60 protein-coding genes and 1 pseudogene (2 of these 61 running past the window's edge) are annotated in these 56231 nt (G+C 67.2%); 27 read left to right on the top strand and 34 right to left on the bottom strand.

Annotated elements, in window-relative coordinates:
• A protein-coding gene (locus tag A5681_RS11250; RefSeq protein ID WP_067273760.1) for an NADH-ubiquinone oxidoreductase-F iron-sulfur binding region domain-containing protein crosses the window boundary here: on the top strand, positions 1-327 show its final stretch. 981 nt of this gene lie to the left of the window's left edge; 327 of the gene's 1308 nt are visible here — the last part of the coding sequence; its start codon lies beyond the left edge, outside the window; its stop codon occupies positions 325-327.
• Positions 324-620: a ferredoxin gene (locus tag A5681_RS11255; protein WP_067273763.1), complete on the top strand. Its 297-nt coding sequence runs from the start codon at positions 324-326 to the stop codon at positions 618-620. Before A5681_RS11250 ends, A5681_RS11255 begins: the two co-directional genes overlap by 4 nt.
• Here the strand turns inward: A5681_RS11255 and A5681_RS11260 are convergent.
• Genes A5681_RS11260 through A5681_RS11270 form a run of 3 tightly spaced genes read right to left on the bottom strand, consistent with a single transcriptional unit; the run spans position 610 to position 3260 of the window.
• Positions 610-1572, bottom strand: a complete 963-nt coding sequence (locus tag A5681_RS11260) for an LLM class F420-dependent oxidoreductase (RefSeq protein ID WP_067273766.1) — start codon at positions 1570-1572, stop codon at positions 610-612. The genes A5681_RS11255 and A5681_RS11260 overlap by 11 nt on opposite strands.
• A 12-nt stretch (positions 1573-1584) precedes the next feature.
• Positions 1585-2328, bottom strand: coding sequence for a hypothetical protein (locus tag A5681_RS11265; protein ID WP_067273767.1), 744 nt, complete (start codon positions 2326-2328; stop codon positions 1585-1587).
• Positions 2329-2339: 11 nt separating this feature from the next.
• Positions 2340-3260 (bottom strand): NAD-dependent epimerase/dehydratase family protein, encoded by a 921-nt coding sequence (locus A5681_RS11270; protein ID WP_067273771.1) that lies wholly within the window; start codon positions 3258-3260, stop codon positions 2340-2342.
• Positions 3261-3450: 190 nt separating this feature from the next.
• Here A5681_RS11270 and A5681_RS26480 point away from each other — a divergent pair, with 190 nt between their 5' ends.
• The 7 genes from A5681_RS26480 (at position 3451) to A5681_RS11300 (ending at position 9582) form a co-directional block, all read left to right on the top strand.
• Positions 3451-3774, top strand: coding sequence for a hypothetical protein (locus A5681_RS26480; protein ID WP_082968312.1), 324 nt, complete (start codon positions 3451-3453; stop codon positions 3772-3774).
• 107 nt (positions 3775-3881) lie between these two features.
• Positions 3882-5573, top strand: a complete 1692-nt coding sequence (locus tag A5681_RS11275; protein ID WP_197498573.1) for a thiolase C-terminal domain-containing protein — start codon at positions 3882-3884, stop codon at positions 5571-5573.
• Entirely contained in the window at positions 5570-6445 is an 876-nt protein-coding gene (locus A5681_RS11280) for an alpha/beta hydrolase (RefSeq protein ID WP_067273778.1), read from the top strand. The genes A5681_RS11275 and A5681_RS11280 overlap by 4 nt, the downstream gene beginning before the upstream one ends.
• Positions 6442-7257 (top strand): NAD(P)-dependent oxidoreductase, encoded by an 816-nt coding sequence (locus tag A5681_RS11285; protein WP_067273781.1) that lies wholly within the window; start codon positions 6442-6444, stop codon positions 7255-7257. Before A5681_RS11280 ends, A5681_RS11285 begins: the two co-directional genes overlap by 4 nt.
• A complete protein-coding gene (locus A5681_RS11290) occupies positions 7254-8054 on the top strand; it encodes an NAD(P)-dependent oxidoreductase (RefSeq protein WP_082968313.1) in 801 nt (266 codons plus the stop codon). Before A5681_RS11285 ends, A5681_RS11290 begins: the two co-directional genes overlap by 4 nt.
• A gap of 112 nt (positions 8055-8166) precedes the next feature.
• Positions 8167-9372 (top strand): cytochrome P450, encoded by a 1206-nt coding sequence (locus A5681_RS11295; RefSeq protein ID WP_067273788.1) that lies wholly within the window; start codon positions 8167-8169, stop codon positions 9370-9372.
• Between the two features lie 9 nt (positions 9373-9381).
• Positions 9382-9582: a ferredoxin gene (locus A5681_RS11300; RefSeq protein ID WP_066957765.1), complete on the top strand. Its 201-nt coding sequence runs from the start codon at positions 9382-9384 to the stop codon at positions 9580-9582.
• Positions 9583-9585: 3 nt separating this feature from the next.
• Here the strand turns inward: A5681_RS11300 and A5681_RS11305 are convergent, their stop codons facing one another.
• The 9 genes from A5681_RS11305 to A5681_RS11345 form a co-directional block, all read right to left on the bottom strand.
• A complete protein-coding gene (locus A5681_RS11305; protein ID WP_231996291.1) occupies positions 9586-9819 on the bottom strand; it encodes a DUF1330 domain-containing protein in 234 nt (77 codons plus the stop codon).
• A 69-nt stretch (positions 9820-9888) separates the two neighbouring features.
• Positions 9889-10077 (bottom strand): ferredoxin, encoded by a 189-nt coding sequence (locus A5681_RS11310; protein WP_067273795.1) that lies wholly within the window; start codon positions 10075-10077, stop codon positions 9889-9891.
• On the bottom strand, positions 10074-11345 hold the full coding sequence (locus A5681_RS11315) for a cytochrome P450 (protein WP_067273798.1): 1272 nt from the start codon (positions 11343-11345) through the stop codon (positions 10074-10076). Before A5681_RS11315 ends, A5681_RS11310 begins: the two co-directional genes overlap by 4 nt.
• A gap of 120 nt (positions 11346-11465) precedes the next feature.
• Positions 11466-11981, bottom strand: a complete 516-nt coding sequence (locus tag A5681_RS11320) for a hypothetical protein (protein ID WP_067273802.1) — start codon at positions 11979-11981, stop codon at positions 11466-11468.
• A gap of 17 nt (positions 11982-11998) precedes the next feature.
• Complete coding sequence (locus A5681_RS11325) at positions 11999-12592, bottom strand: TetR/AcrR family transcriptional regulator (RefSeq protein ID WP_067273805.1); 594 nt, start codon at positions 12590-12592, stop codon at positions 11999-12001.
• A 110-nt stretch (positions 12593-12702) separates the two neighbouring features.
• Complete coding sequence (locus tag A5681_RS11330; protein ID WP_067273808.1) at positions 12703-13851, bottom strand: thiolase family protein; 1149 nt, start codon at positions 13849-13851, stop codon at positions 12703-12705.
• Between the two features lie 4 nt (positions 13852-13855).
• Complete coding sequence (locus A5681_RS11335; protein ID WP_067273812.1) at positions 13856-14665, bottom strand: enoyl-CoA hydratase/isomerase family protein; 810 nt, start codon at positions 14663-14665, stop codon at positions 13856-13858.
• Positions 14662-15828, bottom strand: a complete 1167-nt coding sequence (locus A5681_RS11340) for an acyl-CoA dehydrogenase family protein (protein ID WP_067274107.1) — start codon at positions 15826-15828, stop codon at positions 14662-14664. The genes A5681_RS11335 and A5681_RS11340 overlap by 4 nt, the downstream gene beginning before the upstream one ends.
• A 133-nt stretch (positions 15829-15961) precedes the next feature.
• A complete protein-coding gene (locus tag A5681_RS11345; protein WP_067274110.1) occupies positions 15962-17260 on the bottom strand; it encodes an amidohydrolase family protein in 1299 nt (432 codons plus the stop codon).
• A 433-nt stretch (positions 17261-17693) separates the two neighbouring features.
• Between A5681_RS11345 and A5681_RS11350 the strand changes: the two genes are divergently transcribed.
• The 8 genes from A5681_RS11350 (at position 17694) to A5681_RS11385 (ending at position 23756) form a co-directional block, all read left to right on the top strand.
• Positions 17694-18212 (top strand): carboxymuconolactone decarboxylase family protein, encoded by a 519-nt coding sequence (locus tag A5681_RS11350; RefSeq protein ID WP_067273816.1) that lies wholly within the window; start codon positions 17694-17696, stop codon positions 18210-18212.
• A gap of 13 nt (positions 18213-18225) precedes the next feature.
• Positions 18226-19512 (top strand): aromatic ring-hydroxylating oxygenase subunit alpha, encoded by a 1287-nt coding sequence (locus A5681_RS11355; RefSeq protein WP_067273819.1) that lies wholly within the window; start codon positions 18226-18228, stop codon positions 19510-19512.
• Positions 19487-19819 (top strand): hypothetical protein, encoded by a 333-nt coding sequence (locus A5681_RS11360; RefSeq protein ID WP_067273821.1) that lies wholly within the window; start codon positions 19487-19489, stop codon positions 19817-19819. The genes A5681_RS11355 and A5681_RS11360 overlap by 26 nt, the downstream gene beginning before the upstream one ends.
• Positions 19820-19822: 3 nt before the next feature.
• Positions 19823-21055 (top strand): metal-dependent hydrolase family protein, encoded by a 1233-nt coding sequence (locus A5681_RS11365; protein WP_067273825.1) that lies wholly within the window; start codon positions 19823-19825, stop codon positions 21053-21055.
• Complete coding sequence (locus tag A5681_RS11370; RefSeq protein WP_067273828.1) at positions 21027-21461, top strand: nuclear transport factor 2 family protein; 435 nt, start codon at positions 21027-21029, stop codon at positions 21459-21461. Before A5681_RS11365 ends, A5681_RS11370 begins: the two co-directional genes overlap by 29 nt.
• Entirely contained in the window at positions 21458-22555 is a 1098-nt protein-coding gene (locus tag A5681_RS11375) for an acyl-CoA dehydrogenase family protein (RefSeq protein ID WP_067273831.1), read from the top strand. Before A5681_RS11370 ends, A5681_RS11375 begins: the two co-directional genes overlap by 4 nt.
• Before the next feature lie 12 nt (positions 22556-22567).
• On the top strand, positions 22568-23377 hold the full coding sequence (locus A5681_RS11380) for an acyl-CoA dehydrogenase family protein (protein ID WP_067274124.1): 810 nt from the start codon (positions 22568-22570) through the stop codon (positions 23375-23377).
• Positions 23378-23492: 115 nt separating this feature from the next.
• Positions 23493-23756, top strand: a complete 264-nt coding sequence (locus A5681_RS11385) for a DUF4190 domain-containing protein (RefSeq protein WP_067273834.1) — start codon at positions 23493-23495, stop codon at positions 23754-23756.
• On the opposite strand, the gene A5681_RS28165 is transcribed toward A5681_RS11385, so the two are convergent.
• The gene (locus A5681_RS28165; protein WP_419866315.1) at positions 23753-24277 is read right to left on the bottom strand and encodes an acyl-CoA dehydrogenase family protein; all 525 of its coding nucleotides are present in this window, start codon (positions 24275-24277) and stop codon (positions 23753-23755) included. The genes A5681_RS11385 and A5681_RS28165 overlap by 4 nt on opposite strands.
• Positions 24275-24994, bottom strand: a pseudogene (locus A5681_RS28170) (acyl-CoA dehydrogenase family protein); the annotation flags it as partial. The pseudogene A5681_RS28170 and the gene A5681_RS28165, both read right to left, overlap by 3 nt.
• Positions 24995-25170: 176 nt before the next feature.
• On the opposite strand from A5681_RS28170, the gene A5681_RS11395 reads away from it, so the two are divergent.
• The 3 genes from A5681_RS11395 to A5681_RS11405 all read left to right on the top strand — a co-directional run bounded on the left by A5681_RS11395 (position 25171) and on the right by A5681_RS11405 (position 27739).
• Entirely contained in the window at positions 25171-25821 is a 651-nt protein-coding gene (locus A5681_RS11395) for a TetR/AcrR family transcriptional regulator (protein ID WP_067273841.1), read from the top strand.
• A 227-nt stretch (positions 25822-26048) separates the two neighbouring features.
• Positions 26049-26897 carry a mycofactocin-coupled SDR family oxidoreductase gene (locus A5681_RS11400; protein ID WP_067273844.1) on the top strand — a complete coding sequence of 283 codons (849 nt, stop codon included), beginning with the start codon at positions 26049-26051 and terminating at the stop codon, positions 26895-26897.
• Positions 26898-26908: 11 nt separating this feature from the next.
• A complete protein-coding gene (locus A5681_RS11405; protein WP_067273847.1) occupies positions 26909-27739 on the top strand; it encodes an SDR family NAD(P)-dependent oxidoreductase in 831 nt (276 codons plus the stop codon).
• On the opposite strand, the gene A5681_RS11410 is transcribed toward A5681_RS11405, so the two are convergent.
• The 9 genes from A5681_RS11410 to A5681_RS11450 all read right to left on the bottom strand — a co-directional run bounded on the left by A5681_RS11410 (position 27736) and on the right by A5681_RS11450 (position 37669).
• Positions 27736-28545 carry an SDR family NAD(P)-dependent oxidoreductase gene (locus A5681_RS11410; protein WP_067273851.1) on the bottom strand — a complete coding sequence of 270 codons (810 nt, stop codon included), beginning with the start codon at positions 28543-28545 and terminating at the stop codon, positions 27736-27738. The two genes, A5681_RS11405 and A5681_RS11410, sit on opposite strands and share 4 nt — an antisense overlap.
• 6 nt (positions 28546-28551) lie before the next feature.
• Complete coding sequence (locus A5681_RS11415) at positions 28552-30969, bottom strand: CaiB/BaiF CoA transferase family protein (RefSeq protein ID WP_231996284.1); 2418 nt, start codon at positions 30967-30969, stop codon at positions 28552-28554.
• Positions 30969-31958: an enoyl-CoA hydratase/isomerase family protein gene (locus A5681_RS11420; RefSeq protein WP_067273856.1), complete on the bottom strand. Its 990-nt coding sequence runs from the start codon at positions 31956-31958 to the stop codon at positions 30969-30971. Before A5681_RS11420 ends, A5681_RS11415 begins: the two co-directional genes overlap by 1 nt.
• Before the next feature lie 2 nt (positions 31959-31960).
• Complete coding sequence (locus A5681_RS11425; protein WP_067273859.1) at positions 31961-33079, bottom strand: M24 family metallopeptidase; 1119 nt, start codon at positions 33077-33079, stop codon at positions 31961-31963.
• Positions 33069-34319 (bottom strand): M24 family metallopeptidase, encoded by a 1251-nt coding sequence (locus A5681_RS11430; RefSeq protein ID WP_067273861.1) that lies wholly within the window; start codon positions 34317-34319, stop codon positions 33069-33071. The genes A5681_RS11425 and A5681_RS11430 overlap by 11 nt, the downstream gene beginning before the upstream one ends.
• Before the next feature lie 8 nt (positions 34320-34327).
• Positions 34328-35389: an amidohydrolase family protein gene (locus A5681_RS11435; protein WP_197498575.1), complete on the bottom strand. Its 1062-nt coding sequence runs from the start codon at positions 35387-35389 to the stop codon at positions 34328-34330.
• 159 nt (positions 35390-35548) lie between these two features.
• Complete coding sequence (locus tag A5681_RS11440; protein WP_067273863.1) at positions 35549-36796, bottom strand: cytochrome P450; 1248 nt, start codon at positions 36794-36796, stop codon at positions 35549-35551.
• A 1-nt stretch (position 36797) separates the two neighbouring features.
• Positions 36798-36992 (bottom strand): ferredoxin, encoded by a 195-nt coding sequence (locus A5681_RS11445; protein WP_067274134.1) that lies wholly within the window; start codon positions 36990-36992, stop codon positions 36798-36800.
• 11 nt (positions 36993-37003) lie between these two features.
• Positions 37004-37669, bottom strand: coding sequence for a TetR family transcriptional regulator (locus A5681_RS11450; RefSeq protein WP_067273868.1), 666 nt, complete (start codon positions 37667-37669; stop codon positions 37004-37006).
• Positions 37670-37866: 197 nt separating this feature from the next.
• On the opposite strand from A5681_RS11450, the gene A5681_RS11455 reads away from it, so the two are divergent.
• Complete coding sequence (locus tag A5681_RS11455) at positions 37867-38511, top strand: PAS domain-containing protein (protein ID WP_067273871.1); 645 nt, start codon at positions 37867-37869, stop codon at positions 38509-38511.
• Positions 38512-38518: 7 nt separating this feature from the next.
• Here A5681_RS11455 and A5681_RS11460 read toward each other — a convergent pair whose 3' ends face one another.
• Complete coding sequence (locus A5681_RS11460; protein ID WP_067273875.1) at positions 38519-39325, bottom strand: SDR family NAD(P)-dependent oxidoreductase; 807 nt, start codon at positions 39323-39325, stop codon at positions 38519-38521.
• Positions 39326-39473: 148 nt separating this feature from the next.
• Here A5681_RS11460 and A5681_RS11465 point away from each other — a divergent pair, with 148 nt between their 5' ends.
• From A5681_RS11465 to A5681_RS11480, 4 genes are all read left to right on the top strand, one after another.
• Positions 39474-40241: an SDR family oxidoreductase gene (locus tag A5681_RS11465; protein ID WP_067273878.1), complete on the top strand. Its 768-nt coding sequence runs from the start codon at positions 39474-39476 to the stop codon at positions 40239-40241.
• 30 nt (positions 40242-40271) lie between these two features.
• A complete protein-coding gene (locus A5681_RS11470; RefSeq protein WP_067273882.1) occupies positions 40272-41015 on the top strand; it encodes an SDR family NAD(P)-dependent oxidoreductase in 744 nt (247 codons plus the stop codon).
• A gap of 5 nt (positions 41016-41020) precedes the next feature.
• Positions 41021-41887 carry an ABC transporter substrate-binding protein gene (locus A5681_RS11475; protein ID WP_067273886.1) on the top strand — a complete coding sequence of 289 codons (867 nt, stop codon included), beginning with the start codon at positions 41021-41023 and terminating at the stop codon, positions 41885-41887.
• 149 nt (positions 41888-42036) lie between these two features.
• On the top strand, positions 42037-43677 hold the full coding sequence (locus A5681_RS11480; RefSeq protein ID WP_067273890.1) for a multicopper oxidase family protein: 1641 nt from the start codon (positions 42037-42039) through the stop codon (positions 43675-43677).
• On the opposite strand, the gene A5681_RS11485 is transcribed toward A5681_RS11480, so the two are convergent.
• From A5681_RS11485 to A5681_RS11520, 8 genes are read right to left on the bottom strand one after another with little or no spacing between them, the layout of a single operon-like run.
• Positions 43674-44498, bottom strand: a complete 825-nt coding sequence (locus A5681_RS11485; protein ID WP_067273893.1) for an alpha/beta fold hydrolase — start codon at positions 44496-44498, stop codon at positions 43674-43676. The genes A5681_RS11480 and A5681_RS11485 overlap by 4 nt on opposite strands.
• Positions 44498-45490, bottom strand: a complete 993-nt coding sequence (locus A5681_RS11490) for a cyclase family protein (RefSeq protein WP_156737937.1) — start codon at positions 45488-45490, stop codon at positions 44498-44500. Before A5681_RS11490 ends, A5681_RS11485 begins: the two co-directional genes overlap by 1 nt.
• Entirely contained in the window at positions 45487-46311 is an 825-nt protein-coding gene (locus A5681_RS11495) for a coniferyl-alcohol dehydrogenase (protein ID WP_067273900.1), read from the bottom strand. The genes A5681_RS11490 and A5681_RS11495 overlap by 4 nt, the downstream gene beginning before the upstream one ends.
• Positions 46312-46342: 31 nt before the next feature.
• A complete protein-coding gene (locus tag A5681_RS11500) occupies positions 46343-47650 on the bottom strand; it encodes an LLM class flavin-dependent oxidoreductase (RefSeq protein WP_067273903.1) in 1308 nt (435 codons plus the stop codon).
• A 3-nt stretch (positions 47651-47653) separates the two neighbouring features.
• Positions 47654-49393 carry an FAD-binding protein gene (locus A5681_RS11505; RefSeq protein WP_067273905.1) on the bottom strand — a complete coding sequence of 580 codons (1740 nt, stop codon included), beginning with the start codon at positions 49391-49393 and terminating at the stop codon, positions 47654-47656.
• Positions 49390-50307, bottom strand: a complete 918-nt coding sequence (locus A5681_RS11510) for a 3-carboxyethylcatechol 2,3-dioxygenase (RefSeq protein WP_067273908.1) — start codon at positions 50305-50307, stop codon at positions 49390-49392. The genes A5681_RS11505 and A5681_RS11510 overlap by 4 nt, the downstream gene beginning before the upstream one ends.
• Positions 50255-51973, bottom strand: coding sequence for a bifunctional 3-(3-hydroxy-phenyl)propionate/3-hydroxycinnamic acid hydroxylase (locus A5681_RS11515; protein WP_067273911.1), 1719 nt, complete (start codon positions 51971-51973; stop codon positions 50255-50257). Before A5681_RS11515 ends, A5681_RS11510 begins: the two co-directional genes overlap by 53 nt.
• Complete coding sequence (locus A5681_RS11520; protein WP_067273914.1) at positions 51973-52836, bottom strand: alpha/beta fold hydrolase; 864 nt, start codon at positions 52834-52836, stop codon at positions 51973-51975. Before A5681_RS11520 ends, A5681_RS11515 begins: the two co-directional genes overlap by 1 nt.
• Positions 52837-52962: 126 nt before the next feature.
• Between A5681_RS11520 and A5681_RS11525 the strand changes: the two genes are divergently transcribed.
• Both A5681_RS11525 and A5681_RS11530 read left to right on the top strand, forming a co-directional pair.
• Positions 52963-53640 carry an IclR family transcriptional regulator gene (locus A5681_RS11525; RefSeq protein WP_067273918.1) on the top strand — a complete coding sequence of 226 codons (678 nt, stop codon included), beginning with the start codon at positions 52963-52965 and terminating at the stop codon, positions 53638-53640.
• A gap of 14 nt (positions 53641-53654) precedes the next feature.
• Positions 53655-55268: an FAD-binding protein gene (locus A5681_RS11530; protein ID WP_067273922.1), complete on the top strand. Its 1614-nt coding sequence runs from the start codon at positions 53655-53657 to the stop codon at positions 55266-55268.
• A gap of 2 nt (positions 55269-55270) precedes the next feature.
• Here A5681_RS11530 and A5681_RS11535 read toward each other — a convergent pair whose 3' ends face one another.
• Both A5681_RS11535 and A5681_RS11540 read right to left on the bottom strand, forming a co-directional pair.
• Positions 55271-55645 (bottom strand): nuclear transport factor 2 family protein, encoded by a 375-nt coding sequence (locus A5681_RS11535; protein WP_067274137.1) that lies wholly within the window; start codon positions 55643-55645, stop codon positions 55271-55273.
• 63 nt (positions 55646-55708) lie between these two features.
• Positions 55709-56231, bottom strand: the 3' end of a protein-coding gene (locus A5681_RS11540) for a sensor histidine kinase (RefSeq protein WP_067274140.1). It continues 698 nt past the right edge of the window; the window shows 523 of its 1221 coding nt (coding positions 699-1221); its start codon lies beyond the right edge, outside the window; the stop codon is at positions 55709-55711.

Consider the following 56231-nt stretch of genomic DNA (forward strand, 5'->3'; position numbering starts at 1 on the left):
TCGGTGTTGGCCTACTTCGACCGGGAAAACGCCGGGCAATGCGGCTCGTGCTTCAACGGAACGGCGGCGATGGCGGCCGCGGCCGGTGCGCTGCGCGATGGCGCCGCGACGAAGGAAGACGTCGAACGGTTGCGCCGCTGGTCCGTGCTACTGCGCGGACGGGGCGCGTGCGCGACGCTGGACGCCGCCACCAACGTCGCGGCCGGCCTACTCGGCGAGTTTCCGGGCGAAGTCACCGCACATCTCGACGGCACGTGCCAGGGCTGCGCTCGCGGCGCGTTCCGCGCCGACCGTCCCTACGAGGCGGAAGCTTTGAGGCTCGCATGAAAATCCGCTTGGACCGCACTGTCTGCGATGGTTTCGGCATCTGCGCCAAATACGCGCCCGGATACTTCTCCCTTGACGACTGGGGTTACGCGTCCCTTATCGGCGACGGCACCGTGGCGGAGTCGGATCGCGATGCGGTGATGCGCGCGCTGATGGACTGCCCGGTGCACGCCATCGCCGAGATCGGCGAGCGTACATACCCCACACCCCGCCCCCCGCTCGCCGACGCGGACGACCCGGCCGAGCGGCTCAAAACCGAAGAGAACGAGGCGGAGTGGGGATTCACCCGCTGATCACCGGGCAGAGCGACGACAGGAATTCCTGGGTCCGCAGCCGCGATGCGGCGCGTTCGGTGGTGTCCTTGCCTAGGGGGACGATTCGCGCCGCGAGATCGGTGACACCCGCGTCCCGGTATCGGCGCAGCCGCGCGAGGATGGTCGCCTCGTCACCTGCCGCCATGGTGTCGCCGACGTCCTCGGCATCCCCGTGCTCGAGCAGGCGCACGTAGTTCGGGGAGAAATCCGCATGCCCGAGGACCTCACTGGCGTAGGCGCGGGCGTCGTCGGTCTCGGTGGGCGAACAGAGTGCAATCGGGACGCCGGCGACGATTCGTGGCGCGGGCCGCCCGGCCCGGTCGGCCGCCGCGGTGATGCGCGGCACGACGTAGTCGGCGATCGCCCGCTCGTCCGCCATCCAGAGGATCGTGCCCCCTGTTCGCTCGCCCGCCAGCCGCAGCATCGTCGGCCCGAGCGCCGCCAACAGGACCGGAACCTGGCATGTGTCAGTCACATCCACCGGTCCGTGGACGTGGTAGGTGTCGTTGTCGACATCGACGGAACCCGGACCGGCGAACGACGCGTCGAGCACATCGAGATAGTCGGCCACCACGCGCGCCGGGCGGTCGTAGGCCAATCCGAGCTGGCCGTTGATGATCCAGTGGTGCGAGGGCCCGATGCCGAGCGTGAACCGCCCTCCGCAGGCGATCTGGGTGGTCAGGGCCTGCTGCGCCATGATCATCGGATGGCGGGTCTGAATCGGCACGACCGCCGTCCCAAGCTCGATGCCGCCGGTGGCCTGCCCGATCAGCGCGACGACGGTGAGCGCGTCGAGGTAGCCGGGGACTTGGGGCATCCAAAACGTGGTGAAGCCCGCGTTTTCGGCCGCGACGGCGTCGCCGGTCACGCCGGCCAGCCGGTCGGCCCGCGGGCGCTCCTTGTCGGAGCCGACCATCATGCCGATGCGCATGCGCCCCCACGCCTATGGCACATGGCGGTCCCATTCGAACGGCACCACCGCGAAAAACGGTGCGGCGAAAAGCGGTTCGACACCTGACTCTTCCCAGCGGTCGGATAGCACCGGCCGCAGCCGCTCCGCCGTGCCGACCGGATCGTCATCGAGGAAGCAATACGTGATCGATTGCCCCCCAGGGGCGCTTGCCAGGTTCGCGTCGACCTCTCGCGACGCCGCCGACCAGACGCCGGCGACGCCGGCCACATCCAGCAGTCGGTCCGCTGCCGCCGCCCCTCGCTCGAGCAACAGGAACGCGCCCCGCACGGGCATCCAGGGCAGGACGTCCGATCCCACCTTCACCCGCGGCGCCGCCGCCTTGTCCCGCACCTCGTACACGCCGCGCTCCACCGGCGGCAGCAGCGTGATCTTGCGGCCGGCGTTCCCGAGCGCCGTGGACAGCTCGTTGAATCCGCGCAACCCGGCATCCTCGGTGAAGAAGTACGTCATCACGTGGTCGACCGCGTCCAACGGTCCCGCGCTGATCGCCCGGGCGGAGCGGCAGGCGGGCGTTGACACCAACCGCAGCGAGGCGCGCACCGCGGCCAACCGGTGCTGCTCGGGCCGATGATCAAGGGTGTGCCAGCGCAGGTACTCGGCGTCCAGTCCGTCGGGATGGCGAGTCGCCATGGAGACGAACAGCGTGGTGATGTCGCCCCGCCCGGCGGCGAGGATCTTGCCAACCTGATCCGATGGCGTGCCGGGAAGCTGCATGGCTAGTCCCCTCACGATGGAGTCGAATCGTATTCGGATAACACGATTTCGGGGTGTCGGGCCGCGATCATGCGCCGGAAGCCCTCGCGCCAGGGCACTTTCGTGCGGCCGAGCACCTCGTGCATGTGGGTGACGTCCGGCCATAGCGGCGTGTGCGCTTCGGGGGTGTATTCGAAACGCGGTTCGACACCCACCAACCGGCCCATGAAGGCGCAGTAGTCTTCGACGCTGACCGTTTCGCTGCCGGCCCAGTTCACCACGACCGGCGGCACCGCGGCGACTTCCATGGCGCGGATGCCCAGTTCCACGTAGTCGTCTTCGTAGATCGGGTTGTAGTTGTTCGGCTTGTCGGGATGCAGCCGGATGGGCCTGCCCGCCAACATCGCATCGAGGCGGTCGGCGGCCGCACCGCCCTGGGGGCCGTAAGTCGAACAAATGCGGATGATGGTGAGCGGAATCTGGTAGTGCTTGGCGATCCAGGTGCACACCGCTTCGGCGGCGACCTTGGAGATGCTGTAGTTCGCGCGCAGGGGCACCCCCGGCGGATCTGCCTCGGTCAGCGGTCGCCGCCCCTGGTAGGCGTAGATCGAGCCGGTCGAGCAGAAGACAAAACCCTTGGCAGCGCGGCAGTGGTAGAGCAGCTCGCCGGACATCTGGGCGTTGGTTTCGACGCAGCGGTTCCAGTCGCCCGTGCCGGGGTCCACCGCGGCATGAAAAACGTAAGTGAAATCGTTTGGGAGACCGGCGAAATCGCCTGTGCCGATATCCAGCGCGAGGGGCTTGATGCCGGCGGCGACCAGCCTCTCTCGACCGGCGGGGTCGGTGAACCGCGCGGCCCCCCAGACCTCGTTCGATGCCGCCAGAGCCCGCGCGATGGGAAACGCGATCTTGCCCGTCGCCCCGGTGATCAAAATCTTCTCCGCGTTCAGCAACCAGACCTCCGATCATGACCGAGGTAAATGTGAAGTACTTGATATCTCGTGGGGCAGCATAACGCCCGCCGGAAAGGAAATCTTGCGTGCGGTCGGCAGGTGTCGGCGAACCATTTTGACCATGGTCGTGGCGGTCTGAACGGAATAAGCTGAATCCGCCAGGGTCACGATGACCCCATCGGGAGGCACCATGAGGTGGTTTATTCGTCGCCTGACCGCCGCCCTAGCGGTCGCCTTCGCCGCGGCGGCGGTCATGGCGATCGCGCCGCCGGGAATCAGCTCGGCGGATTGCGATCACAACATGTCGTTCAATCCGGTGACCCTCGCCTGCAAACCGCCACCTCCGCCGCCACCGCCCTGGTACACGCCGCCACCGCCATACGCGCCGTCATTCGCCGGGCAAAATGTGCCGCCGCCTCCGCCGCAGCCGTGGTGGACATCGGAGCCCCCGATGTGGAGCGTCGGTTTTCACCAGTGGGGCATTTACCTGAACGGCGTCTGGGTGCCCCTCTGAGCGGCCATGCCGCGTTCCCCCATTTCAGGTGGGCAGGAACCATGGGCCTCGATCGCACCCGCGTGCGAGTGATAACGTAATTCTCCGATTCGTATAACGGCCCTACCATGCCGCATCGGGGCCGTTCGGCTCGCGGAGGTGACGTGTCAGCAGCACCGGGCCGACCGCTGCCCCTGGTCACGCAGGACAACGAGTTCTTCTGGACCTCCGGAGCCGACGGCAAGCTCCGGCTGCAGGAATGCCAGTCCTGCCAATCGCTGATCCATCCGCCCGCGCCCGTGTGCCGGTACTGCCGCTCACTGGATGTCGGGGTGCGTGCCGTCTCCGGAAGGGCAACGCTCGCCGGGTTCACCATCAACGAAAGGTTCAGCCTGCCCGGGCTGGCCGCGCCGTACGTGATCGCGCAGGTGGCGATCGCCGAAGATCCGCGAATTCGGTTGACCACCAACATCGTTGAGTGCGAGTTCGATCGGCTGGAACTGGGCCAGCAGGTCGAGGTCGTCTTCGAGCAGGTCGAGGACGTGTGGTTTCCGCTGTTCCGTCCGGTCCCGAATGCCGAAACCGGCCCCTTGCCGTCCGACGAGATAGCGCCGGAGCGCTTCGGCGACCACGTGCGCCCGATGCTGACAACGGAGAAGTTCGAGGACAAGGTCGCGCTGACCGGGACCGGCATGTCGCCGATCGGTCGCCGGCTGATGCAGCCGCCGTTGGCGCTGACGGTGCAGGCGTGCGAAGCGGCCATCGCCGACGCCGGCCTGACCTTCGCCGACATCGACGGCCTGTCCACCTATCCCGGCGCTCTCACCGTGGCGGGAATGGGCGAAGGCGGCGTGACCGCGCTGGAAGCCGCACTCGGCATCCGGCCGACGTGGCACAACGGCGCGATGGAAACGTTCGGACCGGGTGGCTCGTTGATCGCCGCGATGCTTGCGGTCGCCGGCGGGCTCGCGCGGCACGTGCTGTGCTTCCGGACGGTGTGGGAAGCCACCCACGGCGAGCTCATGAAGCAGGGCAAGATCAGCCCGTCGATGGGCCGGATGTCGGGCTGGCAGATGCCATTCGGCGCGACGTCCGCGGCGCACACCTTGGCGATGAACGCCCAGCGGCACTTTCACCGCTACGGCACCACCAAGGAGACCCTGGGCTGGATCGCGTTGAATCAGCGGGCCAACGCCGAGCTCAACCCGACCGCGATCTACCGGTCGCCGATGACGATGGACGACTACCTCAACGCGCGGCCCATCACCACGCCGTTCGGTCTCTACGACTGCGACGTGCCCTGCGACGGCGCGATCGCCGTCATCGTCTCCGCCGTCGACGCCGCGCGTGACCTCGCCAAGCCGCCCGTCCTGGTCGAGGCGGTGGGCACGCAGATCGTCGAGCGTATCGACTGGGACCAAAGCACTCTCACCCACGAACCGCAGGTGCTGGGCCAGGCGGCGCACGTGTGGACGCGAACCTCCCTGCGCCCCGCCGATGTCGACGTCGCCGAGCTCTACGACGGCTTCACCATGAACTGTCTGTCCTGGATCGAGGCGCTGGGATTCTGCGAAATCGGCGAGGCCAAAGAGTTTCTGGACGGCGGCAAGAACATCGCCCGTGACGGCCTGTTGCCGCTGAACACCCACGGCGGCCAGCTGTCGCACGGGCGCACCCACGGCATGGGCCTCGTCCACGAGGCCATCACCCAGCTGCGCGGGGAGGCCGGCGATCGCCAGGTCGCCGACGCCCGCGTCGGCGTCGTCAGCAGCGGCGGACTCACGCCCAGCGGTGTGCTGCTGCTTCGGGCCGATACATGAGTGCGCCGCGACCCAGGCTGGTGATCGTCGACGGGGTGCCGATGTCGGCGCTGGTCGCCGAGGCCGACCAACCCAAGGCCGTGATCGTGGCGATCCACGGGGGCGGCACCACCGCAATGTACTTCGACTGCCCGGGCCATCCCTCGTATTCGCTGTTGCGGACCGGCGCGGCAGCCGGATTCACCGTGGTGGCGATCGACCGGCCGGGCTACGGCAGCTCCGCGCCCTATCCGGAGGCGATGGCCGCGGGCGATCAGCGCGTCAACCTGGCGTACGGTGCGGTCGAGCGCATTCTCGGTGACCGGCCGCGCGGCGCGGGCCTGTTCGTGATGGGGCATTCGGGCGGCTGCGAGCTGACGATGCGGATGGCCGCCGACGAGCGCGGTGCCGATCTGCTCGGCATCGAATTGGCCGGCACCGGTCGGCACTACCACCCCGCGGCCAAGGAGATACTCAAAACGGCGACCCGCGAACGACGCCCATCGGGGATGCGCGAGCTGCTGTGGAGCCCGGAACACCTGTATCCGCCCGAGGTTCTCGGCGGCGCGACGGTGTCCCCCTCTGCGCCGTCGTACGAGGATCAAATGGTGTCGGACTGGGCGCGCCAGACTTTTCCGACGCTGGCCCCGGCCGTGCGGGTGCCTGTGCACTTCAGCATCGCCGAACACGAGAAAGTCTGGCAGGCCGACGATTCGGCGGTGCAGCAGATCACCGCGATGTTCTCCGCCGCGCCGCGCTTCACCGTGCACCGGCAGCCCGGGGCGGGGCACAACATCAGCCTCGGCCACACCGCCGCGGATTATCACGCGGAGGTCCTTGCGTTCGTCGACGAATGCGTGACGGCATCGGGTTCGGAAGAGGCCACCGGATGAGAGTCGGATTCATCGGTCTGGGCAGTCAGGGCGCCCCCATGGCGCGGCGGATCGTCGAGGGCGGCTACGAGACGACGTTGTGGGCACGCAGACCCGCAACCCTCGAGGCGTTCGCCGACACCGCGGCGAAGATCGCCGAGTCACCGGCCGAGCTCGCCGCGGCCAGCGACCTGGTCTGCCTCTGCGTCGTGGGCGACGCCGACGTCGACGAGATCACGTCCGGCGACCATGGCGTGCTGGCCGCGATGAAACCGGGCGGTGTCATCGCCATCCACAGCACCGTGCATCCCAACACCTGCCGGGATCTTTCGAAACAAGCCGCAACCAAAGGGATTTCGGTCATTGACGCGCCGGTCAGCGGCGGCGGCCCGGCCGCGGCCGAAGGGCGTCTGCTGGTGATGGTCGGTGGCGACGCCGACGCCGTCGAGCGGTGCCGCCCGGTCTTCGCCACCTATGCCGATCCGGTCGTGCACCTCGGCGAGCTCGGTTCCGGTCAGACCACGAAGCTGCTCAACAACCTGCTGTTCACCGCCCACCTGGCCACCGCGGCCAGCGCGCTGTCGCTGGCTCGCTCCCTCGGTGTCGAACCGGACCGCCTCACCGAGGTGGTCTCGCGCAGCAGCGGTAACAGTTTCGCGCTCACCGCCCTTGGCGGCATCGGCGGGCTGGACCGGCTTGCCGGGGTGGCCGGGACGCTGCTGCAGAAAGACGTCCGCCTGGTGGTGGACCTGGCCGACGGAGCCGGCGCGCACGGCGGCGCCGTGCTGGACGCGGCCGACGCCGCGCTGGGCCTCATGGGCCATCCAAGGTGAGGATCGGGTTCGTCGGTGCGGGACGGATGGGCCGCCCCATGGTGGCCCGTCTGGTGGCGGCAGGACACGATGTCCGGGTCGTGGGCCGGACCGCCGAAAAGCGAAGCGATCTCGAGCAGCTCGGCGCCCATGCGGTCGCCGACCCCGTCGAGGTTTGTAGGTGCGCCGACGTCGTGGTGCTGTGCGTGTTCACCGACCTACAGCTGCGGGAGGTATACCTGGACGGTGGACTGCTGGCCGCCATGCCGCCCGGGTCCGTGCTGGTCGTGCACACCACCGCCGGCCCGAACACGGTCGACGCGCTCGCCGCACACGCCGAAGGCGTCGACGTCGTCGACGCTCCGGTCAGCGGCGGCCCGCATGACATCGCGGCCGGCCGGCTAACGCTGTTCGTCGGCGGCGCCGAAGACGCCGTGGCGCGGGTGCGGACGGTGCTCGCCTGTTACGGAGATCCGGTTCTGCACGTGGGCCCCCGCGGATCCGGCGAGAAGGTGAAGCTAGTCAACAACGCGTTGTTCGCGGGCCATATCGGGCTGCTCGCGGAGGCGGTGCGGCTCGGTGAGCGACTTGGCGTGGCGGAGTCGACGTTGTTGCCCGCGTTGGCGCACGGCAGTGCGACCAGCCGGGTCCTGAGCCTGGCGGCGGCGGGCGGCTCCGTCGCATCGTTCATCGAGGTGGCCGGTGAATTCGTCCGAAAAGATGTCAGCGTGGCGCGTGGCATCGCCCAGGAACTCGGCAGTGAACTCGGCGCTCTGGATGACGCGATCGACGCCATCGGCGTCTCGAACGGGGTTTGAGATGCCAGCGTTTCGGTCTTTCCGGTTCGTCACGAAGGTATTACCGTTACCTTTACAGTCAACGACTCGGCTGTAACGGCTGCAGCCTGCCCTCGCCGCTGAGGAGGAATCAGTGACAAAACCGAAGGTCGTCTTCGATCCGTACTCCGAGGACTACTACAACAATCCGTTCGACATCTATCGACGGATGCGCGAGGACGCGCCGTTGTACTACGACGAAAAAGAGGACTTCTACGCGTTGACCCGCCACGTGGACGTCGCGGCGGCATTCAAAGACTTCGAGACCTATTCCTCGGCGCGCGGCTGCGACCTGGCGATGGTACGCAGGGGCATCTCCCCCGAGCAGAAGTCGATCATCTTCATGGATCCGCCGGAGCACCGCCACATGCGCAGCCTGCTCAACAAGGCGTTCACGCCGCGGGCGATCCAATCCCAGCGCGAAACCGTCATCGAGGTGATCGACAAGTACCTGGACGCCGCCGACCCGGAGAATTTTGACGTGGTCCAGGACTTCTCCGGCCCGTTCCCGGTGGAAGTCATCACCCGGATGGCCGGGGTGCCGGAGGAATACCGCCAGCAGGTGCGCCACTGGATCGACACCAGCCTGTCCCACGAACCGGGCCAGATCGAGATCAGTGAAGCCGGAATGCAGGCCAACATCGACACGGCGATGTACTACTTCGGCCTCGTGCAGGAGCGCCGCCAGGAACCGCAGGACGACATGATCAGCCGCCTGATCGCGGCCGAGATCCCAGGTGAAGACGGCCAGCTGCGCAAGCTCGACGACATCGAGATCTGCGGGTTCGCGACCCTTTTGGGCGGAGCGGGCGCCGAGACCGTCACCAAGCTCCTCGGCAACGCGGCGGTGATCTTCGCCCGGCACCCCGACCAGTGGCAGAAGCTCCAGGAAGACCGCGACAAGATCCCCGGGGCGGTGGAAGAGCTGCTGCGCTATGAGGGACCGGTGCAGTACAACGTCCGCTACACGCTCAAAGAGGCACACGTCAGCGGCGGGGTGATCCCTGCGGGCAAGCCGGTGTTCCTCTGTGGCGCAGCGGCCAACCGGGACCCAGAGGCCTTCACCGATGCCGACACGTTCGACATCGAGCGTGACCAGACCGAGGCCCAGCACCTCGGGCTGGGGTACGGGATCCACAGCTGCCTTGGCGCCGCCCTGGCCCGCCTGGAGAGCAGGATTGCGCTGGAACGGCTCCTCGACTTCATGCCGCGCTACGAGGTGGACTGGGCGGGCTGCAAACGGGTAACGATGCAAAACGTTGCGGGCTGGAAGAACGTGCCCGTCAAGATACTTCGGTAAGGGGGTTGCGTGACGAAGAAAATCGAAGTCGACTGGGGGCTCTGCGAGAGCAACGGTGTCTGCATGGGCATCAATCCGGAGATCTTTCTCCTCGGCGACGACGACATGCTGACCGTCTTGCAGGAAGAGGTCACCCCGGAGAACGAGGCGGATGTGCGTGAGGCCGTTCGTCAGTGCCCGCGGCAGGCGATCTCGATCGTGGGCGAGTAGCGATCAGAATCCGGAGAGGATGACGGCGTTGCAGTCCGCCGCGGCCTGCCGCAGTTTCGCCGCCTTTTGGTAACCCTCGGACTCGTACCACGCGCGGGCAGCGTCCACCGATTCGAATTCCAGCACGACGGTCTGGTCGCCGTGCCAGCTGCCCTCGATCACCTTGGGAGCGGTGTCCACCGCCAGAATGGTGGTTCCGGCCATCGCCGAACCGGCCGCCTGCGCATAGGCTTTCATGCCCTCCGGGTCCTTGATGGCCTCGGTAAGAATGACGTAACCTTTCGCCACTGCATCTCCTTAGCTGGGTTAGATCTTGCTGATCGCCTGCTCGGGACAGCACTCGATGGCCTCTTGAGTGGCCGATTCGAATTCCGTTGGGACGTCGGATGCTATCGCCTCGGCGTAGCCGTCGTCGGTGAGGCTGAACACTTCTGGGCACAGCGTCGTGCAGACGCCGTGGCCGCGGCAGCGCTGGTCGTCGACTGTGACTTTCATGCCGGCGTGAACTCCAGGTGCAGTTCCGTCAGGCCGCGCAGGATGTACGTCGGGACGTATTGGTAGCGACGGTCATTCGCCGGGCCGTGCACGTTTTCGTCGATCCTGATGTCCGACGTCCGGTCGAGCAGCCGCTCGATCGCCACCCGCGTTTCGGCGCGCGCGAGCGGGGCGCCCGGGCAGCTGTGGATACCGCGCCCGAACGAGATGTGTTGCCGGGCGTTCTTGCGGGCCGGGTCGAAGGTGGCGGGGTCTTCGAACCGACGGGGATCACGGTTGGCGGCCGCTTGCACCACCATCACGGTGGTTCCCGCCGGCAGGTCGACGCCGCCGACATTGACCGGCACCCGGTTCAATCGGAAGTCGCCCTTGACGGGGCTCTCGTGCCGCAGCGACTCCTCGATGAAGTTGGGGATCAGGCTGCGGTCCTTGCGCAATTGCGCCTGGAGGTCCGGCCGCTCCCCGAGCGTCTGCAGGGCCGCACCCAGCAGCCGCACGGTGGTCTCCTGGCCCGCCGAAAAGACATTGCTGGCCACCCGTGCCACGTCTTCGACGTCGGGGGTCGAGCCGTCCGGGTAGGTCGCGGTGGCCAGGCCGGTCAGCACGTCGTCGCGCGGCTCGCGCCGGCGGTCCCGGACGTAGTCGGAGAAGAGATCGTAGAGAAACTCCAGTGGGCTGTGCGCCAGCGAGCCCTTGGTGCCGCCGACGCCGCCACCCGAGTGGTCGCGGATGCCCTTGACGAACTTGTCGCGATCCTCCTCGGGCACACCGAGCAGGTCGGCGATGACCAGCAGCGTGAACGGGCCGGCGAAGCCCTTGATGAAGTCGCCGCGGCCGGGCGCGAGGAACGTGTCGAGCACCTGGTCGGCGAGCACCCACATCGCGTCCTCGTTCTCCTTGAGGCGCTTGGGGGTGATCAGCCGCATCAGCAGCGAGCGATGGTTGGTGTGGGTCGGCGGGTCGAGGGTGGGCAGCTGGTCGCTGAACGGCAGCTCGTCGCGGTGCTTTTCGATCAGCTCGGTGATGTCGTCGCCTTCCAGCGGTACCGGGAAGCCGGGGAACGGACCGGTCACCGAGATGCAGGAGGACCAGGTTTCGGCGTCGTTGAGGACCGCGCACGCCTCGTCCCAGCCGGTGATCATCGTGACGTCGTGGTGGCTCTCCCGCGTGACGGGGCACCGCTGGCGCAGCGCCTCGTAGTAGGGGTACGGGTCCTCGATCAGCTCGCTGCCGCGGAAGAAGTCCAACTCGGAGAATTCGTTCGCCATCTCCTGCTCCCCTAATCTCGGCTAGTGAGAACGTGCCTCTCGTAGATGAGCATTACATTTCCACACGGCCTGGTGGTCGTCAACGAGGGGGGCGTCCAAGCGTGTGACGACGGTATGGCGTCAGCCGGCGGGGATCAGATCCGCGGCGACCGACGGCCACGCCAGCAGTCCGCTGCGGAAGGTCTCGACCGCACCGATCGAGCCATCCGGAAGAGCGGCGGCCGCCAGCGCCTGGGCCTTGAACGTGCGGGCGGCCATGCTCAGCCGGTGCTGCACCAGGCCCACGCTGTCGTCGAGTTCTGCCGGCCACGTCCCCCCCCACAGCGTGACCTCGGTGACGCCGTGGTCGAGGGCCTGCAGCACGCCTTGCCGCACCCGGGAGTCGGATCCGAGCAAGTCCGCCGCGGCCGCCAGGGCCTGGGGACGGGGACGAGACCCCACCGAGGCCAACGCGTCTTCGAGGTCGACCACCTGGGCGCCGAGGATCTGCAGCGGCCGGTCGTCGGCGTGGCCGGCCAGGTCCGCCAGCAGCACGGTGACGTCCCACCCGGCCATCGACCGGTCGAACAGCCAGCCGCCGGCGAACCGGACCACGTCGACCACGGTGGCGGCGACCACGTCGAGCCGGTATCTCATGTCCTGGCGTGGCTCTTCTACGGGGCGAAGTCCCGCGCCAGCGTCTCGGCGTACTGCTTGAACACCTCGGTTAGGGGTATCGATGGATCGAGCAACCATGTGGTTTCCATTCCGTGGACGAAGGCGAGAATTTCTACCGCCTTGACGGCGGGGTCTATGTCGGCGCGGTACCGGCCATCGGCCTGCCCGCGGCGGATGAGGTCGGCGACGATGTCCGTGGCGGCGCGATGCCGGGCCAGCATCCGGTCGTGCAGCGGAGCGTCGGGGAGGATGTTCTCGACCAGCAGCACCGTGAACGTTCCGACCAGTTCGGGCGCCCGGTTGAACCGGTCGGCGACCTGCGCGATCTGGGCGAAGAGATCGCCGGTCCGGTCGGCGTGGAGGTCGTCATCGAGGTCGCGGGCGTCGAGGACGGCGTGCAGCAGCTGCTCTTTGGACTCGAAGTGATGCAGCAATCCCGCGGGGGTGACCCCGGCCTCGCCGGCGATCTGCGCGAGGGTGGTGCTGCGCCAGCCGTTGCGCGTAAGCAGCCGTTGCGCGACGTCGAGGATCCGCTGCTTGCGGTCTTCGCCTTTGGCGAGCAACGTGTCGTAACGCCGTGCGTCGGGCACCGGACTCCTTTGGCCGATTGCGGGCCGAACCAACCTAGTGAACACACAGTAGGTTAGTTTGGCCGCTGTGACAAGGGTCACGCGGGGGGCGGCGTTCGGCGCGTGGGGTGCTAGCGGACCAGCTCCACCAGGGTGGCGTTGGCGGTGCCGCCGCCCTCGCACATGGTCTGCAGCCCGTAGCGGATTCCGTTGGCGCGCATGTGGTGCGCCATCCGCGTCATCAGCACCGCCCCGGACGCACCCAGCGGGTGCCCCAGCGCGATGGCGCCGCCGAGCGGGTTGACCCGCTCCGGGTCGGCCCCGGTCTCGGCGAGCCAGGCCAGCGGCACCGGCGCGAACGCCTCGTTCACTTCGAACGCGCCGACCTCGGAGAGTGGGACGCCGGCCTTCTTCAGCACCTTCTCGGTGGCCGGGATGGGCCCGGTGAGCATGAGGACCGGGTCGGCCCCGGTCACCGCGCCGGCGAGGTAGCGCACCAGCGGGGTGAGCCCCAGCTCGACCGCCATCTCCGCGGTCGTCACCAGCAGCGCGGCGGCGCCGTCGGAGATCTGCGAGGAGTTGCCCGCGTGGATGACCCCATCCTCGGTGAAGGCCGGTTTGAGTCCGCTCAGTTTCTCGACCGTGGTCCCGCGCCGCACGCCCTCGTCGGCGGCGACGACCGTGTCGTCACCGGTGAACACCGGCACGATCTGGTCGGTGAACGCGCCGGCGTCCTGGGCCGCCGCCGCCCGTTCGTGGGACTGGGCGGAGTACTCATCGAGCCGGGTGCGGGAGAAACCCCACTTCTTGGCGATCATCTCCGCCGACAGGCCCTGGTTGAAGGAGAAGTCGTCGTAGCGCGCGAGGACCTTCGGGCCGTACGGCATGCCGGTCGCCCGGGCCGAACCCAGCGGGACGCGGCTCATGACCTCCACACCGCCGGCGACCACGACGTCCTGCTGACCGGACATCACCGCCTGCACGGCGAAGTCGAGCGCCTGCTGGCTGGACCCGCACGCGCGGTTCACGGTGGTCCCGGGAATGGTCTCCGGCCAGCCGGCGGCCAGGACCGCGTAGCGGCCGATGTTGCTCGACTGGTCGCCGACCTGGGACACGCATCCCCAGATCACGTCGTCGACCATCTCGGGGCCGACTCCCGTGCGTTCCAGCAGTTCGTTGAGGACGACGGCGGACAGGTCCGCGGCGTGCATCCCGGCCAAGCCGCCGTTGCGCTTGCCCACCGCGGTGCGCACGGCTTCGACGATCACTGTTTCCCGCATTTGCCTACTCCGCTTCCTCGGATTTCGATAACGCCCACCGGCCAGTAAACGACGGCTGCCGCCGCTGCGCGAAGGCGGCATAGGCGGCGGCCGCGTCGGCCGTCGCGAAATTGCCGACCTGGGCGCGGGCCTCGTTGGCCAGCGCGTCGCGCAACGTGCTGTCGGCGCCCTCGTTCAGCAGGGCCTTGGTGTGGGCCAGGGCGATCGGCGGGCCGGCAGACAACCGATCGGCGAGATCGTCGACGAAGGCGTCGACCTCCGCGGCCGGCACCACCCACGTCACCAAGTTCAACGCGTGCGCCTCCTCGGCGTCGATCGTCTCGGCGAGCAACGCAAGCCGCTTGGCCTGTTGCAGGCCAACGAGTTTGGGCAGTAGCCACGATCCGCCGAGGTCGATCGACAGGCCACGCTGGGAAAAGATCTGGCAGAACGTTGATTCCGGCGTTGCGACGACGAAGTCGCATCCCAGCGCGAGGTTCCACCCCGCCCCGACGGCCACTCCGGTCACCTTGGCGATGGTCGGTACCGCAAGCTCGTGCAGGGCCAGCGCCACGTCGGTCAGCCGCTGCAGCTTGTAGTTCGGATGGATGTCGTCGGGGACCGAGATGTCGGCGCCGGAGCAGAAGCTGCCGCCGGAACCGGTGAGCACGAGCGCGCGCACGCCGCGGTCGTGACCGGCGGCATGCAGCGCGTCGCGCAACGCGATCCACAGTTCGGGGTTGATCGCGTTCTTGCGGCGCGGGCGGTTGAGCGTGAGCGTGCGTACGCCGTCGCGGTCCTCGGACAGCAGCACGGGCTCGTCGGGCGAGGTCAATAGCTCCTCGGCAGTTTCAGCACGTTGGATCCCAGGAAGTTCAGGATCATCTCCTGGCTGACCGGCGCGATCTTCATCAGCCGGGCCTCACGGAAGTAGCGAGTGATGTGGTACTCCTCCGCGTAGCCCATGCCGCCGTGCGTTTGCAGCGCCCGGTCCGCGGCGGTGAACCCGGCGTCGGCGCACAGGTACTTCGCGGTATTCGCCTCGCGCCCACAGGGTTTGCCGTTGTCGTACAACCAGGTGGCCTTGCGCAGCATCAACTCGGCGGCGTCGAGGCGGGCCAGCGAGTCGGCGAGCGGGAACTGCAGCCCCTGGTTCATGCCGATGGGCCGCCCGAAGACCTCACGCTCGTTGCCGTACTTCACCGCCTTGTCCAGCGCCACCCGACCGATGCCCAGCGCTTCGGCGGCGATCAGCATCCGCTCCGGATTCAGCCCATCGAGGATGTACTGAAAACCCTTGCCCTCCTCGCCGATTCGATCCTCGACCGGCACCTCGAGGTTGTCGATGAACAATTCGTTGGAGCTGACGGCGTTGCGGCCCATCTTGCGGATGGGGCGGATGTCGACCCTGCTGCGGTCGAGGTCGGTGATGAACAGCGTCATCCCGTCGGTCTTCTTGGTCACTTCGTCATAGCTTTGGGTGCGGGTGAGCAGCAGGATCTTTTCGGACTCCATGGCTTTGGAGATCCACACCTTGCGGCCGTTGACGATGTAGCGGTCGCCGTCGCGTTTGGCGAAGGTGGTGATGCGCGACGTGTCGAGCCCCGCGCCCGGTTCGGTCACGCCGAAGCAGACGTGCACCTGGCCGGTCGCGACCTTCGGCAGCGTGCGCGCCTTGAGCTCGTCGGAGCCGTGCACCACCACGGGTTGCATGCCGAAGATCGACAGGTGGATCGCGCTCGCGGCGTTCATCGCCCCACCGGATTTCGCGACCTCTTCCAGCAGGATGGTGGCTTCGGTGATCCCCAGGCCATGGCCGCCGTACTCGGTAGGAATCGTCATGCCCAGCCAGCCGCCGTCGGCGATGGCCTCGTAGAACTCGGTCGGGAATTCGTGCGCCTGGTCTTTTTCCATCCAGTACTGGTCGTCGAACTTGCGCGCCAACTCGGCGACCGACCGGCGGATCAATTCCTGGTCGTCGGTCAGCTCAAAGTTCATTCCGGCGCCGGGCACTGCTGGATCTCCTCTTCATTGCCGACGGCGAGATTGCCGTAGTGGTCGTGAATCTGCCGAAATCGCGACCCGCACCGCAATCTCGACGCAGCGCACCCAGCCCGAGCCGGCGGCGCCGTCAATCCTTGTTGCCGCTAAGGGCCTTGGCGTTGGCCGCGAACTCCGCGAAGGACGAGCCCCCTCTGGAGTCCTTGTCGTGGCCCTTTGCCTTGATCGACACGTCGTGCCCCTCGGCGGCCTTGCGCAGCGCGCCGACCGTCGCCTGTTCGCGCGATATGTGGGTGAACGGGTCGAACGAGTACCAGCGCATCGCGTTCTCGTGCGTCATCTTGTTGATCTCGTCGTCGGGAACGTTGTTGAGGGACAACACATCCCAGAGCTCTTCGGGCGCCCCCGGCCACATCGAGTCGCTGTGCGGGTAGTCGGCCTCCCAGCAGATGTTGTCGATGCCGATCATGTTGCGCAGCGCCACACCGACCTTGTCGCTGATGAAGCACGTCAGGAAGTGGTCGCGGAAGACCTCGCTGGGCAGCTTGCCCTTGAAGTTCTGGTGCGTCCACGCGGAGTGCATCTCATAGGTCCGGTCGGCGCGCTCCAGGAAGTAGGGGATCCAGCCGGTTCCGCCCTCGGACAGCGCGATTTTCAGGTCCGGGTACTCCTTGATCGGCCGCGACCACAACAGATCCGCGGCGGCCTGCACGATGTTCATCGGCTGCAGCGTGATCATCACGTCCATCGGCGCATCCGGCGCGGTGATGGCCAACCGGCCCGAGGAACCGATGTGCACGTTCATCACGGTGTCGGTCTCCACCAGCGCCTTCCACAGCGGGTTCCAGTACTCGTCGTGGAAGCTGGGATAACCCATCGCGGCCGGGTTTTCGGTGAAGGTCAGCGCGTGCACGCCCTTCTTCGACACCCGGCGCACCTCGGCGGCGCACGCCTCGGCATCCCAGATCACCGGGATGGCCATCGGGATGAACCGTGCGGGATAGGCGCCGCACCACTCGTCGATGTGCCAGTCGTTGTACGCCTGCACCAGCGCGATCGAGAAGTCACTGTCGTCGGTGGCGAAGAGCCGCCCGGCGAAGCCCGGGAAGGACGGGAAGCAAATCGAGGCCAGGATGCCGCCGGCGTTCATGTCCTTGACGCGCTCGTCGACGTTGTAACAGCCCGGGCGGATCTCGTCGAGCCCCGTCGGCTCGATGCCGTACTCCTCCTTCGGCCGGCCGGCAACCGCGTTGAGGGCGACGTTGGGGATGACGGTGTCGCGGAACTTCCACATGTCCGAACCGTCGGCGTTGTGCACCAGCCGCGGCGCGTCGTCCTGGTACTTCTTCGGCAAATGGTTCTTGAACATGTCCGGCGGCTCGACGGTGTGGTCGTCGACGCTGATCAGGATCATGTCTTCTTTGTTCATGGCCATTGCCCTTCCGTCGGGTCCGCCTATTCGGTTCCGCTCCCACGCAGCCTGGGCGAATCGCTGTCCCCTGCCAAGATCACTAAAATGAAAACTATCTTCTCGCCAAGCGAGAATCAACATCCAGCCGACGCCATGACCGGCGTTTACCCGCCCGGCCGCGGACGGAAGACGCCCATAACCCGTCGGCCGCGCGGCGAAATGCGCCGAGGTAGCGGGCGTCGTCGCGGACGAGCCAGGCGCGGCGGCCGACGTTTTGGCTGGCAGGCGGCTGTTTCGGCGGCGGAGTGCGCGCGCGGCGCCGCGACCTGCCGCGTCCCGGCCCGCCGGCATTGACCGGCCGCCCGATTCGTGCAACTCTATTGGTTAGAAATGAGAATATGATTCTCCTTGGCCGAGAGGTGGTCGGGAGGATGGCGAGAGGGGAGCACGGATGCGGTTGCCGCCGCTGCCGGCCGATCAGTGGGACGAAGCGACCCACCAGGCGCTCTCGGCGATGCGTGATCCGGCCGCCAACAACGCGCTCAGCACCCTCGCCCACCACCCGGCGCTGGCCAAGGCGTTTCTCCGCTTCAACGTTCACCTGCTGACCTCGTCCACCCTGCCGGCGCGCGTCCGCGAACTGGCCATCCTGCGAGTGGCGCATCGTCGCGAGTGCGCCTACGAGTGGTCACACCATGTCCGCATGGCCAAGGACGAAGGGATCACCGACGACCAGATCGCCGCCGTAGTTAACGGTGCCGGCGACGCGGACGAGTTCGATCGCGCGGTGATCACCGCCGTCGACGAACTAGACGACAAGTCGCGACTGTCCGACGAGACCTGGGCCGCTCTCGGCCAGCGCCTCAACGATCAGCAGCGGATGGATTTCGTCTTCACGGTTGGCTGCTACGCCACGCTGGCCATGGCCTTCAACACTTTTGGCGTCCAGCTTGAGGACGCGAACCACTAAGAGAGGGAGAAAGGTGCCCCACTTTCCCAAGCCAGCCGCCGGTAGCTGGACAGAGAACTACCCCGAACTCGGCACGGCGCCTGTCGATTACACCGACTCGATCGATCCGGCGTTCTTCGAGGCCGAGCGCGACGCCGTCTTCAGGAGGACCTGGCTCAATGTCGGCCGGGTCAATCGCCTACCGCGCACCGGCAGCTACTTCACCAGGGAACTGCCGTCGGCGGGCAAGGGCACCTCGGTGATCATCGTCAAGACCAAGGACGGATCGGTCAAGGCCTATCACAACGTCTGCCGTCACCGCGGAAACAAGTTGGTGTGGAACGATTTCCCGAACGAGGAGACCTCCGGCACCTGCCGCCAGTTCACCTGCAAGTACCACGCCTGGCGCTACAGCCTCGACGGCGACCTGACGTTCGTTCAACAGGAAGACGAGTTCTTCAACCTCGACAAGGGCAACTTCGGCCTGGCGCCGGTCCGATGCGAGGTGTGGGAAGGCTTCATCTTCATCAACTTCGACGACAACGCCGCGCCGCTCGTCGACTACCTCGGCCCGCTGGCCAAGAGCATCGAGGGCTACCCCTTCGGCGAGATGACCGAGACGTACTCGTACCGGGCCGAGGTCGGCAGCAACTGGAAGCTGTTCATCGACGCGTTCGTCGAGTTCTACCACGCGCCGATCCTGCACCAGGGGCAGTACACCAAGGAGGAAGCCGCCAAGATCCAGAAGTACGGCTACGAGGCGCTGCACTACGAGCTGTCCGGACCGCACAACCTGCAGTCGACGTGGGGCGGTCAGGCGCCGCCCCCGGACATGTCGATGGTGAAGCCGATGGACCAGGTGCTGCGCAGCGGCTTGTTCGGCCCGTGGGACAAGCCGGAGATCATCGAGAATCTGGAGCTGCCGCCGGGTGTCAACGTGAAGAGGGTGCCGCAGTGGGGCATCGACTCGTGGCTCTTCTACCCCAACTTCATGCTGCTGATCTGGGAGCCGGGCTGGTACCTGACCTACCACTACTGGCCGACCGCAGTCGACAAGCACATCTTCGAATGCACGCTGTATTTCGTCCCGCCGCGCAACGCGCGGGAGCGGCTGGCTCAGGAGTTGGCCGCCGTGACCTTCAAGGAGTACGCGCTGCAGGACGCCAACACGCTGGAGGCGACCCAGACCATGATCGGCACCCGGGCCGTCAAGGAATTCCTGCTGTGCGACCAGGAAGTCTTGATCCGGCACCTGCACAAGACGACCGGCGACTACGTGAAGGAGTTTCAGAACAATGGCCACGTCGCTGCTGCCCGCTGAATTCGCCGACCTCGAGCCATTTTTGGACTGGGACCTGGCCACCGAACCCGAGCGCTACGCCAAGCGGCTGGCCTCGACGATGGCCGAGATGCAGGCGTTCTACGACGTGGCCTTCCCCCGCCTCAACGACGTGATCGCCTACTGTGACAAGTACCCACTCGACGATCTCCCCGAGGACGCAAAGGCTCTCATGCACATGATGCAGTCGCTCGTCATGGTGTCGTTTCCGATCGAGGCGTGGAAACAGCCCAGGGTGCCCGACAGCGGCGCGGCCTGGGTGGAGTGCATCCGGGAACCGGTGATCTAACCGGTGTTGACGCTCAAGGCCGCCGGGCTGCTCGACGTCGACGCCGGCGAGATCGTCTCCCCGGGCGTCGTCCGGATCGAGGGCGACCGCATCGCCGGTGTCGGCGGCGAGCCGGAGGGCGAGATCATCGACCTCGGCGAGGCGATCCTGCTGCCGGGGCTGATGGACATGGAGGTCAACCTGTTGATGGGCGGCCGCGGCGAAAAGCCCGGACTGTCCCAGGTTCAGGACGACCCGCCGACGCGGGTACTGCGCGCGGTCGGCAACGCGCGCCGCACGCTGCGGGCCGGATTCACCACCGTGCGCAACCTCGGCCTGTTCGTCAAGACCGGCGGCTACCTGTTGGACGTCGCGCTCGGTAAGGCCATCGACGCGGGCTGGATCGACGGGCCGCGCGTGGTGCCGGCCGGACACGCCATCACGCCGACCGGCGGTCACCTGGACCCGACGATGTTCGCGGCGTTCGCGCCGCACGCGCTGGAGCTCACGGTCGAAGAGGGCATCGCCAACGGCATCGACGAGATCCGCAAGGCGGTGCGCTACCAGATCAAACACGGCGCCGAGCTGATCAAGGTCTGCTGCTCGGGCGGTGTGATGTCGCTGACCGGTCCGCCTGGCGCGCAACACTATTCCGATGAGGAGCTGCGCGCGATCGTCGACGAGGCCCACCGGCGCGGGCTGCGCGTCGCCGCGCACACGCACGGCGCGGAGGCCGTCAAGCATGCCATCGACGCCGGCATCGACTGCATCGAGCACGGCTTTTTGATCGACGACGAGGCGATCGCCGCCCTGGTCGAGCACGGCACCTTCTTGGTCAGCACCCGGCGCCTCGCCGACGGTGACGCCATGGACGTTTCGCACGCCCCACCCGAGTTGCAGGCCAAAGCGGCCGAGATGTTCCCGAAGGCGCGCACCTCGATCGTGGCCGCGTACGAGGCGGGCGTGAAGATCGCGGTGGGCACCGACGCGCCCGCGATCCCGCACGGCCGCAACGCCGACGAGCTCGTCACCCTGGTCAACTGGGGGCTGCCGCCGCTGGCGGTGTTGCGGGCGGCGACAGTGACCGCGGCCGAGCTGATCAACTCGAACGATCGCGGCCGGATCGCGGCGGGTCAGCTCGCCGACATCATCGCGGTGCCGGGAAACCCCTTGGAAGACATCACCGTTACCCAGAACGTGAGCTTTGTCATGAAAGGCGGCAAGGTCTATGTCGACAAGTCAGCAAACCCGAACTGACGACCTGGTCGAGATCCAGCAGCTGCTGGCCCGCTACGCCGTCACCATCACCCAGGAAGACATCGACGGGCTGATCGGCGTCTTCACCCCGGACGGCACCTACAGCGCCTTCGGCTCCACCTACAAGCTGGACAGGTTCCCCGAGTTGGTCGCGGCGGCGCCAAAGGGATTGTTCCTCACCGGGACCGCCCTGATCGAGAACCTTGATGGTGACTCGGCCAGCGGCACCCAGCCGTTGTGCTTCATCGACCACGCCACCCATGACATGCGGATCGGCTACTACCGCGACACCTACTCCCGCACCCCGGATGGGTGGCGACTGAAAACCCGTGCCATGACGTTCATTCGCCGCAGCGGTGTGCACGACTCCGGGCGCCCGCATGCCGTCGGCCGTCCGACGCCGTGAATGTCGAGGAGTTCCGGGCGGGTTTGCGCTCGTGGCTCGACGACAATGACCTGACCCCCGGGCCCGACCACTCGCTGCAGGGCCACATGCGGCAGTTCGCCCGGGTCAGCCGCGCGCTCTACGACGCCGACTGGATGCGCTACGGCTGGCCCACCGAGGTCGGTGGATTGGGTGGTCCGGCGGTGCTGCGCGCGATCGTGGGCGAGGAGGTGGTGGGTCGCCGCCTCGCCGAACCCGGCCCCTATTCGATGCTCGAGGTGCTCGCGCCCACGATGATCGATTACGCCCCGCCCGAGCTCGCCGCCGAAATGGTGCCGCGGCTGCTGAGCGGCGAAGAGCAGTGGTGTCAAGGCTTTTCCGAGCCGGGGTCAGGCAGCGACCTGGCCTCGCTCACCACCCGCGCGACGCAACAGGGCGACAACTGGATCGTCAACGGGCAGAAGGTCTGGACCAGCTTCGCGCAGTTCTCGTCACGATGCGTCCTGCTCACCCGCACCGCACCGGGTCACGACGGGATCACTGCCTTCTTCGTCGACCTCGACACGCCAGGCATCACCATCAGGCCGCTACGGACCATGCACGGCGTGGACGAATTCTGCGAGGTCTACTACGACGACGTGGTGATCCCGGCAAGCCGAATGCTCGGACAACCGGGAGACGGCTGGCGACTCGCCATGGACCTCCTCCCGTATGAGCGCTCCACCTGCTTCTGGCAGCGAATCGCCTACCTGTATTCCCGCTTCGACGAGCTCATCGCGCAGGCGTCGGACGCCGGTGAGCCGAGCGAATCCGCTTTGGGGGCAGCGTATTTGGCGTTGCACACGCTGCGCTGCCGGTCCCGTCACACCCAGCACCGGCTGCGCGACGGGGCGCGTCTGGGGCCGGACACGTCGATCGACAAGGTACTGCTGGCCGGCGCGGAGCAGCGGCTCTACGACACCGTCCGCGACCTGCTGCCCGGAACGCTCGAGCTCGACGACACGCCCTGGCGCCCGGAATACCTGTACTCCCGGGCGGCGACCATCTACGGCGGTACCGCCGAGATCCAGCGCAACATCATCTCCCGCCGGCTGCTCGACCTCGGGAAGGAGTGAACCGTGGACGACATGACGGATCCCGAGTCGGTGCGCCTCCTGGAGGGCTCGCTGCGGACGACGATGGCGGCTGCGTCGGGGGCCAAGCTCGATGCGGCGCTGACCGATCTGGGCTGGCGGGACATGCTGGACGAAATGCCCGAGGTCGCCGTCCCCCTGGTCTTCCGGCTGCTCGGCGAGACCGGCGCGCACGCCCCGGTCCTCAACGACGTCGTGTTGCGCGCGGCCGGCGCGGCGCCGGGAGACACCCTGCCGCTACCGTTCGCCGGTGGCTGCTGGGTGATTTGGGAGCGCGGCGAGGCGGCCGGTTCGGCGATCGACGAGGCCTTGCCGATACGCCGCGTGGCACAAGGGGATTCGTTGCCGCGGGCCGCCGTGGACGCGGGGCGGCGGGCGTTGGGTTGGTGGTTGGCCGGCGCCGGCCGGGCCATGCTGGCGCTGGCTCGCCGGCATGCCCTGGACCGCGTCCAGTTCGGCCGGCACATCAGCTCGTTCCAGGCGATCCGGCACCGGCTGGCCGAGACGCTCGTCGCGATCGAGGGCGCCGAAGCGACGCTGCACGTCGCGACGGATTCGGACGATCCCGACGGCCTTGCCACGCTGCTGGCGAAGGCCGCCGCCGGCCAGGCCGCGCTGACCGCCGCCCGCCACTGCCAGCAGGTGCTCGGCGGGATCGGTTTCACCGCCGAGCACGCGCTGCACCACCACGTCAAACGGTCGCTGACCCTGGACGGACTGCTGGGCAGCACGCGGGAGCTGACCCGCGAGGCCGGAAAGACTCTGCTGGACAGAGGTTTTGCGCCGCGGCTTGCGGAACTCTAGGCCCCTCGAGGTGGCACCCCGTCGGTTAGTTGGCGGCGGGCACCGAGATCGTGTGCCAGGTATCCCCTGATGCGTGCGCGTACACTTCGTCTGGCCACCACGACGATGGGACGCGATGAGTCAGCCCGAGCCTCCTCGAAACGAGATGGGCGTCGCGTCGCTGCTCGTCGGCGTGGTCGCGCTGCTCACGTGTTGGATGCTGCTCGGGGTGCCCTTCGGCATCGCGGCGGTGATCACCGGGGATGCGGCGCGCAGGCGCGTGCAGCGGGGTGAAGCGAACAATCCGCGAACGGCACTGGCGGGCATGGTCTTAGGCGCCGTGGCGATCGCGGCGGGGCTGGTCGCGATCGGCTACTACGCCTGGCTGGACGCCCGCTAATTCCGCGGTAATCCGAGCACGCGCTCGGCGATGATGTTCCGCTGGATCTCCGACGTGCCGCCGGCAATCGTCGCGGCGAAAGTGCGCGCGTATCGGTCGAACCAGCTGCGGTAATGGCTGTCGAGATTCAGTGCGGCGAACGGGGCGGTCACAGCCCGGCGCACGAGGCCGTCCGTCCGCGCGGCATTCAGCGCGTCCTCCGACGCCCGTTGCAGTGCTTCGGAGCCCAGCAGCTTGAGTACCGACTGGGCCGGGACGTCCTCTTCCCCGCGCGCGGCACGCGACAGCGCCGCGGATCCCAGCAGCCGCAACGCGTAGGTGTCCATCACCAGGGTGGCGTAGTGATCCCGCTCCAGCGAGCTCGATGGCGCGAAATCGATGCTCAATTCGTGCAACAGGTCGACGTAGCCCATCCACAGCATCACGCGTTCGTGACCCAGGGAGCCGGTGGCCACCCGCCATCCGCCGTTGAGTTCGCCCACCAAATTCTCGGCCGGCACCCGCGCGTCGGTGAAGAACACCTCATTGAAGTCGACTTCATCGTTGTCGCACATCGAGGCGAACGGGCGGCGCACCACCCCAGGCGTATCGGTCGGGATCAGCAGCACGCTAATGCCCTTGTGTTTCGGCGCCTTTGGGTCGGTACGTACGAAGGTCAGCAACACGTCGGCGTCGTGGGCGCCCGAAGTCCACACCTTCTGCCCGTTGACCACGAAGTGGTCACCGTCAGGCACCGCACGCGTTTTCAGCGACGCGAGGTCCGAGCCGGCCCCCGGTTCGCTCATCCCCAGCGCCGCGGTCATCTCGGCCCGCAATATCGGCGCCGCCCACTTGCGCTTTTGTTCGGGCGTGCCGAAGGTCAACAGCGAGGCCGCGATGATGCCCACGCCCTGCGGATTGAAGCTCTGGTAGATGCGCCGTCGCCCGAGTTCCTCCAGGTACACGTATTGCTGCAGCAGTGTCGCGTTGCGCCCGCCGAACTCCGGCGGGTTCCCGGGCAGCAGCCACCCGCTGTCGAAGAGCAGCCGCTGCCAGCGCCGGGCCCAGTCCGGGACGTGCGAACTGGAGCGTGGCCGCTCGAACGCCTCGGCGTCGGAGGGTAGATGCGTGTCGAGGAAGGCGATGAACTCGGAGCGGAACGCCTCCACGTCGGCGTCAAAGGTGAGCTGCACGCGACTCCCCGCAACGGTCGTGAGCACTCCCCCGGGTCGGTAGATCGCGATTTCCCCCGACCACACGGTTCGCTCTTATGATTACGCTTCCATACACACGTCTAAGAGAATAGTATTCTCGTGGCGAGAAAGTTACAATCTCCGACACAGGATCCGTGAGGGGGTCGAGCGCAGCGATGTCACGGCGTTCTCCGGTAGAGTCCAATCATGTTCTCCCCTCGCGGCAATCAGCCGAGCCGGCCGTGACCAGTCCGAGCGAGGAGCCGGCCTGGAAGCAGCGGGCCGTCGAGAGGTCGATCAAGACGGCGAAACTGCGCGCCGCCCAGCGCGTTCAGCGCTTCCTGGACGCCGCCCAGGCGATCATCATCGAAAAGGGCTCCACGGACTTCACCGTCCAGGAGGTCGTCGACCGGTCCCGTCAGTCGTTGCGCAGCTTCTACCTGCAGTTCGACGGCAAGCACGAGTTGTTGCTGGCGCTGTTCGAAGACGCCCTGAGCCGGTCCGCCGACCAGATTCGCGCCGCGACCGAAAGCCAAGCCGATCCCCTGGAGCGGCTCAAAGTTGCGGTCCAGCTCCTCTATGAGGCCTCCCGCCCGGACCCGACCGCCAAGCGGCCGCTGTTCACCGATTTTGCTCCCCGGCTGCTGGTCACGCACCCCGCCGAAGTCAAAGTGGCGCATGCCCCCTTGTTGGCTTTGCTGACCGAGCTGATGGAAGCCGCCTACGACGCCGGCAAGCTGCGCCCGGGCGTGAACGCGAAGCGCATGGCCGCGATGACCATGCAGACGGTCATGTTCATCGCGCAATCCAGCGGCGGCTCCGACGACGCGACGATTCACCCCATCACCAGCGAAGAGGTATGGGATTTCTGCTCGCGCGGCTTCGTCGGCTAGCGGCGGCGTCCACCTTCTCGAGTCCGATCAACCAGCCACGCCATTTGCTGCCGAGAATGAGATTCTCTAATATTTAGAATCACAAATAGCCAAAACGGATTCGTCGTTGACACCCATGACGGGGTGGTGACAGAGTGCAAAGGCGCGAGACCCGCGGTCCCGGGGGACGCGGTTCCGGCTGTTCTGCGCTGAGGCGTGTGATCAATAGTCAGGAGTTGAGGTAAGCCATGACCGGACGTGTTGAGGGCAAAGTCGCTTTCGTCACCGGGGCGGCACGCGGTCAGGGCCGCAGCCACGCGGTGCGGTTGGCGCAAGAGGGTGCCGACATCATCGCCATCGACATCTGCAAGCCCATCCGCGAGGGCGTGACGGACACCGCGATCCCGGCTTCGACGCCCGAGGACCTCGCCGAGACGGCCGACCTGGTCAAGGGCCACAACCGCAGGATCTTCACCGCCGAGGTCGACGTGCGCGACTTCGGCGCGCTGAAAGCCGCGGTGGACAGCGGTGTCGAACAACTCGGCCGGCTGGACATCATCGTGGCGAACGCCGGAATCGGTAACGGCGGCGACACTCTGGACAAGACCAGCGAAGAAGACTGGACCGAGATGATCGACATCAACTTGGCCGGCGTGTGGAAAACCGTGAAAGCCGCTGTGCCGCACATGTTGTCGGGAGGCAGGGGCGGTTCGATCATCCTGACCAGCTCGGTCGGCGGGCTGAAGGCCTACCCGCACACCGGCCACTACGTCGCCGCCAAACACGGTGTCGTCGGGTTGATGCGCGCCTTCGGAGTCGAGTTGGGGCAGCACATGATTCGGGTCAACTCGGTGCACCCGACCCACGTCAAGACGCCGATGCTGCACAACGAGGGCACCTTCAAGATGTTCCGCCCGGACCTGGAGAACCCGGGCCCCGACGACATGGCGCCGATCTGCCAGATGTTCCACATCATGCCGATCCCCTGGGTGGAACCGATCGACGTCAGCAATGCGGTGCTGTTCTTCGCCTCCGACGAATCCCGGTACATCACCGGCGTGACCCTGCCGATCGATGCGGGTAGCTGCTTGAAATAGAGTTCCGTCCCATGGACGGGTTTGCGGGTCGCGGAACGGTCGTCACCGGCGGAGCGAGTGGCATCGGCCTGGCCACCGCCACCGAATTCGTCCGCCGTGGGGCACGCGTGGTGTTGTCCGACGTCGATCAGCCCGGGCTCGAACAGGCGGTAAACCGTCTGCGCGATCAGGGATTCGACGCGCACGGCGTGGTGTGCGACGTCCGGCACCTCGACGAGGTGGTTCACCTCGCGCGGGAATCCTTCCGCCTGCTCGGCAACGTCGACGTCGTCTTCAGCAACGCCGGCATCGTGGTGGCCGGTCCGATCGCGCAGATGACCCACGACGACTGGCGCTGGGTGATCGACATCGACCTATGGGGCAACATCCACGCCGTCGAGGCGTTTCTGCCGAGGTTGATCGAACAGGGCACGGGCGGCCACCTCGCCTTCACGGCGTCCTTCGCGGGCCTGGTTCCCAACGCCGGCCTCGGAACGTACGGCGTCGCCAAGTATGGCGTGGTCGGCCTGGCGGAGACGCTCGCCCGCGAGGTCAAGGACAACGGAATCGGCGTATCGGTGCTGTGCCCGATGGTGGTGGAGACCAAGCTGGTCTCCAACTCGGAACGGATCCGCGGCGCGGATTACGGGCTCGCCGCGTCCCCGGAAGCGGCGAGTGAGACCCTTCCGACGCAGGACGAGAGCGTGACCGTCGAGGACGTCGCCCGGTTGACGGCGGACGCGATCCTGGCCAACCGCCTCTACGTGCTGCCGCACGAGGCCGCCCGCGCCTCCATCCGCCGCAGGTTCGAGCGCATCGACCGCACCTTCTCAGAACAGGCCGCCGAAGGGTGGAGCCACTAACCGGACGGGCCGAGCCGGTAATCTCCCGTCTGGGGGTCGTGATACCAGCCGCTCGCCGCGTGCGTACCGCCGTCGACGTGCAGGGTCTGCCCGGTCAGGTAGGCCGACATGTCGGACGCCAGAAACACTGCGACACTTGCGATCTCGTCGACATGGCCGGCGCGCCCCAGCGGCACCACATGGCCGATTCCGGTCAGGGCCGCCTCGCCGCCCAGCTGCGCCAGCCCCTCGGTGAGGGTGATGTCGGGGGCGATCGCGTTGACCCGGATGCCGTGCGGCGCCAGTTCCAGCGCCGCGGTCTGGGTGTAGTTGATGACGCCCGCCTTGGCCGCCGCGTAGGCCGCATAGCCCGGCGCGGCGCGCACCCCCTCGATCGATGTGACTGAGACGATGCTGCCGCCCTGGCCCGCCGACACCAGCTCCCTCGCGACGCGCTGGGTGCACAGCAGCACGTGGCGCAGGTTGGCCCGGTAGAGCGCATCCCAACCGTTCTCACTGGTTTCCAACAGCGGTGAGGAGAACACTCCGCCGGCGTTGTTGACCAGGATCGAAGGCACGCCCAGTTCGGCGTTCGTGCGCCGCAGCGCCTCGTCGACCTGGCCGCCGTCCCGCACATCGGTCGGGATGCCCAGGGTCCCGATCGATTCCGCGGCGTCGGCGCAGCTGTGCGGGTCACGCTCCCAGATCGCGACCGACGCGCCGAAGGCGGTGAGCCCGGCCGCGATGCCGCGGCCGATGCCCGATCCGCCACCGGTGACCACCGCTACCCGGCCAGTGAGCAAGATGTCGGAGGGATCGATCGCCATGTGCGGTCAGATCGCCGGTGCGTGGCCGAGAACGCCTTCGGCTTCCAGCCCGGCGATCTCCTCGTCGCTCAACCCGAGTTCGGTCAGCAGTTCGTGGTTGTGCTGCCCGAGCAGGGGGGCGTGCTGGGTATGGAACTTCGACGGCCCGGCGGACGACCTGATCGGCACGGTGCTGAGCCTAGCCGGGCCGTTGACCGGGTGGTCGACTTCCTCGAAGAACCCGCGGAACGCCAGCTGATCCAGTTCGGTCTGGCGGTGCGGTTGCATGACCTTGGCCACCGGAACGCCGGCGTCCCAGAGCGTTGCGACGATCTCGTCACCGCCGCGGCGCTCACACCACGCCGACAACCGCGCATCGATCGCGTCGTGCTGTGCCTTTCGCCCGCCGGCGGTGGCCAGCGTGGGATCGGCTGCCCACGCGGGCGACCCGATCGCCGCGCACAGGCTCTCCCACTGGGCATCGGTGTTCACGGCGATCGCTACCCAGCAGTCACGTAGGCCGAACTCGTCGATGTCGGCGGTGCGGTAGAGGTTTTGCGGCGCCGCCGCCGGCCCCCGGTTGCCGTCGCGTTCCAGCAGCGCTCCGTACGCGGAGTATTCGATGAGCTGTTCGGCGGCGATGCTGAGCGCGGCGTCGACCATCGCCGCTTCGACGAACACGCCCTGGCCGGTGCGCCGCCGGTACGCGAGCGCAAGCAGGACCGCATTCGCGGCGTGCATGCCCGCATTGGGGTCACCGATCGAGTAGGGGTCGTAGGGCGTCCGGTCGGCGTATCCCGTCAGCCAGGTCAGCCCGGACGCCGCCTCGATGACATAGGCGAACGCCGGGTTGTCCCGCCACGGACCGTCCAGGCCGAACCCCGGCATCCGCACCAGCACCGCGTCGGACTTGATGGCTTGCACGGCAGCGAAATCCAGCCCGATCTGATCGAGGACGCGGGGCGTGAAGTTTTCCACGACCACGTCACAGGTCGCGATGAGCCGGCGCAGTAGGTCCCGCCCGCGCGGGGTCTGCAGGTCCAACGTCAAGTCCTTCTTATTGGTGTTGAGCGCCGCGAAAATCGGTGACCTCTCCCACCACCGGTCCTCGGTGACGGGAACGCCGGCGATCAATCGGGTGCCGTCCGGACGGCGGGCGGACTCGACGTGGATGACCTCGGCGCCCAGCATCGCCAAGAAATGCGTGCAGCATGGACCGGCCCAAAAGGTCGTCATGTCCAGCACGCGAATTCCGTTCAGGGGCAGCGCGTTCGCGGGGCGGCTCGGCCGGGCGCGCGGGATCAGGTTTGCGGTCCGGTACCGCGCCGTGTGCTCCCCGAGTCGAGGCGCCGGTTGCGGCCCGCGCAGCACCGCGGGTTGCAGCCGGTAGGGATGGCCCGGCTGGACGAACCGGTCGCCGGGGCTGCGCACGAACGAGCCGCGTTCGACGAAGTGGTCGAGGGATACGACGTTGGCACCGTTGGCGACCGGAGCGTTGGGAATCCGAAACGCCGTCGCGAGTTCTCGGATCTCGTCCACCGTGTGGTCTTCGAACCACGCGTAGATCTCGTCCGCGTTGAGGTTGGCCCGTTCGGTGATCGTCAGGTCCAGGTCCTCGTCGATCCATTCCGGACGGCCGATCATCGCGCACAGGTCGAACCACTGTTGTGCGGTCCCGCAGCCGACGTCCACCAGTCCGTCCTTTGCCCGGGCAACGCCGGGGACGGTGAGGCGCCGCGCGTCGCGCCACGGCCGCCCGAGCATCTCGAAATAGGTGACGGGATAGTAAGTCAGCGAAGAGATCTGCGTTTCCAGCATCGACAGGTCCAGGAGTTCGCCGGCGCCGCCCCCGGTTCGGCCGTACCGCGACGCCAGCATCGCCACGCTCGCGTAAACACCGGCGAGATACTCGCCGACCTGACCGCCTACGAAGACCGGTGCGCGGTCCGGTTCGCCACGCCCGAGGCCGATGATCCCGCCGGACCACGCCTGCAGCGTGAATTCGGTGGCCGCACGGTCGTGCCAGGGGCCCTGCAGCCCGAAGGGCGTGATCGACATTACGGTGAGATGCGGGTGCCGGTTATGGATCACCGGAGGCGAAAAGTCCGCATGTTCCGCCACTTTTGAGCCACCGGACCACACCACCGCGTCCGCGGCCGAGAGCAGGCTGTCGACCAGCGCGACGTCGTCGTCGATACCCGGATCCGCGACGACGCTGCGTTTCGATCCGGCCAGAAATTCGAATAGTGCCCCGTCGCGGCCGGGCGGTATGGCGGCACCGGAGGCGGACCAGGACCGCAATGGGTCTCCCTGCGGCGGTTCGACTTTGACGATGACCGCTCCGCCGTCGGCGAGCAACTTGGTGCAGTAGGCCCCCGCTATTCCCGTGGACAGGTCGACCACGGTATAGCCGGCCAGTGGCGGTTCGACGGTGAATTCCGCCACTACCGCTTCCGCTTTCGATCGGGGTCCTTCTTCGCGCCCTTGCGTGCCTTTTTGCTCAGGCGCCATTCCGGGGGGAACTTGCCGTCGTTGTCTTTCACCGCCCCGCCCAGCCCGCGGTCGATGGCGTCCCGGAGCGTGAAGTCGTCGTCACCGTCGGGACGGACGGCGCCACCCATCGACTCGAGGAGGCCGCTGAGCACGCTGCCCAGGTATTCGCCCTGGAACTGCTTCATGATCTCGAAGAAGACCTTCTGCATGAATACGGTGTCGGTGGGGCGGTTGCGCGCGCACGCAAGCGCGTACCGTTGGACTTCCGCTTCGAGTTCTTCGCGGGGAACCACGCTGTTGAGGAAGTTGCAGTCGTACATCTCCGCGGCGGTGAAAGCCCTTCCGGTGAATACCATTTCCTGAAATTTCCGGATTCCCATCGTCTGGGCCCACCACCACATCCGTGGCCCCCAGCCGTAGTACCGGAACGACGGATGGCCGAAGAGCGCGTCGTCGCTGGAGATCACCAGATCCGCATCGGCCGCCTGATAGAAGTGCCAGCCGTAGCAGTAGCCCTTGGCCTCGAGGATGCTGATCTTCTTGAAGTCCTGCAGTCCGCGGATGCCCGAGTTCGGGTTGGCGTACCACTGGCCGAGGGTGGCGCCGCGCCGAAACGAACCCTCGGGGGGAAACTTCACGCCGTCGTCATCGATGCGGTACTCGGCCAGCCGGTCATGGGGGTCCGCCGAATTCTGCGCCGCCATCTCCTCGACGAGATCCGCGCCCGTGCCGAGATCCTCGCCCGCCCCGCGGACCACCAGCACCTTGACCTCGTCATCGATCGAGGCGCGGTGCAACAGGTCGGCATAGCGCAACCGCCCGGCGATCGTGGGCGCGTTCAGCTGATCCGGGCGATCGAACGTGATGGTGGCGATGCGCGTTTCGGCGTCCTTGCGGTATCTGATGATCTCCTCGGCCGGGTGTTCCGGCTTGCCGGACATGGCTATTCGTGCCAAGACGGGCTGGAAGTCAGCACCTCGGGGCCGTCGGCGGAGATCAACACCGCCTCCCGTCCGAAGACGGCGCCGGTGCCCTGCTCCCAGACGTAGCCCGTCACGGCCAGCACCATGCCCGGCTCCAGCCGTTCCCCGGCCGCGGTCGCCGGCAGGTGCTTGGAGATGACGGGTGGGTCGAATCCCATACCCAGCCCGCGGGCGACCGGCATCGGCGACGCCGCCTCCCCCGCGGCCTGGTAGGCGCCCAGCAACTCGCTTGCCCCGGCCCCAGGCTGGCATGCAGATAACAGCTTGTCCCACAGGTTGTTCCAGCGACGATACAGCGCTGCCGCGCCTCGGACCGTGCCTGCCGGCCAGGTGCGCCCAACCTCGCCAACGTAGCCGCCGGCCAGCACACCCGCCGAAAATGCCACCAGGTCACCGTCTTTGACCCGGCCGTCGCCGTCGGCCCGTCGCCACGGGTGGTCGGGTGAGGTCACCCATGCGACGTCCTGGTTCGACGGGGTGCTCACCCCGCCGGCCGCGACGGCCTCCAGCAGCACGCCCGCCAGCGCCTGTTCGGTCACCCCGGGCCGCAATTCGGACACGGCGGCGGCCAAGCCCGACTCGGCGACCGCGATCGCCTCGCGCAACGAAACCAGTTCCTCGGCCGTCTTGATGCGCCGGGCGGCGCGCATCGCGAGTTCACCGTCCACGAGTTCGGCGTTGGGAAACGCCGTCGGGAGCAACTGGGCGAAAACCGGTGATATCGCGTCCGTTCCGACGCGCCGCGCGGTGGCGGCCCCGTCGATGCGCTGCAGCGCTGCCATGGTGTTCATCGGATTCCACGAGATCCCGTAGAGGTTCTCGTGCGGAATGTCGTCGGGAACGCCCTCGTCCCAGGTGCTGAGCAGATGGATCGCGCCGGTCTCGCGGACCAGCACGCACGTCGGCCCGAACGGCCGGGTGCCGGCGACCCACAGCTGCGGCGCGCCGGTGACGTAGCGGACGTTGGCTTGGCGGCCCAGAACCAGGACATCGAGGTCGTGCACCGCCATCTGATCCAGCGCGCGCTGGCGGCGACCCGCGCGCAGCGCGCGGTCGTCAGGGCAAACTTCAACTGACATGGGAGCCATAGGGGTCGTAGGGGTAGTCAGTCAATCGAATCCAGCCCTCCTCGGTGATTACCAAAACCTCTTCGCTGCGGTAACCGCCGGTGCCGTCCTCCCACACCACGGGCTCCAACACCAGCACCATGCCGGGGCGCAGGACGAAGTTCTCGTCGAAGTCGGCGCCGAGATCGGTTCCGATCATGGGCATTTCGGCGGCATTCACACCGATGCCGTGGCCCAGGTAGAAGTGCGGCAGCCATGGCTTGCTCCCTCCGTTGGCCTCGATGGCGGCCCGCCCCAGATCCGCCGCCGTGGCGCCCGCCCTGGCGACAGCGAGAACGGCGGTCATGATCTCGAACCACCGGTCGAACTGCGCCCGCTGGCGGGGCGTCGGGTCCTTGCCGACGATCCAGGTGCGGCCGAAATCCGAGCAGTAACCGTGGTAGGTAATGCTGACGTCGGTCCACAGCACGTCGCCCTCGGCTAGTTCACGCTCGGTGGTCAGCAGCGGCAACGCCAGGTCGCCGTGCGTGGTCCACACGCCGTCGGCCTTGCTGGGCGGCATCACCTGCCAGATCGGTTCCAGCATGCTGGCGGTGGCGCCCAGCTCGAACGCCCGCCGCAAGAAACTCGCCGACAGCTCGATCTGCCGAATTCCCGGAGCCAACCGCTTGTGCACCTCCACCATCGCCTCGTCGGTGATCCGGATGGCGGTGCGCATGCACGACAGTTCGTCCGGGGTCTTCACCGCCTTGGCGGCGCTGACGACGGCCGCGGCGTCGACGGGCGCACCGGCGGGAAACAATGACTTGGCGGCGCGCGACATCGCGCCGGTGCACTCGTCGACCGCGACCACCGCTTGCGCGGGGATCAGGTCAGCCAACAGGCGTGCGAATTCTTGTACGCCCTCGTCGAATTCGAGATACACCGGCCCGTGCACATGGTCGGTGGGCAGGCCCGATTCCAGCGCGACGCCCTCGCGGAACGGCAGGAACAAGTGCGGCCACTCGTCGGTGGCGAGCACCACGGCGACCGGCCGCTCCACATAGGACAGACCGGCGTCACCGAGGGGCCAACTGGTGCCGGTCGCGTAGACCACCGCGCTGTTGCCGAGCAGGATCAGCACGTCGACTCCGCGTTCGGCCATCGCCGAGCGCAGCCGGGCCCCGGTCTCGCGGCGCATGCGGCCCAGGTCGGGCGTCTCGGGGATCACCAGGCTGCTGGTGCCCGCGCCCGCTCGCGCGAACGTCGTCATCAGGCCCCCTACAGGCCCAGGAATTTGGTGACGTTGCCGCTGACGATCTTCGCGGCGTCGGCGGGGCCGACCGCTTCGACGACCGCGGCCAGCGACTTCTCGGAATACCCGTAGGTGCTTTCGTTGTGCGGGTAGTCGCTGGACCACATCACCTTGTCCACGCCGATCTTGTCGATCAGCTGCAAACCGAGCGGGTCCACCATGAACGACGCGCTCATGTGGTTGTCCCAGTAGTACCGCACGTCGTGCTGCAGCGGGCGGTTGAACATGTGCTGGTAGGACGCGACCAGATGCTCGGCGTCCTGCAGCGCCCAGGGCACCCACGCGATGCCGCCCTCGAACCAGCCGATCCGAAGGCCGGGATGATCGTCGAGGATGCCGCCGAAAATGTACTTGGCGAACGTCTCCCGAAATCCGTCGATGTTGATCATCATTCCGACCACGACGCTGTTGAACTCGGTCGGGCTTTTCGGCGGCGTCTCTCCGATGTGGTGCGTGACGGGAAGGCCGGCCGCCTCGATCTCGTCCCACACCGACCGCATCGAGGTGCTGGAGTAGTCGATCGGGTTGCCGTCGTCGTCCTTGCCGGGGTTCAGTGGCATCAGAAACGTCTTGAGCCCTAGCGACTTCAGCTCGTCCAGCGTCCGCCGAGTGCCTTGGGGGTCCCACCAGTTGATCAGGCCGGCGCCGTAGAAGTGGCCGTCCGAGCGTTCCTGGAGCTCGGCGATGTACTCGTTGTAGATGCGGAAGGCCAGCTCGCGAAGCTTCTTGTCCGGGTAGTGGAACAGCGCCAGGATCGCGTTGGGGAAAGCCAGTTCTTTGTCGACGCCGTCGTCGTGCAATTCCTGGATGCGAGCCTCGATGTTGGTGCTCGCCGCACCGGGAAGGTCGTCGTACTGCATCAGCACTGCGCTGAAGTCGCCCGGCAGGAACGACTGGCCCTTGCGGCCGACTTGGTAGGCGCCGTCCTCGTACCAGATCCGCGGCGCCTTGTCCTTGAGGTCGTCTGGAAAGCGTTGGTAGAAAATGTCATCCGCGAGCGAGATGTGGTTGTCCGCGGAGAACACCACGGTTCCCGGCGGCAGGCCGACATCCGCGCCCGAGGCGTGACCGCGGCGATCCTTCGGCGCGCCGAAGCCGCCGGGCGGGTAGAGCGAAACGGTGCTTGTTTGAGTCGTCATCATTGACCCTCCATTCGGATCGGCGTTGTGAGCGTCGCGGCCTGGGGGCTACCAGGTCACCGGAAGTTCGTAGACGCCGTAGGCAAGTCGGTCGTCTTTGAGGGGCACGTCCTCGACCGGGATGGCCAGTTCGAGTGTGGGGATACGGCGGAACAGGGTGCGGTACACGATTTGCAGCTCGGCGCGGGCGAGTTGCTGCCCGACGCACTGATGCCGGCCGTAGCCGAAGGCGACGTTGCGGTCGGCCCCGGAGCGATGCAGGTACAACCGGTCGGGCTCGGGGAAGGCGTGCGGATCCCAGTTGGCCGGGGCCAGGTCGATGATGATGCCTTCGCCGGCCCGGATCGTTTCCCCGGCGATGTGGATGTCTTCGAGCGCGACGCGGCGTTGCCCGTTCTGAATGATGCTGAGATAGCGCAACAATTCCTCGACCGCGCTGGCGATGACCTTGGGATCCTCGGCGTCGCGCAGCACCGCCAACTGGTCCGGATTGACCAGCAGCGCGAGCACCCCGAGGCCGATCATGTTCGAGGTGGTCTCGTGCCCGGCGATCAGCAGTCCGGTGCCCAGCTGCGCCGCCTCTTTCACGCTCAGCTCGCCGGCCTTCACCCGCTCGGCGAGGTCGGACACCGCATCCTCGGCCGGATTCTCCATCTTGGCCTCGACGAGTTGCGCGAGATACCTGTTCAGGCTCATGGCGCCTTTGGCGGTGTCTTCACCGGTCGCGTACCGCGCGAGGCCGACGTTCGCGTGGTGCTGGAACATGTCGGCGTCCTCGTAGGGAACCCCGAGGAGCTGGCTGATCACCAGCGACGGGACGGGCAGCGCCAACGCGGTGACCACGTCGGCCGGCCGCGGTCCGGCCAGCATCGCGTCGATGTGATCGTCGGTGATCTGCTGGATGGTGGGGCGCAGACCCTCAACGCGCTTGAACGTGAACGGTTTCGACAACATGCGCCGGAACCGGGTGTGTTCTTCCCCGTCGGCGGTGAAGACCGACCGCGGCCGCTTGTCGACCGTGGACAACATGCCCGCGTTCCAGTGCGGAAAACCGGGCAGTCGGTCGTCGACGCTGACCCGTGAGTCCGAGAACAGTTCGCGCACCTGCTCGTAGCCGGTGATGAGCCAGGGTGCGCTGCCGTCCCAGATCCGGACTCGGGACAGCGGCCGAGTTTCGGCGAGCGCCATGACGCCCGGCGGCGGGGCGAAGGGGCAGCCCGCTTGTCTCGGCATCGGGTAATCCGGGATCTCGGAGGCCGCTTGGGCCGCGGAGCTGTTGGTCAGCGTTTCCGACATGTCATTCCTCGATGTGGATGGCCAGCGCGGGGCACGCCGCGGCCGCCCGCCGCGCGCCGTCGGCCTGATCGGGCGATGGACTGGGGTTGAGCAGAACCACGACGCCGTCGTCGTCGCGCTGGTCGAATACCTCGGGCGCATTCAGCACGCAGTTCCCCGATGATGCGCAGACGTCTTGGTCGACAGTCACTTTCATCTGCGGACCTTTCACTCGTACGGCGTGACGGGCGCCAGCCACATGCCCACGATGGCGTCGATGAGGCCCGACGCGGCGGCCCGCCAGGAGCGGTGTGGTGGCGATGCGCCCGCGGCAAGCGCGCGTTCCCGATCGGCGCACGTGTGCATCAACAGATTGCGGGCCATGATGTTTCGTTCGAAGTGCACTTCGGCCGGCAGGTCGGGCAGGCAACGGTTGATGCCCTCGACGACCTGGACCAGGGACGGTGAGCTGAGGGCGCCTTTGACGATGATGTTGTAATACGCGGGGTCGGTCATCGCCTGCGCCGCGAACCGCGCGTACCAGGTGGGATTGCCGAGGTCCTCCAGGTGATCGGTGAGCGGGCGCACCAGGCAGGCCACCCAATCCCTCATATCGGGGGATCGGGTCGAGTCGTGCAGTTCGGCCACCATCTGCTCGCGCAACTGCTCGACCGGCAGGCGGTGTTTGTGTTCGATTGCCCGCACCAGATCGGCCTTGGTGCCGAAGTGGTAGCCCACCGCGGCGTTATTGCCCTGACCGGCGGCCTCGCTCACCTGTCGGTTCGACACCGCGAACATGCCGTGCTCGGCGTACAACCGCTCGGCCGCAATCAGGATCGCTTCCTGGGTGGAACTGGCCCGCTCGGTGCGCACCGCCCGGCCGATAGTGGTCACCCGGACAGTCAACCTCGGGCCGACGATTAAGTCAAGCGATTGATTTAATTAGAGCCCCGGGGTCGTGCTTCGGTGCCACTCGGCGGACAGCGGGTGACAAAGGTCCCTCGTTTGCGTCGGCCCGCCTGGGTCACGATGGCTTCTTGCGCGGCGGCGACGTGGCGGTGTCAGGACGGTGAACCATTGCGGGGGTAGGCATGTTGTCAGCCAGCCGGGTCGCGGCGATCGAGGAATCCGTGTGGTTCCAATCGAAGTGGTCGCCGTACCTGTTGGCCGACGCCGACCTGCGGATCCGCGCGGTGAACTCCGCCTGCGAACGCGTGTCGGGGCATCCGCGCGAAGAGCTCTTGGGCCGCCCGCTGTTCGACGTTTTCCCGGACAACCCGGACGATCCCGAGGCGGACGGGGTGGCCAACGTCTCCGCGTCGCTGGAGTTGGTTTTCCGCCGTGGGGTCCGGCACTGGATGGGGGTCCAGCGCTACGACCTCCCCGACCGTCAGAACCCGGGCGCGTTCGTCTACAAGGTCTGGACACCGATGAACGACCCGATCAAAGACGGCAAGAAGACCGTCGCGGTGCTGCAGCACGCGCAGGACGTCACCCGCGTCGTACCCCCAACGCCGGAGGAGCGCGCGTATCCGAAACTCTTCGAGTTGAGGAGGGCGGCCGAGGCGCTCGGGCGCCAATTTCCCGACCTCCCCGGCGAAGCGGTGCTCAGCGTGCTGACGCATTCGCACAGCGTGATCACGGAAAGCGCTGGCGCCGAAGACCTTGAGCGCGCGCAGGCGCTGGCCCGGCTACGGCTGGAAACCCACGCCGGACATCCCGCTCGAGAGGGCTGACGCGGTCTCACTCACCCTTGCGCGGGCGGATCACCTTGCCGGCGGACGTCCCCCCGTCCACCGGCAGCACGGCCCCGGTGACATAGCGCGACCGGTCGGTGGCGAAGTACAACGCCGCCTCGGCGACGTCGTCGGGCGTGCCCTCCCGCTTCAGTGGCCGGTCGTCGCGCATCCCTTGCCGGATTTTCGCCTCGAACCGCGCCAGTTCATCTGGGTCCACGTCGACCGCCGACGAAGCCAGGATCGGCGTGGGGATGCTGCCGGGGGCGATCGCGTTGACTCGAATCTCGTGGCGCGCCAACTCGATTGCCGCCGATTTGGTGAACTGGATGACCGCGGCCTTCGACGCGCGGTAGATCATCACCCCGCCGCCAGCCTGGATTCCGCCGATCGACGTCAGGTTGATGATCGATCCGCCGCCGCTTTCGGCCATGTGGCGGGCGGCATCCCGGGTGCCGGCCATCACCCCCAGGACGTTGACGCCCATCACCCGGTGGAAGTCGGCCAGGTCGTCGTCGAGCAGTCGGCGCAGGGGGCTGGAGATTCCGGCGTTGTTCACCATGACGTGTAGACCGCCGAATCTTTCGACGGTGGTGGCGACCAACGCGCCGACCTGTTCGGGATCGGAGACGTCCGTTCGCCGGAACAACGCCTGGGCGCCCAACGTGGCGGCCAGCTCCTCGCCCCGGTCGGCCTCGATGTCGGCGATGACGACCCGCGACCCCTCGGCCACAAACCGTTCCGCGATCCCGCGACCGATTCCGGACGCACCGCCGGTGACGATGGCAACCTTGCCAGCCAATTCGTTGACCACCCGACGAGTTAATCCGCGCCGACCAGGTTAAGTCAAGCAGTTGATTTAAGCGGCCGGAGGGAGCCGGTACCGCCCGAGGGTTCCCCTTCTCCCGCGCGCCCGCCATGCTGAGGGGACCAGTTCATCGGGAAACTCGGGAGGGCAAGACATGAAGGTGTTGGTCGTCGGCGGCAGCGGACTCATCGGGTCGCAGGTCATCGCCAATCTGACGGAGTTGGGGCACGAGGCGGTGTCAGCCTCACCGCGGTCGGGGGTCGACTCCGTGACCGGCGAAGGTCTCGCCGAGGCCGTGGCGGGCGTCCACACGGTCGTCGACGTGTCGAATTCGCCGTCGTGGGCCGACGACGATGTGCTCAACTTCTTCACCACCTCCACCCGCAACCTGCTGGAGGCGGAGCGGGCCGCCGACGTGCGGCACCACGTAGCCCTCTCGATCGTGGGCGCCGATCGCACCCAGGAGAGCGGCTACATGCGGGCCAAGGTCGCCCAGGAGAAGCTGATCGAGGAATCGGAACAGCCGTACTCGATCGTGCGGGCGACACAATTCTTCGAATTCGTCAGCGGCATCGCCGATTCGGCGAGTGACGGCGACACTGTTCGCCTGCCGCATGCGGCGTTCCAGCCCATCGCCGCCAAGGACGTCGCCGCGGCCGTAACACGCGCAGCGGCCGGCGAACCGACCAATGGCGTCACCAACATCGCGGGTCCCGAAAAGCTGGGCATGGACGACTTCGCCCGCGCCAGCCTGGCAGCGGACGGTGATGCACGCCAGGTCGTGACGGATCCGACGGCCCGTTATTACGGCGCCGAACTCGATGACCACAGCATCGTCCCCATCGACGGGGAAGACCCGACGATCTACCCCACTCGCTTCAGCGACTGGAAAGCCAGTCAAACTCCCAGCGGTGCGCGCTAGCCGACCGCGGAAAGCCCGGGGGTGAGAGCGATGCCACGAGTCGCATTGATCACCGGAGCCAGCCGTGGAATCGGGGCGGCGACCGCGCGGGTCCTCGCCGAGGGGGGCATGCGGGTGGTGGTGAACCACCGCGCGAGCGCGCCGGAAGCCGATGAGGTGGTGGCGAGCATCACCGCAGCCGGCGGTGAAGCCGTCGCGATTCAAGCCGATGTCACCGTGCCCGGTGACGTGACGGCGATGGTCGATGAAATCGCGCAGCGCTGGGGTGGGGCCGACGTCCTGGTCCACAATGCGCTGATCCCCTTCGTCGTCACCTCGTTCGCCGACCTGACCTGGGAACAACTGGGTGGCAAGGTGAACACCGAGCTGCGCGCCGCATACCTATTGACGAAATCCGTTGTGCCGCACATGATTTCTCGGGAATATGGCCGGTTGATCTATCTCAGCACCGGCCTTTCGCGTCGTCCGCGCGAAGGGATGATCGCGCTGGGCACGGCGAAGGCGGCGCTCGACCAGTTCGTCCGCTACGTCGCCCTCGAGCTGGCGCCGCACGGGATCACCGCGAATCTCGTCGCGCCCGCCACCGTGGGCGGCACGAAGGTAACCGGCCAGCTCTCCTCCGAGCGGGTGCGTCAGCTCGGCGACGCCGCGCCGATGGGGCGGCTCGTCACCCCCGAGGAGGTCGCCCACACGATCGCGTTCTTGGCCAGTGCGGACTCGGGTTTCACCACTGGGCACTACCTGCCGGTCAACGGCGGCCTTGCGATGGACTGAACACCGTGCACACCATCGATTTGGCCTACGTCGGGCGCGGCATTCACGAAGAATTGGTCGCGTATGTGGCCGATCAGGAGGGTTACTTCCACGATGAGGGTGTTCACGTCGCGGTGCGGGACGGAATAGGCTGGGACACAGAGCGTCTGCGCTCCTGCGCAACTATTGGCCTCGGGCGTGCCCTGTTATCGCGACTGACGCACGGCATCGAATGGACGGTGTTGAGCGTCAACACGCACCGTCCGCTGTTCTGGTTTCTGGGCGGCACCGGGGTGACATCCATGGCGGATCTTCGCGGGCGCCGGCTTGCGGTGCACGCCCCGCACACCGCGCCGGGCTGCTTCGCCCGAATCGTGCTGCGCCAGCACGGCCTTGATCCCGATCACGACCTCGAGTGTGTGGTGCGCGCGCCCGGTGACTACCAGATGGATTTGAGGAAGCTGCGGGATAGGTCGATCGACGCCGCGTATGTCGGGAGCACCCTTGATCCCGAGCAGGTCGCTGATGAGGAAGGCTTCCACGCGCTGGCCTGGGTGGGAGATCATTTTCAGATTCCCACCGTCGGAGTCGCCGTGGATCCGACCCGGCTTCCGATCGACAGCCCGGCTGTCCAAGCGGTGGTGCGGGCCAACCGGCGTGCGCTGAAGACGATGGCGGAACGGCCCGATTTGGCGATCGGCCACATGGCGTCCTTCTTGAACCGGCTGACGGCCGCCGAGGTGCAACGCCACTACGAGCGCTACATCGGTCCGTACTTCACCGCCGACGGCCGGGTGGACCTCGATACCGCCCAGCGCGCGCTCGACGCGGTCGCCGTCGAACTCGGCGTCACGCCGGTGCCGGCCCAGCGGATCTACCAGCCTGCCGTCTAGCCGGGCACCGAAAAAAACGTGGTCGGTTCAGGCTCACTCGGCCGCGAAGCGCCGCTCGCGCCGACGATCGGTGCTGTCCGTTGCGCTCCGCGGGCCGCCCGGACGCGGTATAAGACATGGGGACGAGTCGAGCAAACGAGGAGCGATCGATGCGTGTGCAACCCGCAAGCGGTGCCCCCGTCGAGCAAACGCTCCTCACCCGGCGAGGATTCATCGCTGCCGGCATCGCCGGGGGGTTCGCGCTTACGGCGTGCAGTCAATCCAAGCCCCCGCTCACCGGCAATGCACAGATGGCCGCCGCGATCGACGCGGCCGAGGCCGCCAGGCCGCACAATGGCCGCACCGTCACCGCCAGCCTGACCGCTCAATCGGTCCAGATCGACCTCGGCGGTCCCGTTGTCCGCACGCTGGCCTACGGCAACTCGATCCCCGGAGCGCCGATTCGGGCGCGCATCGGAGACGAGCTGGTGGTGAACGTGTCGAACCGGCTCGACCATCCGACGTCGGTGCACTGGCATGGCATAGCGCTGCGCAACGACATGGACGGCGCCGCGCCCGCCACCCCGAACATCCCCGCCGGCCAGGACTTCACCTACCGCTTCTCCGTCCCGAATGCGGGCACCTACTGGGCCCATCCGCATAACGGGCTGGACGCCGACATGGGCCTGTATCTGCCCGTCATCGTCGACGACCCGACCGAGGGCAATTACGACGCCGAATGGATTGTCGTTCTTGATGACTGGACGGACGGCATCGGGAAGTCGCCCCAACAGCTCTACACCGAACTGACCAGCCCGAACAAGCCCGCCCCGCCAAGCGCCACCACAACGCCGCCCACCACTTCGACGACCTCGACGACCAGCGAGACCTCGACGACGTCCTCGACGACTGAGACCTCCGCAACGTCGACCAGCCCGACCAGCTCGGCGAGCCCGCCGCCGCCGTCGGCGGCGACGTCGGGGGGAAGCGTCGGCAGAAGCGATCTGCTCGGTGGCGACGCCGGCGACATCGCCTACCCGTACTATCTGATCAATGGCCGAATCCCGGCCGCCCCCATGACCTTCAGCGCGAAGCCGGGGCAGCGCATCCGGATCCGGTTCATCAACACCGCCTCCGACACCACGTTCCGCGTCGCGCTGGCCGGTCATTCGATGACGGTCACCCACACCGACGGCTACCCCGTGGTCCCGGCCCAGGTCGATGCGCTGCTGATCGGGATGGCCGAGCGCTACGACGTCATTGTCACCGCCGCCGACGGCGTATTCCCCTTGGTGGCACTCGCGGAGGGAAAGAACGCTGTGGCCCGCGCGCTGCTGTCCACCGGCGCGGGCAGCCCGCCCGACCCCGGACTTCAACCGGCCGAACTGAATCGGCGGGTGGGCACGGTGGAGATGTTCACGGCGACAACGCCGGTGAACCTGGGCCGGCCGCAGCCGGATCTGAATCTCCCGGTGGTGTTGGGCGGCAACATGGTGCAATACAACTGGACCATCAACGGAAAGCCCTATAGCGACACCGAACCGTTGCACGTCCGGGAGGGCGAACGTCCCACGATCACGTTCGACAACACCACGATGATGTACCACCCGATTCACCTGCACGGCCACACGTTCCAACTGATCAAGGCCGACGGCAGCCCCGGTCCCCGCAAGGACACCGTGATGGTGCTACCCAAGCAGAAATTGCTCGCCGTGTTGGTGGCCGACAATCCGGGATTGTGGATGTTGCATTGCCACAACACTTATCACCAAGAGGCCGGGATGCAAACTCGGCTGGATTACGTGTTCTAGGCGTTCGAGGCCAGGAAGTCCAGCAGTAGCCCGTTCACCGTCGCCGACTGCTCGATCTGTGGGCAGTGGCCGGCCCCGTCGATCACGACCGAGCGGGCGCCGTCGATCTCCTTGGCGATCTCGGCGGCCCAGCCGGCCGGCAGCAGCTTGTCGTCTCCCCCTTCGACGACGACCGTCGGTACGCCGATGCGCTGGTAAGCACGCGCGCTCGACGGGGTCGGGGGCCGCGACGAGCCCGGGCGACGAAAACGGGCCGCCGCCACCGCCTCCCACGCCCCCGGTGTGGTGCTCGACGCGTGGCGCCGGCCCACGTATTCCTCGTCATCCGGGTACCCGGGGTCGTGGAACAGGGCTTCGACGATGCGCCGCATGGCCGGAAGAGTGGCGTCATATTCCTGTAGCGCCTCGAAGTGCTTGTTCTGCTGGATCTCTCCACCCCCGCAGATGATCGCCATGCTGCGGACGGGAAGCAGCGGCTTGTCGGCGGTGGCGTCGGTGAGCAGGTTGATCGCCCCCATCGAATTACCCACGAAGTGCGCGGAATCGATCCCGAGCAGCTCACAGAACCGAGCCACGTGCCGGATCCGCATCCCGCGCCCGTCGACGAAATCGATGACTTTCGCCGAGTGCCCGAAGCCCAGCTGGTCCGGTGCCAGCACTCGATACCGGCCCGCGAGCGCGGCGATGTTGCGTTCCCAGCCGAGTTCGGCGCTGGCACCGAATTCCCCACCGTGCAACAGCACCACCGGATCGCCGTCGCCCGCCTCCAGGTAGCCGGTCGTCAGGCCGTCCACCAGCATGCTCTTGCGCGCGAAGTCCATCACTTGACCGCGATCGGGTTGACCGGGGAGCCGACCGCTCCGACCACCCGCAGCGGCGGCGCGATGAGCTGGAACTCGTACACGCCGTCGGCGGCGCAGTCCTCGGCCAGCGCGGTGAGGTCCCAGTATTCGCCGAAGATCATCCCCATGTCGCGCAGGCAGAGCAGGTGCAGGGGGAAGGTTATTCCGTCGATGCCCGACACCAGGTCTTCGACCTGGAGGTTGTCGGCGGCGACGGCCGCGATCTCGTGGTCGTGCAGCCACTGGGCGCATCGCCAGTCCAGTCCGGAGTAGCCTTCCGTCTTGTTCCCGGTCATGAGAAACCTTGTCCACCAGCCGGTCCGGATGAGCACGATGTCGCCTCGCCCGATCGTCACGCCTTGGGCGCGAACCACGTCGTCGAGTTCTTCCGGCGAGATCGGGTTCCCCGCTTCGAGGAAGACCTCCGCCCCGCGGTGGCGAACCAGGTCCAGCAGCACACCGCGGGACGTGATGCCCTTGACGTCGACCTTGTCGATACCGCAGTGGTAGGCGCCCATGCTGGTCACCGAATCCGCCGCGAAGCCGTTGTAGAGGTGGTCGTCGTAGTAGACGTGGGAGAGCGCATCCCACTGGCTCGCCGCCTGCAACGGCATGATGATGATGTCGTCGTTGAAACGGAACGGGTTGTCGGCCGTCATGTAGCCACTCAGCTGCTGGGCCAACGGGTTACGCGGCCAACTGGGCCCGTACTTGGCCAGCGTGTGCACATCGCCGCCGTCGACGGTCATGATGTGGACCGGGTTGTGCCGGAATTCGAACGCGCCCTGCGGACCGGAGGCGCCGAAGTCGACCCCGAGCGGGAACACCTTGCCGTGTCTGACCAGACTCGCGGCCTGGGAGACCTTGTCCGCCGTGATGAAGTTGAGCGTGCCGAGCTCGTCGTCGTCGCCCCACCGTCCCCAGTTGGAGACGTCACGGGCGGCCCGCCGGAAGTCAGTCAAGTCGGTCACCGGGCTCCTTCCTGCCATTGTAAGAGGTCACGCGCGGTCGCGGCGCCCACGTTTCCGCCGTCGACCCAGATGACCTGACCGGTGATGTAGCTGGCCGCAGCACTATTCAAGAAGAGCAATACCGCGGCCTGCTCGCCCGGGTCGCAGACCCGGCCCAACGGCTTGGGGATGTCGTCGAGGAAGCCCTGCCCGTACGCCGTGCGCAGCTGGTCGAGGATCGGGGTTTCGGTGACGCCCGGGCCCGTGCAGTTGATGCGGATGCCCTTGGCCCCCAGTGGCGTAGCGCTTTGCATGGTGTAGAAGATGATCGCTTCTTTGGACAGTTGGTAGCCGTTGCCAAGGGCCTCGGGGTTGGCGTGGCACCAGTCGATGCCCTCCTGCATCGTGGCGGTGTTCAGCAGGGCCGCCACTACCGGCGCGTGTTCGCGATAGGCGGCCGCCGCGAGCGAGGAGACGCTCACGATCGACGATCCCGCGGCCATCTTGGAAACCAGCGCCTCGGTGAAATGGCGTAGTCCCAGGAAGTTGACCGTGGCGACCAGCGTGGGGTCACCGATCCCGGACGAGACGCCGGCGACGTTGAAAAGCGCGTCGACCGGCCCGTCGATCGACCCGGTGGCGGCATCGATCGAACCCTGGTCCGCCAGGTCCACTTGACGAAAGTCGTTGAGCTGGAAGTCGGGCCGGCGCTTGTCCAGTCCGACGACGTCGGCACCGAGTTCGGTGAGTTGCCGAACCAGCTGGCACCCGATGCCCGAGGCGCATCCGGTCACCACCGCGCGGCGTCCGTCGTAGCGCCAGAGGTCGTCGATCGATCCCAAGGCCGTCTCCTGATTCAGCGACCTTTCGGAGTCACTTGTTCTGCTGTTGTTCCTTCAACCGCTGGGCCGCCTGCACCCGGCCCTCGTTGATCTCCGCCATGGCTTCGGGGATCTCGCTGGCGGTGAACTTACCGCCCCGGCCGGTGGGCAGGCCACCGAATGAGTACTTCTCGTCGAACTTGGGCGCACTGGATTGCGCCCGCCGCGCCTCCACCTTCTCGATGACGGGCTCCAGCCGCTTGGCCTTTTCGGCCACCGCTTTGGCGTCCCGCTCGATGAATTCGGGCAAGACGTCGGAGCCCATCAGTTCGATGGATTCCATGGTGCCCTCGTGGCTGCGCGGGTTGAGCAGCAGGATGATCTCGTCGACGCCGCTTTCCTCGTAGCCGCGCAGGAATTCGCGGACGGTGGCGGGTGATCCGATCGCGCCGCGGCCGGGCCCGTAGGCCAGCGTCGGATCCTTTTCGACCTCTTCCAGATACCGCTTCCACACCCCGGTCCGGCCGGGCGTGTGCACGCCCGTCATGTAGTAGTGCATGATCCCGAACGAGAAGAATCCGCCGCCTTGCCCCAGCCGTTGCAGCGCCTGCTCGTCGGTCTTGGCGACCATCATCGACAGGTCGCCGCCGATGGCCAGGATGTTGGGATTGATTCGCGGTGTGACGGGCACGCCGTTCTCTTCGAATTCCTTGTAATAGCCGTTCACCCGCTCGGTCAGCGGCCCGGGCCCGGTGTAGGCGAAACTCAAGGCGCCGATCGCCTTTTGGGCGGCCATTTGCACGCTCGCCGGCCGCGTGCAGGCGACCCAGACCGGAGGGTGGGGCTTTTGGAGCGGCTTGGGAACGACGTTGCGGGCCGGCATCTGGACATGCTCCCCGCTGAAGCCGGAGAACGGCTCCTCGATCATGCAGCGGATCGAGACCTCGAGGGCCTCTTCCCACTGCGCCCGCTTGTCGGCGGGATCGATGTTGAACCCGCCTAGTTCACCCACGGAGGACGATTCCCCGGTGCCGAACTCGACTCGGCCGTTGGAGAGCAGGTCGAGGGTGGCGATGCGTTCGGCGACGCGGGCCGGGTGGTTGACCACCGGCGGCAGGTGCATGATGCCGAACCCGAGCCGGATGTTCTTGGTCCGCTGGCTCGCCGCCGCCAGGAAGATCTCCGGCGCCGTCGAGTGACAGTACTCCTCGAGGAAGTGGTGCTCGGTCAGCCAGACGGTGGAGAAGCCCGCCTTGTCGGCGGCCTCGACCTCGTCGAGGCACTCCTGCATCATCACGTGCTCGTCGTCCGGGGCCCAGGGCCGCGGCAGGGCGAATTCGTAGAACAGCGAGATCTTCATTTACTACCTCCTATGAGAATTAAGGGTTCGGTTGGCTGCATGTGCGGCAATGTGATTCGCGGCGACGAAGCCGAACGTCATCGCGGGTCCGATAGTCGCCCCCGCCCCGGCGTAGCTGCGGCCCATCACCGGCGCGGAGGTGTTGCCCACCGCGTACAGTCCCGGCACCACGGACGCGTCGTCGCGTAGCACCCGCGCGTATTCGTCTGTGCTCAGGCCCCCCGACGTCCCGAGGTCACCGAGAACGATCCGGAACGCGTAATAAGGCGGGTCGCCCAGCGGGTACAGGTTCGGGTTGGGCAGTGTGGGGTCGCCGTAGTAGTTGTCGTAGACGCTGTCGCCGCGGTTGAAGTCGTCGTCGTGACCCTTGCGGGCGAGTTCGTTGAAACGCCGGGCGGTTTGGCAAAGATGATCCACCGGCACGCCGATGCGGTCCGCCATCTCCTCCCAGGTCATCGCGGCTTTGACCACACCCGATTCCAGCCACGCCGCGGGGACCTTGCGGCCGGTGGGAACCGGTGCGCCCGGGATCTTGGGTAGCGGTAGGTGGCCCCCGATGACGTAGCGATTCCACGACCTGTGGTCGGTGATCAGCCAACAGGGAATGTGGGTGATCCCGGTCCGCTGCCCGTCGATCATGGCGTGGCCGAAGTCCATGTAGGGCGCCGCCTCGTTGATGAACCGCTTGCCATCGCCGTTGACGATGAACTGCGCCGGCATCATGCGTTCGTTGAGCATGAATTGCATCCGGCCGTCCGGCCACTGGATGGCGGGAAACCACCACGCCTCGTCGAGCAACTCGACTGCGGCGCCCAGCTTCTGGGCCGCGCGGATGCCGTCCCCCATCGCGGCGGGGTTTCCGAAGCTCCAGTCCTGATCCACCTCGGGTAGCAGTTCCTTGCGCCAGGCCAGGTCGTGGTCGAAGCCGCCGGAGGCCAGGATCACCCCCAGACGCGCGCCGATTCGCTGCGTTTCGCCACGCCTTTCCACCGCCGCACCCGTCACCGATCCGTCGGCGTCGGCGAGCAACTCGGTCATCGGCGAGTCCAGCCACAGCGGGATGCCGCGCTCGCGCATGGTCAATCTCAGGCGAGCGGCCAGGGACTGCCCGATCGCCGCCATCCGCTCGCCGAACACCCGCGCCCGCACCATCCGCGCAATGAGCTTGAGCAGCACTCCCTTGCCCGCCCACGATTGCCGGATGCGGTAGAACGTCCGAAGCTCCTTGGGCCCCAGCCAAATTCCTTTGGGCGCCAGAGCCAGGGGCTTCAGCAGCAGCTGTTCGTCGGGCCCCAGCTTCCGCAGGTCGATGGGCGGGACGTTGATGGTGCTGCCGAGTTCCGATCCGCCGGCGAGTTCCGGATAGTAGTCCGCGTAGCCCGGTTTCCAGACGAACTCGCACCATCCGGAGAGCCGCTCGAGGAATCCGAGCATCTTCGGCGCGGATTCGACGTACTGCCGTATCCGCGCCTCGCTGACCAGTCCACCGGTGATCTGCCGCAAATATTCGGCGACGCCTTCGGTGTCCGGGGCGTAGCCCTCCCTGCGTTGCGCCGGCGCGCCGGGCACCCAGATGCCGCCCCCGGACAGGGCGGTGGAGCCGCCGAAGAACGACGATTTCTCCACCACCAGCGCGTCCAGGCCGGCGGCCTGGGCGGTCAGGGCGGCCGTCATACCACCGCCACCCGAACCGATGACCAGCACGTCGACAACGTGGTCGAAACCATCTGCCGCAGTGGTCATTTCGGGACCGCCGTTCTGATGGCGAATCCGGCGATCAGTTCCGGAGCGGGCTGGTAGTAGCGGCCGACGGTTTTGTAGGGACCCGCGCTCGCCAGCGCCCCGAATGCGGCGATCCACGTTCTGATCTCCTGGGCGGAGCTGCCGCCTTCGTGCGTCACGAACGAGTTGGACCATTGGTCCAGTTCGGTGAGCTGGCCGCCGTCGATGATCTCGAGGAATCGCTGATCCCACACCGGGTTCAGCGCTTGCAGGTCGCTGTCACCGGCGGCGAAGCGCTTGGCCGCATCGATCACGGCCGACTGCCGGGCCTGCCGCTGTTCGGGCGTCATCGGCCGCCCTTGGACGATGCGCTCCAGCACCGGTGCCGGCGCAGTCGCCAGCGTGGGCACCGGCGGGCTGTGCGAAAGCCCACCCGACCCCAGGACGAGGACCCGCTTGTCGAGTGTGGACAAGTAGGCGCCGACGGCGGCACCGAGCGCCCGGCAACGATGCAGCGGCCCCAGCGGCACGCCGATCGCGTTGATGAAGATCGGTATCACCGGGCGGGCGGTCGCGGCGCCGAACAGCTTTTCGAGGGGCTGGACGGTGCCGTGGTCGACGTCCATGCATGCCGAGACCGCGACGTCGACCCCGGCGTCGAGCACGGCTTTCGCGCACTCGGTCGCCAGCTTCTCCGGGACGTCGAGGGGGCCGGCGTGGGTGCCGTAGTCCCCGACCCCGTTGGCGCCGGTGCCGATGCAGAAGGGCGGCATCGTCTTGTAGAAGAACCCGTTGTAGTGGTCCGGGGAGAAGACGACGACGAGTTCGGGGTCGTAGTCGTCGACGAATCGTCGCGCTTCGGCGATCGCGCCCTCGATGTCATCAAGCAGGTCCTGCGACGGCCCCGGAAGATTCAGGAGCGGGCTGTGCGACATACAGCACAGAGCCAGTGCCACTTTGCGGTTCACCCCCTCGCGGTGTGAGGGTGAGTGCGTCAAGGAGTGCGGCGCTCAGGTCGGGGGCGCGCTGGGCGATGCAGGCGCCGGCGATGCACCGATCGGGCCGCAGGAACAACACCGACTCCTGGTGAGTGTCGAACCAGGACTTGACGGCGCCGCTGGGATCGCCGACGACTACCACGTCGGGATCGTCGTGTCCGGTCCAGTGCAGCTGGGTCACGGGACGCAACGCAATGAACTTCGCGCCCAGCGCTTTCCAGTTCGCGAAGGCGACGTCGCCGAGAATCTTGCGCGGGTTGTTGTTCCAGCAGAGCACGGCGAACCAGTCACCGATGACGTCGTCGAGCAGCACATTCCGCTTCTCGCGGGTGTCGACCCGCGGCTGGATGAACAGCGTGCCCACCGGCGAATCCGCCCGGCCGGGCGCGCTGTGCACGACGGCCCCCTGTTCGTAGCGCGGCATCGGCTTGAACCGCATCTCCAGGACATACCGCTTGAGCGACGGCACGATTGACGCCGACCGCACCAGCAGGTCTCGCGCGCCGGCCACCCGCCGATTGGTCGGCGAGATCACTCGACCCACCATCGTGGAGAGGTCGATCATCGCCCGGGCGTGCTTGCGGCGCTCCACGTCATAGGTGTCCAGCAGCTTGTCGTCCGCGCGACCACTGACCACCGCCGCCAGCTTCCATCCCAGGTTGGCCGCGTCCCGGATGCCGCTGTTGTAGCCCTGGCCCTGCCATACCGGCATCAGGTGCGCCGCGTCTCCGGCCAGCAACAGCCGGCCCCGACGAAACGCCCCGGCGATCCGGGAGTGATGCGTGTAGACCCGCCGGCGGATCACGTCGACGCGGTCCGGGTGCGGCACCATCCGGGCCAGCATCTGCGTCAGGAAGGCCGGATCCTCCGCCTGCTCGTCGGTCTCGTCGGCGTGAATCATGAACTCGAACCGCCGGATTCCGTGCGCGATCGAGATCGACGCGTACGGGCGTTCGGGGTCGGCGCCCACCTCGCTGTTGGGGTGGCCGAGCGGGTCGTTGGCGATGTCGACCACCAGCCAGCGCGTGGACGATGTGGTTCCGTCGAACGACACGTCCATCATGCGGCGGGTCATGCTGCGGCCCCCGTCGCAGCCGACCACGTAACGCGCTCGCAGGCTTGCGGTTTCGTGGTCGTGCCGGCCCCCGAGTTCGACGGTCACCCCGTCGTCGTCCTGCCGGCAGGCGGTCATCGGCCGTCCCCACCACACCTGGACATGCTCGAACCGGTCCAGGCCGGCCAGCAATTCGGCGTCGACGAGGGGCTGCACGAAGCCATTGCGCTTCGGCCACCCGAACCGGGCGTCGGGCGGGGCCATTTCGGCGAGGACGCGCCGCTTGGCGTCGACGAACCGCAGGATCTGGTTCGGCACCGTGTGCGGCACGACCCGGTCGGCCAGCCCGATCGACTGGAAGGTCCGCAACGCCTCGTCGTCGAGCCCCACCCCGCGCGGATAGTCGATCAGCGTGTCCCGTTCCTCGACCAGGATGGTGCTAATGCCTTGCAGACCAAGGATGTTCGCCAGCGTGAGGCCGACCGGTCCCGCCCCGACCACGACAACGTCGGTCTCGATTCCTGCCGGCTCACGCCCCGGGTCGACCATCACCGCCCCAGCAGGAAGTCAAGATGCAGACGATTGAACGTCTTGGGGTCCTCGTACTGAGGCCAGTGACCGCAGCCGGGCATCACCTCGAAGCGCGCGTTGGGAATCATCGACGCGATCCGGCGGCCCTCGGTCACGTCGGCGGTCGGGTCGTCACTGGTCCACAGCACCAGCGTGGGCGCGATGATCGCACCGTACTCGTCGGGGCCGATGATGTTGCGCGCCCGAATCTCCGGGTCCTGCAGCGCCATGATGTCCCGCATGGCGTCGACGAACCCCGGTTGGCGATAGACGCGTTGGCGGCTGGCCACCAGGTCGTCGTAGTCCTTGGACTTGTCGGCCATCAGCCACTTGATCCGCGCCTGCACCGTCTCCCAGGTCGGGTCCTCGGCGGCGGCCATGGACAGCGTGATGATCCGCTTCATCACGACCGGGTCGGCCTGCGAGCCGCCGGCGGTGTTCAGGACGAGCCGGTCCACCACGTCCGGATGGTCGATCGCGGCGCGGGTGGCCACCCAGCCGCCCAGCGATTCACCGCTGATGCAGGCGCGATCGACACCGATGGTGCGCAGGACCGCCATCAGATGCTCGACGTAGTGCCGGACCTCCAGCGGGTGGCCCGGCTTATCGGTATAGCCGTGGCCCAGCATGTCGATGGACCAGGTCCAGAAATGTTCGGCGTGGGCCCCCAGGTTGCGGACATACGCCTCGGCGTGGCCGCCTGATCCGTGGAGCAGCACCAGCACGGGCTTCCCGGGGTCGCCGGCGCGCAGGTAGCGCGTGCGCACCCCGCCGGCGTCGAGGTAGCCCTGCTCGAATGCGACGCCCTGCAGATCGCTCCAGATGCTCTCGAACTCCGCCACGGTTCCTCTCTGGCCCATGAGTGGGGAAATCTCGTTCTCGTTTTGGACGTACCTTGTGTGCTAATATCGCACACTAATGTGCGCTATATATAGAGCTTCGCTCTCGCGTCTAGGTCTGTCAAGGCTGTGACGGGTTCGGGCACGGGTTCGCAGACGCTGGCCAGGGGACTGACGGCGCTGCAAATGGTGGCGGATTCGCCCGGCGGCCTCACCGTGCAACAGCTGGCGGACCAGGTCGGGGTGCATCGCACGATCGCCTACCGATTGCTGACAACGCTGACCGAGTTTCGGCTGTTGGCCAAGGGGGAGGACGGCCGCTACCGCCCCGCGTCCGGCCTCGCCGTTCTGGGCGCCGCATTCGACCGCAACGTGCGCCAAGTCAGCCTTCCGACGCTGCGTGCCCTGGCCGACGAGCTCGGCACCACGGTCTCGTTGCTCATCGCCGAGGGCGACCAGCAGGTGGCCATCGCGGTGATCGTGCCAAGCCATGTGGCCTACCAACTGTCCTTCCATGAAGGCAGCCGATATCCGCTGGACCGCGGCGCCGCCGGGATCGCCTTGCTCGCCAGCATGCCGCCGCGCCCGGGAGAGCGAGACCTGGTGACCCGCGCGCGCGAGCGCGGCTGGGTGACCACGTACGGGGAGATCGAGCCGAACACCTACGGCCTCGCCGTGGCGGTGCACCGCCCCCCGCCGTCGCCGCCAACCTGCATCAACCTGATCTCGCACCGGGAAGACGTCGTGATGCGCGGAAAGGATGCGGTCGTCAAAGCCGCGAAACAGTTGTCCGACCTGCTGAGCTGAAGGGGTAGCAATTCATGCCGTGGGACATGCAAGCCGATGTCGTCGTCCTCGGCAGCGGAGGCGCCGGGCTCACCGCCGCGCTCACCGGCGGCGGGGCCGGCGCGTCGGTGGAGGTTTTCGAGAAGGCGCCGACCATCGGCGGCACCACCGCGGTGTCGGGCGGCGTGGTGTGGATCCCCGCCCACAACCGTTCTCCCGAGGGCGAATTGACGCCCGCGGACGCGCTGCGATACCTGCGCGCGCAATCCCTGGGCTCGATGGACGACGAGCTGGTCGAGACCTTCGTGCACACCGGTCCCGCAATGCTCGACTTCGTCGAGGCACACAGCGGGCTGCGCTTCGAGATCGCCACCGGCTTTCCGGACTACCGGCCCGAGCTGCCGGGAGGGCAGCCCGGCGGCGGCCGGTCCCTCACCGCGGGGCCGTTCGATCTGAACCGGCTCGGCGAGTGGGGTCGCCGGATCACCGCGTTCCCGGCCGATTGGTCCAACGTCGGTATCGATGCGGAAACGAGGGCCCGCCTGCACGTGACGATCGACCAAGGCAGCGACCTCTGCGTCGCCGGGACGGCGTTGATCGCGGGTCTGCTCAACGGATTGCTGGATGCCGGGGTCACACCCCGGACTGACGCCCGGGCCGAAGAGCTCATCGCCGAGAATGGCGAGATCGTCGGGGTGCGCATCGCGTTGGCCGAGCGAAGCATCCGGGTGCGCGCGCGCCGCGGAGTCGTCCTGGGTGTCGGTGGCTTCGAATGGGATGCGGGTCTGGTGCAGGCGTTCCTGCGTGGCCCGATGCACGGCGCGGTGTCTCCGCCCAACAACACCGGAGACGGCCTGCGCATGGCGATGGCGCACGGCGCGGAACTGGCCAACATGGGCGAGGCCTGGTGGGTGCCGATCGTCCAGATTCCGGGCGACACGATCGACGGCAGGCAACGCAGCCGCAGCGTACGCCTGGAGCGAACGCGGCCGCGGAGCATCATCGTCAACTCGGCGGGGCGGCGCTTCGTCAACGAGGCGTGCGACTACAACTCCATGGCCGGCGCCTTCCACTACCTCGATCCCCGCGGCGGGTACGTCAACGACCGAGGATGGATGGTGTTCGACTCAATCCACCTGCAGCGCTACGGATTCCTGGGCGTCGAACCGGGACAGCCCGTTCCGGACTGGTTTTGCGAGTCCGCCGACCTCGCCGAGCTGGCCGCGAAGACCGGCATCGACGCGGACGGCCTGATCCGCACCGTCGACGACTGGAACCGTCACGTGGCCGCCGGGGCCGACCCCGAGTTCGGGCGCGGCTCGAGCGCCTACGACGGCTACTGGGGCGACGACAAAGCGGCCACTCCAGCCGGCAAGACCCTCGGCCCGATCGACACCGCCCCGTTCTACGCGGTGCCGGTGTGCATCGGCGCGATGGGCACCAAGGGCGGTCCGCGCACCGACCGCGACGGGCGGGTGCTGCACGTCGGCGGCGAGCCCCTACCGGGCCTGTTCGCCGCCGGAAATGCGATGGGTGGGGCCACCGGCCGCGCCTACGGCGGCGCCGGCGGGACATTGGGCCCGGCAATGGTTTTCGGTTACCGCGCCGGCCACGCGGCCGCTACCGGGAAGTCCGTCGACCTCGAGTAGCGCTAACCGAACGCGTCGGTGATGGCCGCCATGTCGAAGTAGTCGCGCCACCCGGCGATCCGGTCGTCTCGCACTTCGAAGACACCCATCACCGGCAAGGGAATTGTTCCGCCGTCCTTGCGGCGCATGACATCGGTGCGTTCGTTCATCACGAACGTCGCGTCGGCGATCTGACGGTGAACGTTGAAGTCGATTCCGTCGAACGCGGCGAGAAAACCCGCGATGAAGTCACGGATCGCCTCGCGGCCATGCACTGGAGCCATTGGGATGTTGTGGTACACCGCGTCTTCGGTGAAATATCCGGCGATCTCGTCGGGGTCGGGCGATGCCCAACGTTTGCAGAACTCCGTGACCAGCTCATCGGCGGAACGTGTCATGCCCTTCATGCAACACATTGCCGCAGGGCAAATCAAGACCGGAGAAGGCCGGCAGACCGCGGTTTAGTTCGGGATCGGCAACTCGACGCAGATGTGGGTGCCCGCTGGGGCGTCGAGGAAGACGAACGTCCCGCCGGCGGCTTCCACGCGGGCCCGGTGTGACGCCAATCCGATGTGCCCCTCGCCGAGGCGGCGCGCCACCGTCTGGTCGTCGAACCCGACACCGTCGTCTACCACGTGCAAGACGCACGTTCCGTCGGTGATGCCGAGCATTACCGAGGCGCTCCGGGCCCGGGAATGCTTCACGATGTTGGACAGCAGCTCGCGCACCACACCGAACACAATCGCGTCGATCGCGGTGCGAATCGGGAAGTCGATGTCGGTGGAGATGTCGATGTCGGATCGCTGGGTGGTCAAGGTGGCCAGCTGCTGGACCGCCGCCGCCAACCCGACCTGCTCGAGGACGGCTGGGTGCAGCTCGAACGTGGCCTGCCGCAATCGCTCCGACGCCATCTGCAGGCCGGCCAGCGCACGCGCTACCCGATCATCGCCCGGCAGCGCCGCGTCCAACTCGACCAGCTCTTGG

It is taken from the genome of Mycobacterium scrofulaceum, from assembly GCF_001667885.1.
Taxonomy (GTDB): Bacteria; Actinomycetota; Actinomycetes; order Mycobacteriales; family Mycobacteriaceae; genus Mycobacterium; species Mycobacterium scrofulaceum_C.

Bases quoted from the DNA above. Each gene is read 5' to 3' on its own strand.
- A5681_RS11255 (WP_067273763.1), top strand. From the start codon at position 324: ATGAAAATCCGCTTGGACCGCACTGTCTGCGATGGTTTCGGCATCTGC.
- A5681_RS11260 (WP_067273766.1), bottom strand. From the start codon at position 1,572: ATGCGCATCGGCATGATGGTCGGCTCCGACAAGGAGCGCCCGCGGGCC.
- A5681_RS11265 (WP_067273767.1), bottom strand. From the start codon at position 2,328: ATGCAGCTTCCCGGCACGCCATCGGATCAGGTTGGCAAGATCCTCGCC.
- A5681_RS26480 (WP_082968312.1), top strand. From the start codon at position 3,451: ATGAGGTGGTTTATTCGTCGCCTGACCGCCGCCCTAGCGGTCGCCTTC.
- A5681_RS11275 (WP_197498573.1), top strand. From the start codon at position 3,882: ATGCCGCATCGGGGCCGTTCGGCTCGCGGAGGTGACGTGTCAGCAGCA.
- A5681_RS11280 (WP_067273778.1), top strand. From the start codon at position 5,570: ATGAGTGCGCCGCGACCCAGGCTGGTGATCGTCGACGGGGTGCCGATG.
- A5681_RS11285 (WP_067273781.1), top strand. From the start codon at position 6,442: ATGAGAGTCGGATTCATCGGTCTGGGCAGTCAGGGCGCCCCCATGGCG.
- A5681_RS11305 (WP_231996291.1), bottom strand. From the start codon at position 9,819: ATGAAAGCCTATGCGCAGGCGGCCGGTTCGGCGATGGCCGGAACCACC.
- A5681_RS11310 (WP_067273795.1), bottom strand. From the start codon at position 10,077: ATGAAAGTCACAGTCGACGACCAGCGCTGCCGCGGCCACGGCGTCTGC.
- A5681_RS11315 (WP_067273798.1), bottom strand. From the start codon at position 11,345: ATGGCGAACGAATTCTCCGAGTTGGACTTCTTCCGCGGCAGCGAGCTG.
- A5681_RS11320 (WP_067273802.1), bottom strand. From the start codon at position 11,981: ATGAGATACCGGCTCGACGTGGTCGCCGCCACCGTGGTCGACGTGGTC.
- A5681_RS11330 (WP_067273808.1), bottom strand. From the start codon at position 13,851: ATGCGGGAAACAGTGATCGTCGAAGCCGTGCGCACCGCGGTGGGCAAG.
- A5681_RS11340 (WP_067274107.1), bottom strand. From the start codon at position 15,828: ATGAACTTTGAGCTGACCGACGACCAGGAATTGATCCGCCGGTCGGTC.
- A5681_RS11345 (WP_067274110.1), bottom strand. From the start codon at position 17,260: ATGAACAAAGAAGACATGATCCTGATCAGCGTCGACGACCACACCGTC.
- A5681_RS11350 (WP_067273816.1), top strand. From the start codon at position 17,694: ATGCGGTTGCCGCCGCTGCCGGCCGATCAGTGGGACGAAGCGACCCAC.
- A5681_RS11360 (WP_067273821.1), top strand. From the start codon at position 19,487: ATGGCCACGTCGCTGCTGCCCGCTGAATTCGCCGACCTCGAGCCATTT.
- A5681_RS11370 (WP_067273828.1), top strand. From the start codon at position 21,027: ATGTCGACAAGTCAGCAAACCCGAACTGACGACCTGGTCGAGATCCAG.
- A5681_RS11380 (WP_067274124.1), top strand. From the start codon at position 22,568: ATGACGGATCCCGAGTCGGTGCGCCTCCTGGAGGGCTCGCTGCGGACG.
- A5681_RS11385 (WP_067273834.1), top strand. From the start codon at position 23,493: ATGAGTCAGCCCGAGCCTCCTCGAAACGAGATGGGCGTCGCGTCGCTG.
- A5681_RS11400 (WP_067273844.1), top strand. From the start codon at position 26,049: ATGACCGGACGTGTTGAGGGCAAAGTCGCTTTCGTCACCGGGGCGGCA.
- A5681_RS11405 (WP_067273847.1), top strand. From the start codon at position 26,909: ATGGACGGGTTTGCGGGTCGCGGAACGGTCGTCACCGGCGGAGCGAGT.
- A5681_RS11410 (WP_067273851.1), bottom strand. From the start codon at position 28,545: ATGGCGATCGATCCCTCCGACATCTTGCTCACTGGCCGGGTAGCGGTG.
- A5681_RS11420 (WP_067273856.1), bottom strand. From the start codon at position 31,958: ATGTCCGGCAAGCCGGAACACCCGGCCGAGGAGATCATCAGATACCGC.
- A5681_RS11425 (WP_067273859.1), bottom strand. From the start codon at position 33,079: ATGTCAGTTGAAGTTTGCCCTGACGACCGCGCGCTGCGCGCGGGTCGC.
- A5681_RS11430 (WP_067273861.1), bottom strand. From the start codon at position 34,319: ATGACGACGTTCGCGCGAGCGGGCGCGGGCACCAGCAGCCTGGTGATC.
- A5681_RS11440 (WP_067273863.1), bottom strand. From the start codon at position 36,796: ATGTCGGAAACGCTGACCAACAGCTCCGCGGCCCAAGCGGCCTCCGAG.
- A5681_RS11445 (WP_067274134.1), bottom strand. From the start codon at position 36,992: ATGAAAGTGACTGTCGACCAAGACGTCTGCGCATCATCGGGGAACTGC.
- A5681_RS11455 (WP_067273871.1), top strand. From the start codon at position 37,867: ATGTTGTCAGCCAGCCGGGTCGCGGCGATCGAGGAATCCGTGTGGTTC.
- A5681_RS11465 (WP_067273878.1), top strand. From the start codon at position 39,474: ATGAAGGTGTTGGTCGTCGGCGGCAGCGGACTCATCGGGTCGCAGGTC.
- A5681_RS11470 (WP_067273882.1), top strand. From the start codon at position 40,272: ATGCCACGAGTCGCATTGATCACCGGAGCCAGCCGTGGAATCGGGGCG.
- A5681_RS11480 (WP_067273890.1), top strand. From the start codon at position 42,037: ATGCGTGTGCAACCCGCAAGCGGTGCCCCCGTCGAGCAAACGCTCCTC.
- A5681_RS11485 (WP_067273893.1), bottom strand. From the start codon at position 44,498: ATGGACTTCGCGCGCAAGAGCATGCTGGTGGACGGCCTGACGACCGGC.
- A5681_RS11500 (WP_067273903.1), bottom strand. From the start codon at position 47,650: ATGAAGATCTCGCTGTTCTACGAATTCGCCCTGCCGCGGCCCTGGGCC.
- A5681_RS11505 (WP_067273905.1), bottom strand. From the start codon at position 49,393: ATGACCACTGCGGCAGATGGTTTCGACCACGTTGTCGACGTGCTGGTC.
- A5681_RS11510 (WP_067273908.1), bottom strand. From the start codon at position 50,307: ATGTCGCACAGCCCGCTCCTGAATCTTCCGGGGCCGTCGCAGGACCTG.
- A5681_RS11515 (WP_067273911.1), bottom strand. From the start codon at position 51,973: ATGGTCGACCCGGGGCGTGAGCCGGCAGGAATCGAGACCGACGTTGTC.
- A5681_RS11530 (WP_067273922.1), top strand. From the start codon at position 53,655: ATGCCGTGGGACATGCAAGCCGATGTCGTCGTCCTCGGCAGCGGAGGC.
- A5681_RS11535 (WP_067274137.1), bottom strand. From the start codon at position 55,645: ATGACACGTTCCGCCGATGAGCTGGTCACGGAGTTCTGCAAACGTTGG.